The sequence below is a fragment of the Thioclava sp. PTB-PU3-1 genome (assembly GCF_055666785.1).
Window position 1 is genome coordinate 115,700 of the sequence record NZ_JBVNVL010000005.1, and the last position, 54,918, is coordinate 170,617.

The window sequence follows — 54,918 nt, forward strand, 5'->3', positions numbered from 1 at the left end:
CACCTGCGTCTCAAGATTGGTCAGCAGTTCCGACACGGTCCAGCCAAGCTTGACCTGACCATTGGCGGCTGCGCCTTTCGGCACGTTGATCTTGAAGAGCGACACGGTGGTGTCGAGCTTCGGCGAGGTGCGGATATAGACGGTGTCGTAGCCGTCATTCGCCTCGACCTTCTCGATCATGCCGATGATGTTGCCATCGACGCTCATAGCCTTGTCTTCGGCATTGGCGGCGGTCTTCATGCCCGTGATGCCGGCTTCGTCGGTCAGCTGGCGCTGCGCGGGGATCATTTCCTCACCCATCGAGGTGCTGTCGAACTCGGCAGTGCCGGTCTTCACGTCGGTGATGCCGTACTGGTCGGTCGACTCGAAGGTGTTCGAGGAGGTCACCGCGGGCGGCGTGCCCGTCGAGGTTTCCTGACCCGGCACCGCGCCAACACGATAGTCAGCGATGCCGTAATATTGGCCGTCACCATTGTTCGTGGAGGGCACTTTCGACAGGTCGAGGGCCGAAGCCGAGCCTGCGATGGTCATCGCACCAAGAAGAGCGGTCGAAGCGGCAAAGATGTTTTTCGCGGTAGTCATAACAGTATCCTTTCAACTGGTTACTCAAGTGCTGCGCCGTTGCTGGCGTCGGGAAAGGAACGGACTGAACCGGCGAAAGTTCACTGAAATTTTTGTGAACGAGATCGTAGAATTTTAAATGAACCTAAGGGGATAGTTGCGCGTAGGGCGGGGTTTGCGCGGTCGCGAGTGCGTGAAATGTCGTGAGGTCGGGGCTGTTGAGAGTGGCTCTCGCGCCCTGCGTGAAAGCCGCATCTGGGCGTTGGACAAAAAAAAGGCCGAGCAAAGCTCGGCCAAAGTCCAACAGGGAGGTAGAAGGTGCTGCGCCTTTCGGCACGGCCAACCCTTCTGAGCCTCATTTATGGGCAGTTTGTTAACGCATCAAGGGAAAACATGCTGCGGGCGCATCATGGCCGGTATGCGTTGCGGTAAAGTCGCGGTGCAACCCTAGGTTGACTCGCCCGCCTGGAAGCGCCGGTAGTTGGTGATTTCTTCCTGAATGAAGTCGCGGAAAGCGGTCACACGGCGCGACGAGCGCAGCTCTTCCGGGTAGGCGAGGAAGATCGGGATCTCGACCGATTCCAGATCGGGCAGCACCCGCTGCAGGTCGTTGAAATCGGCGGTCAGGTAGTCGGGCAGGATGCCGATGCCGATATGGTTCAGCACCGCCTGCAATACGCCGAAGTAGTTGTTCACCGTCAGCGTCGAGCTTTGATCGAAGGCCAGAACCTGCCGCGCGAGCTGCGCGCCCGCCTGCACCTGCGGGGTGCGCGGGGTCTGGCAGATCAGGCGATGCTTGCGCAGGTCCTCGATCTTTTCGGGCGAGCCCCATTTCGCGAGATACTCGGAGGTCGCGTAAAGCCGCATCCGGATGTTCAGCAGACGCTTGCGGATCAGATCGGCCTGTGCGGGCTCTTTCATGCGCACGGCGACATCGGCCTCGCGCATCGGTAGGTCGAGCACCCGCTCCTCCAGCATGAGGTCGATCTTCAGATCGGGATACTTCTCATAGAGCTTCGTCAGACGCGGCGCGAGCCACAGCGTGCCGAAGCCCGTCGTGGTGGTCACGCGCAGCTCGCCGAAGACTTCTTCTTCGCTGTCACGAATGCGTGCGGAGGCGCTGTCGAGCTTTTTCGCCATCGACGAGGTGGCTTCGAACAGCAATTCGCCCTGCTCGGTGAGAATCAGTCCGCGGGCGTGACGGTGAAAAAGAGTCGTTCCGAGGGCCTCTTCGAGCGCCCGGATCTGTCTGCTCACGGCAGATTGAGACAGGTGCAGTGCGTCGCCGGCATGAGTCAAAGACCCCGCATCGGCCACTGCGTGGAAGATTCTGAGCTTGTCCCAATCCATCAAGGTCACTTTCGCTTTATCATCTGCTGTTCCGCGCAAGTTTCTTTACATTAATCTCGAGGATTTACGAAACCGCTAAGTAACAATTTTCCGCTTTCTAGGTCAGATATTATGACCTACCATGTCTCCATGCCCAGTTAGCAAGGGGAGGTGCTTAATGGGAAGGCAAGAAATATCCCTAGCGGATCGGTTCGACCTTACGAAATCTCCGGTTTTGCTGAACGGGACGCAGGCTTTGGTGCGTCTCGTTCTGGCTCAGGCCGCGCGCGACAAGGCGGCGGGACTGCATACGGCCGGCTATGTGACAGGCTATCGCGGCTCGCCGCTCGGCGCTGTCGATTTGCAGATGGCGCGCGCCAAGACTGTGCTGGAAGAGAGCGACGTTCGCTTCGAGCCGGGCCTGAACGAAGACCTCGCGGCCACCGCACTGTGGGGCTCGCAGCAGGCGGAATTGCGCGGCGAAGGCAAGTATGACGGCGTTTTCGGCCTCTGGTACGGGAAAGGCCCGGGCGTCGATCGCTCTGGCGATGTGATGCGCCACGCCAATATGGCGGGCACGTCGAAACATGGCGGCGTCCTGATGGCGATGGGCGACGACCACACCGGCGAATCCTCGACCGTGCTGCACCAGTCCGACTGGGCGATGGTCGATGCCTACATGCCGGTTCTGTCGCCCGCAGGCGTTCAGGAAATCCTTGATTTCGGGCTTTACGGCTATGCTTTAAGCCGCTTCGCCGGTGTCTGGGTCGGCCTGAAAACGATGAAGGATACGGTCGAAGCGACGGCAGTCGTCGACGGCGACCCCTTCCGTCAACAATTCGTGATACCCGACTTCAAGATGCCCGAAGGCGGGCTGAACATCCGTCTCGGCGATACGCCGGTGGCTCAAGAAGCGCGGATGATCGACTTCAAACGTTACGCGGCCGAGGCATTCGCCCGCGCGAACCGCATCGACAATCGCGTCTGGGGCAAGCCCGGGGCGAAGATCGGTCTGGTGGCGGCAGGCAAGAACTGGCTCGACCTGACACATGCACTCTCGCTGCTGGGGATCGACGAGGCCGAGGCCGAACGACTCGGCATCACGACCTACAAGATCGGCCAGACCTTCCCGCTCGACATGACCTCGTTCCATGAATGGGCCGAGGGGCTGGAGCTGATCATCGTCGTCGAGGAAAAGCGCAAGCTGATCGAGGTGCAGGTCAAGGAGGCGATCTTCGACGACCGTCGTGGCCGCCGCGTCTATGGCTGGCACAAGGGCGACACCTGGGAGAATGGCCGTCAGGTGGAGCTGTTCCCGACGCGCTACGCGCTCGACCCGGTGATGATCGCGCGCAAGCTCGGCGACATCTTCATCGAAGAGGGCCGCGGCACGGATGCGATCAAGGCGGGTATCGAGAAGATCGAAGCCGCGCAGCGCGCCGACAACGCGCCCGAGATCGCGACCCGCACGCCGTGGTATTGCTCGGGCTGCCCGCATAACAGCTCGACCAAGGTCCCCGAGGGCGAGCGCGCCTATGCCGGGATCGGCTGTCACTACATGGTGCAGTGGATGGGCCGGAACACCGAAGGCTTCACCCATATGGGCGGCGAGGGCGTGAACTGGGTCGGCGAGGCTCCGTTCTCCACGCGTGAGCATATGTTCCAGAACCTTGGCGACGGCACCTACAACCACTCCGGCGCACAGGCGATCCGGGCGGCTTTGGCGGCCGGCACCAACATCACCTACAAGATTCTGTTCAACGATGCGGTCGCGATGACCGGTGGGCAGGAGAACGAGGGCGGGCTAACCTCGCAGCAGATCGCGTCGGAGATCGTGGCGATGGGCGTGAAGCCGGTCGTGGTGGTCTATGACGAGAAGGAAGAGCTGGACCTGTCCACCTTCCCCGCCGGCGTCGAGAAGGTCGAACGGGCCGAGCTGATGGCCGTGCAGAAACGTCTGGCGAAGACGAAAGGCGTCTCGGCGCTGATCTATGTCCAGACCTGCGCCGCCGAGAAGCGCCGCCGCCGCAAGCGCGGCAAGTTCCCCGATCCGGACAAGCGCGTCTTCATCAACACGGATGTCTGCGAAGGCTGCGGCGATTGCGGAGTGCAGTCGAACTGCGTCTCCATCGTGCCGGAAGAGACCGAGCTGGGCACCAAGCGCGCGATCGACCAGTCGTCGTGCAACAAGGACTTCCGTTGCCTCGACGGGTTCTGCCCGAGCTTTGTGACGCTGCACGGGGCGAAGGTGAAGAAGGCCGAGGCGCAGGCGCTCGACCTGCCGGAGCTGCCGCAGCCCACGCTGCCCGCGATCGACGGCACCCATAACGTGGTGATCACCGGCGTCGGCGGCACAGGTGTCGTGACCATCGGCGCGGTGCTCGCCATGGCCGCGCATATCGACGGTAAGGGCGCGGGCATGATGGAGATGGCCGGTCTCGCCCAGAAGGGCGGGGCGGTGCATATCCACCTGCGCATCGCGAACAAGCCCGAGGACATCTCGGCGATCCGCGTCGCCGTGGGCGAGGCCGATTGCGTGATCGGCGGCGATCTGGTGGTCTCCGCAGGCGCCAAGACGCTGGGGTTGATGACCACGGGCCGCACCGGTGCGGTCATCAACAGCCACGAGATCGTCACCGGCGAGTTCACCCGCAACCGCGACTTCCGCCTGCCGGGCGAACAGCTTCGGCTGAGCCTCGAGGCGCGGCTGAAGGATCGCGTGGCCTTTGCTGATACCTCGGAACTGGCGCGGCAGATGCTGGGCGACTCGATCTATTCGAACATGGTCGTGCTGGGGGCTGCGTGGCAGCAAGGCTACGTGCCGCTGACCCTCGAGGCGATCTTCGAAGCGATCGACCTGAACGGTGCCAAGCCCGCCGAGAACAAGCGCGCCTTCGATCTGGGGCGCTGGGCGATGGCGTTCCCGGCCGAGGCTGCGAAAGCGATGGCTGCTGAAGTGATGAAGGTCCCGGTCGATCCGGTCGAGTTCCGGGCTTCGCACCTCGTCGATTACCAGAATGCGCGTCTCGCGAAGCGTTTCCGCAAACTGGTGGACGAGGCGCCGTCGGCGCTGCGTGAAGCGGTCGCGAAGGGCTATCACAAGCTTCTGGCCTATAAGGACGAATACGAGGTCGCGCGGCTGCATCTGTCCACGGCAGAGAAAGCCCGCGCCGAGTTCGAAGGCGATTTCGAGATGCACTTCCATCTCGCCCCGCCGATCCTGTCCAAGGAAGGCTCGGACGGTCGCCCGAAAAAGCGTGAATTCGGCCCCGGCATGGAGCGCAACTTCCGTCTTCTGGCGAAGCTCAAGGGGCTGCGCGGCACGCCGTTCGATCCCTTCGGCTATGCCGCCGAGCGCAAGATGGAGCGCGCGCTGATCAAGCAATACGAGGCCGACATGGCCGAAGTGCTGCCCAAGGTCACGCCGGAGACGATGGAGATCGCGCGCAAACTGGCCGAGCTGCCGCTGACCATCCGGGGCTTCGGTCCGGTCAAGGCACAGGCCGAGCAAATGGCGGCGAAGCGGCGCGAGGAATTGCTCGCCGCTTTCCGCGCAGGCGGTACTCCGCAGAAAATGGCTGCCGAGTGAGGGCTGTCATCTGAGTGTCGTACCTTCGTGACATGGCGCTGGCATAGTGAAGCCAGCCCATGTTGCGGAGGTTCGAGATGACCGCCACCCCGATGGCCCCGCGCCATGCCACACAAGAAATCTCATATGCTTGGTCCGCGCGCTCGAAAGGCGCGCGGGTTCTGATCCGCGCGATGGAGAACGCGACCGGGCGGATCGGGTTGATCCGGCGTGCCCGCGGCTACGAGCATGACATCGCGCAAGGCGCGGATTTCTGGCAGGTGATGGCCGAGCGCTACGGGCTGCAGATCGACGTGACCCGCGGCGGGCTGGCCAATATTCCGCAGACCGGGCCGCTGGTGCTGATCGCGAACCATCCCTACGGCATTCTCGACGGGCTGATCATGGGGCTCTTGCTGTCGCGCATTCGCGGCGACTTTCGCATCCTCGCCCATAACGTCTTCAAGCGCGCCGAAGAGATCGACCGGATCATCCTGCCGGTGGATTTCTCCGAGACCAAAGACGCCATGAAAGCGAACCTTCGCACCCGCGCCGAGGCCCTGCGCTACCTCGGCGACGGCGGCGCGATCGGGGTGTTTCCAGGCGGCACGGTCTCGACCGCGGCCAAGCCCTTCGGTGCGCCGATGGACCCGGGCTGGCGCAATTTCACTGCCAAGATGATCGCGAAATCCGATGCGACCGTGGTGCCGGTCTTCTTCGAGGGCCATAACAGCCGCCTGTTCCAGCTGGCGAGCCATCTGCATTACAGCCTGCGCATGGGGCTGATGATCCGCGAGTTCAAACGCCACGCCAATCGCCCGGTGCGCCTCTGCGTCGGCGAGCCGATCCCGCAGGACGATCTCGCACCGCTGCGTGAGAGCCCGAAACAGATGATGGATTTCCTGCGCCGTGCGACGTATGACTTGTCGCCGACTCCCTTGAAGTCTTACGGCTATGGCTTCGAGTTCGAGGCGAAATATAGAAACTGACCGGCGCCTGTTGCGGCCCGGACGGGCGAGGGGCGCGAGCATGGCAGTAGGCGTTTTCGATTCAGGTCTGGGCGGGCTGACAGTCTATGATGCCTGCGCCAAGCGGCTGCCGGACATGGCCTTTTGTTATTATGGCGATAACGCCCATGCGCCTTACGGGGTGCGCGATGCCGATGACATCTTCAACCTGACCTGCGCGGGCGTCGAACGGCTCTGGGAGGAAGGCTGTGATCTGGTGATCCTCGCCTGTAACACCGCCTCTGCCGCCGCGTTGAAACGGATGCAGGAGACCTGGATCCCCGAGGGCAAGCGTGTGCTGGGGGTGTTCGTGCCGATGATCGAGGCGCTGACCGAACGCAAATGGGGCGACAACTCCCCGCCGCGCGAAGTGGCGGTGAAACATGTGGCGCTGTTTGCGACGCCCGCGACGGTGGCGAGCCGCGCGTTCCAGCGCGAACTGGCTTTCCGCGCGATTGGCGTCGATGTCGAGGCGCAGCCCTGCGGCGGCGTGGTCGATGCGATCGAGACCGGCGACGAGATCCTCGCCGAGGCGCTGGTGAAATCCCATGTCGAGGCGCTCAAGCGGCGGATGCCGAAGCCCGAGGCCGCGATCCTTGGCTGCACCCATTACCCGCTGATGCAGAAGACCTTCCAGGAAGCGCTGGGCCCGAGCGTGGACGTCTACAGCCAAGCCAATCTGGTGGCCGAAAGCCTCGCGGATTACCTTGAGCGTCGCCCCGAATTCAGAGGCGCGGGCACGGAATCGAAATTCCTGACAACGGGCGATCCGGCCTCGGTGTCGAGCCACGCGACGCAATTCCTGCGCTACGCGATCCGGTTCGAGGCGGCCTGAGCCGCCACGCCTCAGGGGTCAGCCGAAACGGTTTTCGCCGTATGTGCCCCTGAGCAGCATGAAGACGAAGAGCATGATGCCCCAAACCAGCATCACAATGGCCCAGAGCATCGTCAGCATTCCCATCGAAGCGAGAATGGCGTCCGGGTCTCGGATGCCCGAGGAGATGGCGAGGAAGGCGATCACGAAGCCGCCCAGGAAGCTCATCAGGATGTAAAGCCCGAACCACCAGCCCGAGCGGTTCGTGTCATGTAGCCGGCGCACCGTTACCGAGACCGAGGGCAGGAAGGTCGCGATGGAGATCACCGCGCTGATTGCGGCCCCGTCCTGACCCATCGAGGCCTCCGCAAAGCCGCCCGCGAACCCCGCCAGCGTCACGAACAGCACGAACCACCAATATTCCGACCGGCTCGCCCGACCTTTGAAGGTCACGTATTTCCGGAAGCAGACCTTGATCGCCTCGAAGAAGCCGCGCGAAGGCGCCCCGGCATACATCCCGTCCGAGCCAATCCCGCGCTTCGCGCGCTCGCGTTCGATCGAGGCATCGGCATAGGCGCGGGGATCGGCGGAGGAGAGCTTGCCCTCCTGCTGATGGCGCTGCGCAATGCGGGCCGCGTAATTCGTCGCGCCGCTATGCGGGTCGGCGCCCGTGGCCGCAGTGTCCGGGGCTCGCCGGAAGAAGTGATCGCCCGCAGGCTCCCATCCTTCCATTCCGTCTTGCCAAACCATCGTTTCGGGCTTGATACGACCTGCCCGCACCATATCCGTCATATGTTCTGCGGGGAACGGACCGACGGGATCTTTCCCATCGGCGTAATACCACTGCTCTGCCACGGCCTGCCTCGTTCACTATCGGTCGTCACCCCGGTTCACACGGAGTTTATTTGAGTGTGAGCTTAGGGTAAGGGAGAGCCGAGCGACAAGCGCGGAGGTTGATATGACGAAGAAAATCGCGATTCTGGGCGCATCGGGCTACACCGGCGCCGAACTCGTCCGGCTGATCGCCACCCATCCGAATATGGACATCGTGGCCCTCTCGGGCGAGCGAAAGGCCGGTATGGCGATGGGCGACGTGTTCCCGCATCTGCGCCATCTGGGCCTGCCCGATCTGGTGAAGATCGAAGAGATCGACTTCTCGAATGTCGATCTGGCTTTCTGCGCGCTGCCGCACGCGACCTCGCAGGCGGTCATCAAGGAGCTGCCGCGCGATCTGAAGATCGTGGACCTCTCGGCCGATTTCCGGCTGCGCGATCCGGCCGAATACGAGAAGTGGTACGGCAAGCCTCATACCGCGGTCGAGCTGCAGAAAGAGGCGGTCTACGGCCTGACCGAGTTCTACCGCGACACGATTCGCGAGGCGCGGCTGGTTGCGGGCACGGGCTGTAATGCCGCTGCGGGCCAATTCGCGATCCGTCCGCTGATCGAAGCCGGCGTGATCGACCTCGACGACATCATCCTCGATCTGAAGAACGGCGTGTCGGGCGCGGGCCGCTCGCTGAAGGAAAATCTGCTGCACGCAGAGCTGTCGGGCGGTGTCGCGCCCTATTCGCAAGGCGGAAAGCACCGTCACCTTGGCGAATTCGATCAGGAATTCAGCGCCTTGGCGGGCCGCCCCGTGATGGTGCAATTCACCCCGCATCTGGCACCCTTCAACCGCGGCATCCTCGCCTCGGCCTATGTGAAGGGCGAGCCCGAGGCCGTCTACAAGGCACTGGCAGACCGCTACGCGGACGAAATCTTCATGGAGATGCTACCTTTCGGCGCAGTTCCGTCCACCAGGTCTGTAACTGGCTCCAATTATGCCCATATTGGTGTATCAGGAGACAGGATCCCCGGGCGCGCGCTCGTGGTCGTGGCTATCGACAACCTCTGCAAGGGGTCGTCGGGACAAGCGATCCAGAACGCGAACCTCATGCTCGGGCTGGAGGAAAGCGAAGGGCTGATGCTCGCCCCCGTCTTCCCTTGATCCGCGTCAATGGCACGGCCAGCGCGGTAAGGTAGACGAAGCGGCATCTCAGGAGGCGAAGAGATGAAGAGTCTGAAGAAGAAACGTCGTATCCAGGTGCTCAGCGTGGCCGCGCTGGCCTTGGTGATCGCGACCGGCACGATCGGGTACTCGATGCGGAGCGGCATCAACTTCTTCCGTGCGCCTTCGCAGCTTGCCACCGAACCGCCGCAGCCCGGCGAGGTGTTCCGCCTTGGCGGGCTGGTCGAGAAAGGCTCGCTCAAGCGCGGTCAGGGCGAGGTTATCGAATTCAAGGTCACCGATGGCGGCGCAACCGTCCCGGTGAAATTCGCGGGCGTCCTGCCGGACCTCTTCAAAGAGGGCCAGGGCATGATCGGCACGGGCAAGATGGAAGGCGACACGTTCGTGGCCTCCGAAATTCTCGCCAAGCACGACGAGAATTACATGCCCAAGGAAGTCGTTGACGCGCTGAAGGAACAGGGCGTCTACGAGGGCCCGTCGTCGTAATCGCGACCCCGGCGAACGCTCTCTTTTAGCCCTCTTAATCGCACGGCCCGAGCCTGCCTGACGTTGTCATCAACGGAGGCAGGCCATGAAATCGGTCACCCAGATCGCGGCGGAGATCGTCGCGCGCGAAGGCGGTTATGTCGATGATCCGGACGATCCGGGCGGTGCGACCAAGCACGGCGTCACGCTCGGAACCCTGCGCCGGTTGGGGCGCGATCTGACAGGAGATGGCCGGGTGGACGAGATGGATATCCGCGCGCTCGACCCGGGCCAAGCCGCCGAGATTTTCATCGAGCATTACTATAAGAGCCCGCGCATCGACCGGTTGCCGCCCTCGGTGCAGGCCTCGGTTTTCGACATGTATGTGAACGCAGGCGGCAATGCGGTCGTCATCCTGCAACGCCTGTTGGGCGACATGGGCCAGCGCGTCGTCGTGGACGGGATCATCGGCCCGCAGACCATCGCCGCCGCCGAACTCGCCGATGCAGCCGCGCCCGGCTACTTCGCCGATGCCTACGGAATCGCGCGGCGCAACTACTACTACCGCATCGCCGATGCACGGCCGGCCAGCCGCAAATACGCAACGACGCGCGCGGGCGCGAAGGGCGGCTGGATCCGCCGCGCCGAGGAGTTCATCTCACCGCGCTTTCACCTCACCGAGGGCGAGCATCGCAAGCGGGTGGCGAAATGGGCGTGATCGAGAAATTGCTAGGCAGCGCAGGCGCGGTGAAGGCGGCAGGCGAAGCCGCCAGCTCGGTGGCGGAGGTCTTCGTGCCCAATGCCACGAAGAAGCTGGAGGCTGCACAGGCCGCCTAACTCGCAGCGCTTCAGGAGCACGGGGCGGAGTTCGAATTCATTCGCCCCGGCCGCTTCGACCGGATCGTGAATGGCCTCAACCGCCTGCCGCGCCCGGTGCTCGCTTTCGGGATCGTGGGGCTTTTTGTCTATGCAATGGTCGACCCGGTCGGCTTCGCGCAACGCATGGTGGGCTTGGCCTACGTGCCCGAGCCGCTCTGGTGGCTTCTGGGTGCGGTGGTCAGCTTCTATTTCGGCGCGCGCGAGGCGCATTACTTGCGGATGAAGACGGCGCTGCCGAAGCCGCCTGACGCTCTCGCTACGCCTCCGGTCGAGGAAAACGCGGCGCTCTCCGCTTGGCGGTTGCTCAAGAAACAGGACGAGTAGGGGGCTCTGCCCCTGCTCCCTGCGGGAGCCCCCCCGGGATATTTCGAAAGAGCGAAGAAACGCGCGGGGGCTGTCTTCGCTCTTGGTCAAATATCCCGGGGTGAATTCGCGAAAGCGAAGAGGGGCAGAGCCCCTGATGCGCCTCAGTCGCGGGTGCCTGCGAAGCGTTCCTGCCACTCTTCGCGCTCTTCATCCGTGATCTTGCGGAAGAGCACCTCGGGTGTGGTGAAGGCATGACCTGCGGGCAGCGTCTCGAGCGCCGTTTTCACATCGCCCGGCCAGCCGCGATCCGCGTCGCCCATCGCCTCGAGCATGATCTTCGCCGCATCGGGAATGAAGGGCGCCGAGAGCACCGCGTAGATCGGGATCAGGTTCAGCGCGAGCCGTGCAATGGCCGCTGCCTGATCGGGATCGGTCTTGAACACCGACCAAGGCGCCGACGCCTGCAGGTATTCGTTGCCCGCGACCCAAATCCCGCGCAGCTCCATCGCCGCCTTGCGGATATCCTTCTCTTCCATATGCGTCTCGTAGGCGCGGATGCGGGTGGTCAGATCCTCGATCAGGGCCGCTTCCTGCTCGCCCCAGCTTCCGCCTTCCGGGATCGCCTCGCCGAATTTCGAGCGGGTGAACTTGGTGATCCGGCTGACGAAGTTGCCCAGCACATCGGCAAGGTCCTTGTTCGCCGAGACCTGGAAATTCTCCCAGGTGAATTCGGCATCCGCGCTTTCGGGCGCGTGGGACAAAAGCCACCAGCGCCAGTAATCGGCGGGCAGAAGCTCCAGCGCCTGATCCATGAAGACACCACGCCCGCGCGAGGTCGAGAACTGGCCGCCATCGTAGTTCAGGTAGTTGAACGACTTGATGTAATCCACGAGCTTCCACGGCTCGCCCGAGCCGAGGATCGTCGCGGGGAACGAGAGCGTATGGAAGGGCACGTTATCCTTGCCCATGAACTGGGTGTAGGTGACGTCGTCGGCGCCCTTGTCGGTGCGCCACCAGCGCTCCCAGTCGCCACCCGTCTTCTCGGTCCATTCCTCGGTCGCGGCGATATATTCGATCGGCGCGTCGAACCAGACATAGAAGACTTTGCCGTCCATGCCCGACCACGGCGCACCCTCGAATTGCGCAGGCACGCCCCAGCTGAGGTCGCGGGTGATGCCACGGTCTTGCAGCCCGTCGCCGTCATGGAGCCATTTCTTCGCAATCGAGGTGGTCAGCACCGGCCAGTCGGACTTGCTGTCGATCCACGCATCCAGTCGATCCTTCATCGCCGACTGGCGCAGGAACAGGTGCTTGGTCTCGCGCATCTCCAGGTCGGTCGAGCCCGAGATCGTGGAATGCGGGTTGATCAGGTCCACCGGGTCGAGCTGCTTGGTGCAGTTGTCGCATTGATCGCCGCGCGCGCTCTCGAAGCCGCAATTGGGGCAGGTGCCCTCGATATAGCGGTCGGGCAGGAAGCGCCCGTCTGCCTTGGAATACATCTGGGTTTCCGAGACTTCACGGATCAGCCCGGCTTCGGCCAGCTTCACCGCGAAATGCTGCGTCAGGCGATGGTTCTGCGGGCTGGACGAACGCCCGAAGTGATCGAAGCTGAGCCGGAAGCCTTCCGCGATCTTCGCCTGCACCTCGTGCATCTCCGCGCAGTACTCGGCGACCGGCTTGCCTGCTTTCGCGGCGGCGAGTTCGGCGGGGGTGCCGTGCTCGTCGGTGGCGCAGATGAACATCACCTCGTTGCCCCGCGCGCGCTGGTAGCGGGCGAAGAGATCAGCCGGCAGCTGCGAGCCCACGAGATTGCCGAGGTGCTTGATGCCGTTGATATAGGGAATGGCCGAGGTAATGAGATGGCGCGCCATGTAGGACCCTCTTGCTGTGGAGCGTTTGAGCGCGGGTTTACTAGGGAATCATGGGAAGGGCTAGGGGGGAGCGCCGAGACGCACCGCTTGCGTCTTTGCGATCAGTCGAGCGTGTAGACCTTGCCGATTGCGTCGTCGGTTTCGCGCCATGTCTCGAAGCCCGCTTGGCCGTAATAGGCAAGCGCAGCAGCGTTCTCTGTGCCGATATAGGCTTCGATCTTCGTGAGGCCTGCCGCGCGTGCTGCGCTGAGGCTCCAAGCCCACAGTCTGCGCCCGACACCGCGCCGGGCCGCCGAGGGGCGTACATGCGTGCCGATGATGCCCCAGCCTTCCGGCGTCCCGTAGGGATTGCCCGCACGCGCATGTTTGAGCGACTGGAGCCCGAGGGCACGGCCTTCGTCATCCTCGCAGATCGCGCAGCGGATGAGGTCGGGATGCGCCAGATAATGCGACCGCACGAATTCCGCGTCGCTGGCTTTGCTGCGCCGGTCCGAGCTCACTAGCTCTTCGAGTACGTCGGCCAAGGCTGCGGCGTCTGCGGGCGTGGCGTTTCGGGTTCTCACGGGCGGCTCCTATCAATTGTCTGAAATCGCGCGCGACTGTGGAAGCGGGGCCTGTCGGGGGCAAATCACGAAACGAGGCGCATTGCGCCACGCCTCCAAGGCTTGCTTTTGCGCGGGTGGCGTCGATAGTCGGGGCGAGACGGAGTGAGCGTAGGGGGCAAGCGGTGCTGATACATGCCGGAGACGATCGGAGCGTTTCGATCGACCTCGCGCTGGCGGTCTGGCTGGCGCTGGTCGCGGGCGCGGTGAATGCGGCCGGGTTCCGGGCGCTGGGGTATTTCTCGGCCAACATGACCGGGAATGTCTCGACCGCGACCGACCTGCTCGCGCTGGGGCGGTTCGGCACGGCGATCTGGTTCCTGCTGCTTCTACTGGCCTTCGTTTTCGGGGCCTTTGCGTCTGGGGTACTGATCGATGTCGGGCAGCGCCGGCGGCTGCACGGGATCTACGCGCTGTCGATCCTGCTGGAAGCCGGGCTGCTGATCGTGCTGACGATCCTCGACATGGTCTGGGCCGCGGCGATGAGCGAGCATCTGATGATGATCGGGCTCAGCTTCCTGATGGGGCTGCAGAACGCGGCGAGCACGAAAATCTCAGACGGGCGGGTGCGCACGAGCCATGTGTCCGGCATCGCGACCGATCTGGGGCTGGAGCTTGCGGCGCTCTTGCCGGGCGCGCGCGATGCCGAGACCAGGCAGGTGCTGCGCTCGCGGCTCCTGCTACATGTCGCGACGCTGTGTTCGTTCTTCGCGGGCGGGATTGCAGGCGTGCTGGGATATGAACGGATCGGCCCGATGGTCTTCGCGCTGGCGGCGGCGCTGCTGATCGTCATCGCCGTGCCGGAACTGCGCAAGGTCTATCGCGGGGGGCGGTGAGCCTTGCCGTTATGAGCGAAAGGGACGCGCATGAAAAAGGGCGCCCGCGAGGCGCCCTTTTCCGTAACAGTCATGCAGCTCAGGCTTAGAAGCCGAGGCCGGCATATTTGTTCTTGAACTTCGACACGCGACCACCGGTGTCCATGAGGCGCGACGAACCACCGTTCCACGCCGGGTGCGAGGTCGGGTCGATGTCGAGGGTGAGGGTGTCGCCCTCGGAGCCCCAGGTCGAGCGGGTCTGATACTCGGTCCCGTCGGTCATCTTGACGGTGATCGTGTGGTAGTCGGGATGGGTTTCGGCTTTCATCGTCCCGCTCCTTATTTCGCAGCTTTGGGCTTGTAGTGGGTGTCTTCGGCGATACGAGCCGACTTACCGCGACGAGCGCGCAGGTAGTACAGCTTGGCGCGACGCACGCGGCCACGGCGGACCACTTCGATCGAGTCGATGTTGGTCGAATACAGCGGGAACACACGCTCCACGCCTTCGCCGAAGGAGATTTTGCGCACGGTGAACGAAGCCGCCAGCGTGTCGCCGCCCTTGCGCGAGATGCAGACGCCTTCATAGGCCTGCACGCGCGAACGGGTGCCTTCGGTCACTTTGTAGCCGACGCGAATGGTGTCACCGGCTTTGAAATCCGGGATGGTCTTGTTGAGCTCGGCGATTTGTTCCGCCTCGAGCTGTGCGATCAGGTTCATCGCAACGTCCTTTCACATGCTCACGGTTTGTCCCGTGAAGGTTTCGCCGCCTCAGAGCTCCGCGTCTTCATCGGGTCCGGTCGCCTTTTCAGGGTCGCGCCCGCGGGAGATTTCAGGTCGTCTTTCGCTTTTTGCGCCCTTCGCCGGTGCCGTGTCGCGGACCGAAGAAGGCTCCGCCGGGCAACAGCAAAAGGGTCCGAGGGCCGATTCCGGTCCGGACCCGCGCGTATTACGGGGAAATGGGTAACGGATCAAGGGGGAAGTGGGGGTGGCGAGGTGCGCTATGCGGACGAGGCGAACATCTGGTATCATTTGAGAACCTGAGGTTCGACGGAGCTAGGCGCCTGCGAAAATCTGATTGGAAAGCAAAACAGAAGCCGGGAGGAACATACAGTGCAACCAAAAGGACTTATCTTGCTTGTATGCGTGCTACCAATCGCAGCGGTCGGTTGTACGCCATCCCTGAACTCTGGCCCTGTGATAATAGGCTCGACAGCCACCGGTGATCTAATGACGCCAGAGGCGGCGGAGTTGAAATGTCAGGAAATCGGGAAAAAATCTACACTTCGGATTACACAAAGCCGGACCGATAATGTCTGTATTTAGGTCTAGATTCAAAGTGTTGAGCCAAGGGGTGCGAGGCTTCTAGGTGCACCTCGGCCTGCAACTGACCCTCACTCCCCACGCTTCTCCCACAAATCCGGCCGGCGTTCCTGCGTGAGCTTCTCGCTCATCTCGCGGCGCCAGTCTTCGATCTTCTTGTGGTTGCCCGAGGTGAGCACTTCGGGGATCGAACGGCCTTTCCATTCGGCGGGGCGGGTGTATTGGGGATGCTCCAGCAGCCCGCTGGAGTGGCTTTCCTCGACCGCGCTCTCGGCATTGCCGAGCACGCCAGGGAGCAGCCGCACGGTGGCGTCGATCAGCACTTGGGCGGCCACTTCGCCACCCGTCAGGACGAAATCGCCGATCGAGACTTCCTCGACGCTGAAATGTTCCAGCACGCGCTCGTCCACGCCCTCGAAGCGACCGCAGAGAAGCGTCATGCCATCGGCTGCGGCGAAGCGGCGTGCCATCGCTTGGGTCAGGGGCTTGCCTCGGGGCGAGAGATAGACGACCGGCCAGCGCGCACGGTCATCCGGCGTGCCGTGGGCGGCCTGCTTGAGCGCCTCGCCCACCACATCGGCGCGCAGCACCATGCCCGCGCCGCCGCCCGCTGGCGTGTCGTCCACATTGCGGTGTTTGCCGATGCCGAAGGGGCGCAGGTCGATCGTCTCCAGCGCCCAGAGGCCCAGATCCCGGGCGCGGCCCAGAAGGCTCAGGCCCAGCGTGCCGGGGAAGGCCTCGGGGAAGAGCGTGACGATCTTCGCGGTCCACGCGCCCTTTAGCCGCGGCTGCTCGTCCATCAACGAGCTGGGCTTGCGCGTCGGCGAGATCGTCAGACGGCCATGCGACTTGGTCGCGAGCTTGGGTTTGTCGTCACTCATCGGATTTCGCCTCTGCCTCTTCGCGCCATGCTGCCCGCAATATGGCGCGCTTTTTCTCTTTTGTAGCCTCGCGCGGCAACCCTTCCGCGTTGATCGCGGCGAGTTGGTCGGCGAGCGCCGCCCGGTCCACCCTCCGCGGGCGTGCATTGGCCGTGATCCCGAGACCAAGCGACGCGCGCACCTCGGGGGGGACGTCCATCAGATCGAGGAACGGCGTAAGCGGGCCGTGGGGATTGTCGCGGGCTTCGTCGAGCATCACCCATCTCACCGGGACGGGGTGCACAGTGCTCACGATCTCGCGCAGAACGGGGGCGAGGTCGAAGCCCGACAGCCGGGTGCGGAAGGTGTCGAGCGTGTCCGTCAACATGCCGCTGCGCACATGCTGCCAATGCAGGCTCTCGATCCACGCGGTCTTTTCGCGCGTGGTCAGGAAGAGCTGCAACTCCAGCGAGTCTTCGTATTTCGCGCGGAAGACCTCGGCCAGCGCGCCCATCAGGGCGGGCGTCGCGGAATAGTCCAGCACGCCATCGCGGCCCGGCATATGGCCTGCGAGCCCTTCGATCGAGATCACGGCCTGCGTGGTGTCTTCGGAGAGGGCGTCGGCCCAACTGGCCAGCGCGGCCTGATAGAGCCCCAATTCGAACGGGTCGCGGGTCAGTGAAAAGGCGCGGGCTGCGGCGGCTGCGTCGGGAATATCTTCGCGGAGCGCAATCGCCCAATCTGGCAGATGGGCGCTGACTTCGCGCAGTCCGGTCTGGATCGTGGAGGTTCCGGTCTTGTGAAAGCCCGGATGGACGATCACGCGCATCCGATCACAGATCCTCGGGCGGGTCGGCGACGATACGCTGGGCGGCGAGGTCCACGGTCGGCACGATGGCTTTGGTGAAGGGCAGTAGCAGCGCCTGTTTGCGCCCGGGCGCGAAAATTTCGAGAATGTCGCCCGCGCCGTGATTGTGGACCGCGCGCACGGTGCCGATCTTGGTGCCGCCGGTATCCACCACCGTCAGCCCGATCAGGTCGGCATGGTAGAATTCGTCGTCAGGAAGCGAGGGCAGCTTGTCGCGGTCGGCCCAGAGGGTCACTCCGCGCAGCGCATCGGCCTCTTCCTTAGTGGCCACGCCCGACAGCCGTGCGCCAAGACCGTTCTTCAGGCCCCGCGTCAGCGTCACGTCGAACTGGCGCGCGCCGTCTTCGGTATAAAGCGGGGCGTAGCCCACGATATCCTCGGGTTCGGCGCAGAAACTCTTGAGGCGCACTTCGCCCTGCACGCCGAAAGCTCCGGCGATGGCACCCACGCAGACGCGTTCGGGTTGGGTCATGATGCGATCCTCTGTGCTAGATCGGATGGGGCAGGGGCCGGGCACATATCGCGCCCGGCCCGCCAGCCATCCATAGCTGCCGATTATTCTTCGGCGGGTGCTTCTTCAGCGGCGTTCGCCTCGGCGGCCTTGGCGGCACGCTGCTCGGCGCGCTCCTGGGCTTTCTTGCCCGGAACGGCTTTCTTCATGTTGGCGCGGGTCGGCTTGCTGCGCTCGCCAGCGGCTTCGAGGAAGCGCGCGATGCGATCGGTCGGCTGCGCGCCTTGGTCGAGCCAGTACTTCACGCGCTCGATGTTCATCTTCACGCGGTCTTCGCTGTCTTTCGGCAGCAGCGGGTTGTAGGTGCCCAGCTTCTCGAGGAAGCGGCCGTCACGCGGCATGCGCGAGTCGGTAGCGACGATCGAATAGAACGGACGCTTCTTGGAACCCCCACGAGCGAGGCGGATTTTCATAGCCATGTCAGTTGTCTCCTTTGGATGGCTGGTGATGGGCCGGATGGCCCGTCATTTCTGGAATTTCTCGTGATGCCGGATCACTTCCGAAATCACGAAATTGAGGAACTTCTTCGCGAATTCCGGGTCGAGCCCGGAATCGCTCGCCAGCTTTTCGAGCCGGGCGATCTGCTTGGCCTCCCGATCGGGATCGGAGGGCGGAAGGTCGTGCTCTGCCTTGAGCTTGCCGACGGCCTGCGTCTGGGCAAAGCGTTCGGCCAGCGTGTAGATCATCACCGCATCGAGCCGGTCGATGCTGTCGCGATGCTCTTTCAGCAACTCAGCGGCACGGGTGGTTGCATCGCTCATGCGGCGGCCTCCTTCGGTGCGGGGTGACGCCAGACGACGATCGGCGGCTCCCCGGGATAGGCGGCCTGCGGGTCGGGGCGCGCGCCCAGACGCTCGGCCAACGCGGTCGAACGGGTGTTGTTCGGGTCGATGTAGCTGACCGCGGTGGACCAGTTCAGATCCCGGAACGCATGGGCGATCACCGCGCGCGCGGCCTCGGCCACGTAGCCCTTGCCCTCGGCGTCTTGCGACCAGACCGACCACGCGATCTCGGCTTCGGGCCAGCTCTCGGGCATCCAGGGGCCAAGCGCGCCGAAACCCTGATCCGAGCCGCGCTCGGTCATCACGAACATGCCCCAGCCGCGGAGAACCCAATGGCCGGTGATCGCAGCGAAGCTCCGCCATGCGGCTTCCGGGGTCGGCTCTTTCACCGGGCGGAACCAGTGGCTGCGCTCGGACATGTAGAAATCGCGCCATGCTTCCCAGTCCGCAGCCCTCGGGGCGCGGAGCACGAGACGCTCGGTCTCGAGAACAGGGGTGGGGGAGAGCGCGACGGTCATCTCGATTACTTCTTCTTGCCGAAGCCCGACAGGCCCGGCGGCAGCGCGCCGCCCAGACCGGGCATGCCGCCCTTGGGCATCTTGCCGCCCATCGCCTTGGCGGCGGCTTCGACCTCGGCGGGATCCATGTTTGCGAGATCCGGCGCACCGCCGCCCTTGCCGCCCATCATCTTCATCGCCTGTTTCATCATGCCGCCCTTGCCCATCTTGGCCATCTTCTTCATCGAGTCGGACATCTGACGGTGCATCTTCAGCAGCTTGTTGAGGTCGGAGACCTCAAGGCCTGCGCCCGCCGCGATGCGCTTCTTGCGGCTCGCCTGAAGGATCTGCGGGTTGGCGCGCTCTTTCTTGGTCATCGAGTTGATGAGCGCGATCTGGTGGGTGATCGTCTTGTCGTTCAGGCCCGCATCTTCGGCCTGCTTGGCGTATTTCGACATGCCCGGCATCATCCCCATGACGCCCTGCATCCCGCCCATCTTGATCATCTGATCGAGCTGGTTCTTCATGTCGTTCATGTTGAACAGGCCCTTCTGGAAGCGCTTGGCCATGCGCTCCGCCTGTTCCTGTTCCAGCGTCTCCTGCGCGCGCTCCACGAGGGCGACGATATCGCCCATGCCGAGGATGCGGCCCGCGATACGCTCGGCCTCGAAGGTCTCGAGCGCGTCCATCTTCTCGCCCAGGCCCACGAAGCGGATCGGCTTGCCGGTGACCGCGCGCATCGAGAGCGCCGCACCGCCGCGACCATCGCCGTCCATCCGGGTCAGCACGACGCCCGAGACGCCGACCTTCTCGTCGAACTCGGTCGCGACGTTGACCGCGTCCTGACCGGTCAGGCCATCGACGACGAGGAGGGTCTCACGCGGGTTCGCGACATCGCGCACCGCCTGAACCTCGTCCATCAGCACTTCGTCGATATGCAGACGGCCCGCGGTGTCGAGCATGTAGACGTCATAGCCGCCCAAAGTTGCCTGCTGCTTCGCGCGCTTGGCGATCTGCACGGCGCTTTCGCCCTTCACGATCGGCAGCGTGTCGACGCCGATCTGCGTGCCGAGAATCTGCAACTGCTCCATCGCCGCCGGGCGGTTGGTGTCGAGCGAGGCCATCAGCACGCGCTTGCCTTCGCGGTCCTTGAGACGCTTGGCGAGCTTGGCGGTCGTGGTGGTCTTACCCGAGCCCTGCAGACCGACCATCAGGATCGGCGCGGGCGGGTTGTCGATCTTCAGCGCATCGGCGGCCTCTTCGCCCGCGAGCATCTTGATCAGCTCGTCATGGACGATCTTGACGACCTGCTGGCCCGGCGTGACCGATTTGGTGACCGCAGCGCCGGTGGCCTTGCCCTCGACAGATTTGATGAACTGGCGGGCGACCGGCAGCGAAACGTCGGCTTCGAGAAGCGCGACGCGCACTTCGCGCATGGCCGTTTTCACGTCATCAGCGGAAAGCGCACCTTGTTTGGTCAGCCGGTCGAAGACGCCACCTAGGCGCTCTGATAGACTTTCGAACATGGGCCACCCTCCTGTGATTGGGGCCGGGACAAACGACAAGCGCACCAGTGGGCGCAACGCGCTGACTGGTGGCGATCCCGACCTCATGCCGGGACCGGAGGGATTCGTCCTCCGGGGAAATCTCGCGTGAACTATGACAAAGGCCCCGCGGAGTCAACCACGGGGCCAGTCGGGGGAGGTAGGGACGTCTTTGCAGACTGGGGGATCAGGCTGCGAGGTGGATGATCTGCTCTTCGGCCTTGGCGACCGCCGCAGCCTCGTCGAGGTTCACGCCCTCGGCGGCAACCACGGTCACGTCGGTGATGCCGATGAAGCCCAGAACCTGCTTGATGTAGGGCGTCGCGAAATCGAAGGCGGAGCCCTGCGGCACGCCGCCCGAGGAGTAGGCGATGACAACGCGCTTCGGACCGGCGAGGCCTTCGGGGCCAGCCTCGGTGTAGCGGAAGGTCTCGCCCACGCGGCAGATCATGTCGATCCAGTGCTTGAGCGGGCCGGTGACGCCGAAGTTGTAGACGCCGCAACCGATGACGATCGTGTCGGCAGCTTTGAGTTCAGCGATCAGCTCGTCGGACAGGGCGAGCAGCTCTTTCTGTTCGTCGCTGCGCTGGTCGGCGGGGGTGTAGGCTGCGCCGATCCACGCTCCGTCGATGGAAGGAATGGCGGTCGCATCGCGGGCGGTGACGTCGCCGCCGAGCCGTTCGACGATCTTGTCGGTGAGGCGTTTGGAGATCGACGCGTCGCCCTTGATGGAGCTGTCGATACGAAGGGTCTTGGTCATGGGGAGGACTCCGTAAAACGTGTTCGATGTGGGGTCGTGAATTTCGTTCTGCACCTTACTTGTCTCTTGCAATCCAGAACGCAACGGGCATGATCGAGCAGATCATGTTCACGGATGCACAGCATGAGCTTTGACAGTTGGGATGAAATTCGCACCGCTTTCCATGTGGCGCGGATCGGCACGGTCTCGGGCGCGGCCGAAGTCTTGGGGGTTCACCACGCCACGGTGATCCGCCATGTCGATGCCTTGGAGGACAAGCTGGGCACCAAGCTGTTCCAGCGCCATCCGCGTGGCTACACGCCGACCGAAGCGGGGCAGCAATTGCTCTCCGTGGGGCAGGCGACCGAAGATCAGTTCAGCCAACTCGCCGCCCGGATCGCAGGCGCGGGCGACGAAGTCACGGGCGAATTGATCGTGACGTCGCTGACCGCGGTTTCGGTGCTTGTCCTGCCCGCGATGGAAAAGCTCTTGGGCGAATATTCCGGGCTGCGGCTGCGCTATCTCACCGATCAGCGCGTGTTCCGGCTGGAATATGGCGAGGCGCATGTCGCGATCCGCGCCGGCAACCGCCCGACCGAGCCTGACAACGTCGTGCAGTCGCTGGGCCGGATGCAGAACGCGCTCTATGCGAGCCACGCCTATGTAGAGCGTTTCGGGATTCCGCGCTCCAAGGAAGAGCTCGCCAAGCATCGCTTCGTCTCGAACGACAACCGCGACAGCCGCGCGCCGTTCTACCGCTGGCTGCGCGACAACGTCCCCGACGAGCAGGTCGTGTTCCGCGCGAACGAGCACGAGAGCCAGGTCGATGCGATCAAGGCGGGGCTGGGCCTGGGCTTCCTGACCGTGCCGATGGGCCGCGCCGATCCGACGCTCGAAGAGGTGGTGAAACCCTACGATACTTGGGACACCAACCTGTGGCTGGTGACCCATGTCGATTTGCACCGGACGCCGAAGGTTCAGGCCGCCGTGAAAGCGATCAAGGAACAGGCGGCCCGTTCGGACGGTCTGATCCTGAGTTGACTTCAGAACTGAGCTATTCGGCTGCGTGCAGCCGTACGGGGGCCGGTGCGGGCTCCGCCTCTTCGCGCGCCTTCCGACGTCGCGCCACGGCCTTCGCGCCGAAATTGTCGCGCCCGTAGGCGAAGGCGAATTGCAGCGCGAGCCCGCCGAAGATCAGCAGCGTATCCTGCCAGAACCCGCCCGGATGCACCTGCTTCACCGTCTGGCCCGCGATTGCCAGCACCGTGCCGAGTGCGAAGATTGGCAGCGAGTGGCGTCCCAGCATCCGGATCGGCTCCAGCACGCGCGCCTCGGCGATGCGCGGGATGATCCCCGGCAGCGACAGGATGTAGGCGAGCGCCAGCAGGTGCGACAGGCGCGGCAGCGACACGAAGGTCTTGTCGAAGCCCGCGATGAAGAAGGGCACGTTCCATTGGCGCAACTGCCAGACCGCGTGGCCGAAATTCTTCAGCATCCAGCCGTTGTGAATCCAGACGAAGGTCAGCGCCAGCCAGCCCGCCGCGAGGGCGATAATCCAGCCCTTCACGGGCACGAGCCGCTTGCCCTGGCGCAGCGACAGCCCGGTCAGGATGCCGAGGCTGAACACCAGTTGCCACGCCAGCGGGTTGAAGAACCAGCCGCCCTCCATCGGGTAGTTCGGCAGGTTCAGCCGGAACAGACCCGTCGCCACCCAAAGCCCGACCGAGGTCGCCAGCAATGCCAATTTGCTGCGCTGACCGATCCGGATCAGCGCGGGCGCCATCAACAGGAGCGCCATATACATCGGCAGGATGTTCACATAGCCCAGCTGGTGGCCCAGCGTCGCGATCCCGATCAGGAAGCCGAACGGGTCGGTGCCATAGATCTTCATCGCGTTCTTGGACAGCATCGCCTCGTTGCCCCAGAACTGCACGGCGGCCGAGACGATGGCGATCGCCCAGACGGCAGTTAGGATATGCACGAGATAGAGAAGCCACGCTCGGCCCCAGAGCCGCGAGGTGCCTTCCCAGCTCAGTCCCTTCGCGAGCGCCGGGCCGTAGGCCAGCGCGGCGGCGAGGCCGGACATGAAGACGAAGCCCTCCGCCGCATCCGAGAAGCCCAGATTGCGGGAGGTGAAGTTCTCGTAGAGATTGCCCGGGATGTGATCGATATAGATCATCACCAGCGCGAGGCCGCGGAACAGATCGATCCGCAGGTCGCGCCCGGGTTTCATCAGCGCAATGTTACGCATGTGCGGGGCTCCGGTGAGGGGCGTCCGCGAAACCGGCGCGGTCGCCCTCGGGGGTCGGGAAAGCGTTTTCCCAGCGGGTGAAGATCGCATCGTGCAGACGCAGGATGCGCGGCGTTTCGATTTCGCTCGGCACCAGCATAAGCTGCGAGCGCGACGGCTGCGACGACCATGAGATCAGCCACGGCGCGGCGACCATCGGCAGACCCACCGGCAGCAGCCAGAACAGCAGACCCGGCGCGAGCCACCACGTGACGGCAAGGCCCGTCGCGCCGATCGCCACGATCCACCACGCCGCGGTGAACCCGTCGGCCACACTCAGCCGCCCGTCACCACGGTTGTTGGTGGGCCAGCCGCCATCCGCGCCGAACAGCACTTGAAACACCGAGCGCGTCGCGAAGGCCAGCAGCACCGGAGCCGTGAGCGAGGAGAAGAGCAATTCGCTCAGCGTCGAAGCGAAGGCGATGTTGCCGCCGCCGAAGCCGCGCGCCGTGCCATTCATCGCCGCACGCGCCGCGATGAGCAGTTTCGGCACCAGCAGAAGCCCGAAAATGCCGATGGCGAGGCCGATCGCTTTCGAGGCCTCTGACGGCGGGAAATAGGGGAAGGGCCAGTAGGGCTCGGGGAAGTAATCCGGCGGCGGCATGAACAATGGCGCCGCGACCGAGGCCACGAGAAAGCCCAGCCAGAACAGCGGCGCGATATAGGCCATGATGCCCTGCGCAAAGACGAACCGCGACCAGCCCCGCAGCCCCGGCGCGCCAATGATGCGCGCATGTTGCAGGTTGCCCTGACACCAGCGGCGGTCGCGCTTGGCGTGATCGACGATATTCTCGGGGCCTTCCTCGAAGGAGCCCTCCAGATCGTCGTCGAGCCGCACGAGCCAGCCGTTGCGCGCCAGAAGCGCTGCTTCGACATAGTCGTGGCTCATCACATGCCCGCCGAAAGGCGGTTGCCCCTTCAGCGCAGGCAAGCCGCAGCTTTCGGCGAAGGCGCGGGTGCGCACGATGGCGTTATGGCCCCAGAACGGGCCGGTCCTGCCCTGCAGCATCGCCAAGCCGCGGGCGAAGACGGGCGAGAAGAAGCTGGCCGAGAATTGCATCGCACGGGCGAAGCGCGAGCGCCCCCGCACGACTTTCGGCAGGGTCTGCAGCAGGCCCAGACGCGGTTCGGCCTCGATCCGTCGGATCATCTGCAGGATCGTCTCGCCTTCCATCAGGCTGTCTGCATCGAGGATCAGCGCGAAATCATAGGCCGCGCCGGAGCGGGTGATGAAGTCCTCGATATTCCCGGCCTTCTTGCCCACGTTGTTGGTGCGGCGGCGATAGAAGAAGCGGCCAAGCGCGTCACGCTCTTCCACGAGATGGGCGAAGACCTGCACCTCGCGCTGGGCGATGTCGTCTTTCCGGGTGTCCGAGAGGATCGCGAAATGTACCTCCGCGTCGTCGCCGGTCGCGGCGAGCGAGGCGTCCATCGCGGCTACGCGCGAGAAGGTGGAGACGGGGTCTTCGTTATAGACCGGCACCAGCACGACCGTGCGGCCCTGAATGCGCGCATGCGGGTCCACCCGCGGCGGCGGCTCGGCGCGCGAGGTCAGCCCGATCAGCGCCTGCACCGCGCCCCAGGCGAGCCAGAGCGTCGAGATCAGGATCAGAAGCGCGCGCACCACGTCGAGCGTTTGCAAGCCGTCGGCCTGACCGAACTGAATGAACAGAACGAAGGCCCCGATACCTGCAAGCGCCGCCAGCCCGAGCGCCAGAGCGCGCAGGCCGATCAGCAATGCGCCGCGAGGACGCGCGAGCGCGGACATGTCAGGTGCCTTCCCCGACCGGGCGGCGGGTCAGCATCCGGGCGAGCCGGGTACTCAGCCGAAGATCGGGTTCGATCTGTTGCGCAGGCATGGCCATCGGGGCCACCAGCAGCGCGGCGGGCCCGGCAACGAGGTCTTCGGGCGACAGCCGGCGCTGGGCGCGCGGCTGGTCGGTCAGCGCCGGCACTTCCGGCAGCGTCAAATGTGAAATCATGTTTTGGTCCACTGGTAGAGCCAGGTCTCGGAGAGGTTCCGTCCAAAACCAGCAAGAGTGGCAGAGAGTTCCACGGGCGCGTCGCCATCGGCGGAAATATCCAGCACGAGACGCCAGACATTGTCCTGTTCGACCTTCGAAAGGGTCTGCGTTTCGATCTTGCCCTTGTTCGCGTGGGTGACCGGCTTGATCTCGTCGACGGCGGAGGCCGGCAGGCGCGAAATCTCTCCGCCCTTGAAATCAATGACGAATTTCCGGGTGCCCTTGGTGTTTTCGACGCCCGAGACACCGCCGGTCCCGGCCCATGTCTGGTCCACATAGGCGCGCTGATCGCTCGGATCGGGGGGCAGATCGCCCCATTCCAGCCGATAGGCGAATTCCAGCGCATCGCCTGCTTTTGCCGGAGCTTCGGGCACCCAGAAGGCGACGATATTGTCGTTCACCTCGAGTTTCGAGGGGATCTCGACCAGCCGAACCATGCCCTTGCCCCAGTCGCCCTGCGGCGTCACGCGGACCGAGGGGCGGCGCTCGTAGCGGGCCGAGGCGTCCTGATAATGATCGAATTCGCGCTCGCGCTGATAGAGGCCGAAACTCTGCGGCGCGCTCTCGGCGAAATAGGAGGAGGCGAGCTTGTTGGGGTTCTGCAGCGGTCGCCACAGCTTGTCGCCATCGGCCTGCTCGATCGCGAGCCCGTCGCTGTCATGCACGCGCGGGCGGTAATCGTCGAAATTATGCCGGTTGCGCGGCCCGTAAAGGAACATCGAAGTCAGCGGCGCCACACCGAGCTGCTGGATGTCCTCGCGGATGAAGAGACGTGCGGTCACGTCGACCGAGGTCGCCTCGCCAGGGGTGATGACGAATTTGTAGGCCCCCGTCAGCGAGGCCGAATGCATCTCGGCGAAGACGGTGATCGAGGTCGCGCCCGAGGCCGGGGTCTCGACCCAGAACTGGGTGAAACGCGGGAATTCCTCTGCGACGGAGACGCCGGTGTTCACGGCAAGCCCGCGGGCCGAAAGGCCATAGGCTGAGCCGCGCCCGAGCGCCCGGAAATAAGACGCGCCCTGAAACGCGATCAGCTCGTCCATGACATCGGGGCGGTTGAGCGGCGTGTTCAGCCGGAAGCCCGCGATGCCCGGCAGATCGGCATGTTCGGGGACGATCTTGCGGGCTTTGCTCTGGTAGATGAAATCGTCGGTCGAGAAGTTCATCGGGCTCGCTTGCCCGTTCTCGACGCTGGAGAGATGCACCGGCTCTTTGAAAAGCCAGCCCAGATGGAAGGCCTGCAACTCGAAGCGCGTGTCTTCGATATTCTCGAAGCGCGACTTGTCCGGGTCGAAGCGGATCATCCGGTAGCTGTCGTAATCCAGCTTGCTCAGGAAATCGGCCGAGCTGGTCTCGGGCGGAACGGCGTCTCCCTTCGCGGCCTTCTGCATCCGTGCCGCGAGATCGTCGAAAGAAAACGGCGATTGCTGCGGTGCGGCGGGGGGCGGGGTGGGAGCGGTAGCGGGTTCGGCCGGGGCGGCGCTGTCTTGCGCGAGCGCATGACCGGGCCAGCCTCCCGCGGCGGCGAACGCGCCAAAAGCGGAACCGGCGGCGAGGAGCTGTCGGCGGGAGAATTGGGGCACTTGCACAGTGCGGGGATTAGGCATCTGTTTCCCTGCGATTACAGTCGCTTCGCACGGAGAAAAACCACCGTGCTGCATTTTGCATAGCCACATGCCCAGAAAAACTGCAAGAGGGTATGCGAGGCCCATCGGACGGACAGGGTCGAGCCATGCGATTCTCGCATAACATCGCCCATCCATGCATCGAAAAGCGCGATTTCCCGCCGATTCAGCGACATTTGTGCCGCAGAATGCCGCATGTGCAAAATGGCGGGAGAGGGGCCGATCGCTGTCGCTTTGAGGCGGCCTCCGCACAATGCCTTGCGATTCTACTCAGGAAACGCCGTCGCGAAGCTTGACAGACATGCCCCCTGTGCGCAGGTAAAGTAATGCTTGCGCGGGGGGAGAGTGCGGTCGCATCCATCGCCCCAAGGCCCGCCAAAGAACGGACCGGAGAGAAGATGTCGCCTGCCTTGATCGCCGCTTTGCCCTTCCTGGGCGCAGCCATGCCGTCGATCCTTATCCGCACCGGACGCACCAATGCCGCCGCGGTTTCGGCCCTGTTTACGGGGCTGGCGCTGCTCGGGTTGTTGCTGAACCTGCCGACCGTGATGGCGGGTGGTGTCGTCGAGACCAAGATCGACTGGCTGCCCTGGCTGGGCCTGAACGTGAATTTCTGGATCGACGGTCTGGGGATGCTGTTCGCGACGTTGATCCTCGGGATCGGGTTGCTGATCATCCTCTATGCGCGGTTCTACCTGTCGAACAAGGACCCGGTCGGCCAGTTCTACACCTATTTGCTGTTGTTCCAGGGCGCGATGGTGGGCATCGTCCTTTCGGACAACATACTGCTTTTGCTGATCTTCTGGGAGCTGACCTCGCTTAGCTCCTTCCTGCTCATCGGCTATTGGAAGCACCTGCCCGCGGGCCGTCAGGGCGCGCGTATGGCTCTGACCGTGACCGGTCTGGGCGGTCTGTCGATGATCGCGGGCATGCTGATCCTCGGCAATATCGCGGGCAGCTACGACATCTCGGAAATCCTGCAGCACAAGGACGCCATTCAGGCGAGCCCCTATTACATCCCGGCTCTGCTGCTGATCCTCGGCGGCGCTTTCACCAAATCCGCGCAGTTCCCGTTCCATTTCTGGCTGCCGCACGCGATGGCGGCGCCGACGCCCGTCTCGGCCTATCTACACTCCGCCACGATGGTGAAGGCGGGGCTGTTCCTGATGGCCCGTATGTGGCCGGTGCTCTCGGGCACGCCGGAATGGTTCTATATCGTCGCGAGCGTTGGTTTGATCACCATGCTGATCGCCGCGAAAATCGCGATCTTCAAACACGACATGAAGGCGCTGCTGGCCTTCTCGACCGTCTCGCATCTGGGGCTCATAACCTTCATGCTGGGACTAGGGACCGAAGCCGGGGCGCTGGCCGCCGTGTTCCACATCATCAACCACGCGACCTTCAAGGCGGCGCTCTTCATGTCGGCGGGCATCGTCGATCACGAGGCGGGCACGCGTGACCTGACCCGCGTCTCGGGGCTGCGCAAGCTGATGCCGATCACCTTCGTGATCGCGACCATCGCGGCGTTGTCGATGGCCGGTATCCCCTTCTTCAACGGGTTCCTGTCGAAAGAGATGATGCTGGAGGCCGCAGCCCATACGAAGTGGCTCGACAATAGCTGGCTGATCCCGGTGCTGGCCACCATCGCGGCGCTGTTCTCGGCCACCTATGCGTTCCGTTTCATCAGTCACGGCTTCTTCGGCCCGCCGCCGGAGAATCTGCCGAAGACCCCGCATGATCCGCCCTTCGGCATGTGGATCAGCCCGGCCTTCCTCGCTTTCCTCGTGATCGCGATCGGTCTGTTCCCGATGGCGGTGGCGGGCGGCTATGTCCAGATGGCGACCAATGCGGTCGTCGGTGGCGGCTATCACATGCACGAGCTGAAGATCTGGCACGGCGTCACGCCCGCGCTGATCATGTCGGCCATTGCCGTCACCGGCGGTATCGCTCTGCTCGCCGCGCATCGCCCGTTCCAGCGCCTCTGGGACGCCACTCCGCGCCCCGAGGCCAAGGCGATGTTCGACTGGGTGGTCGCGAAGGTGCAGAGCCTTGCGGCCTGGATCACCCAAGGGCTGCATACCGGCGCGATGGCGCGTTACCTGATGCTGTTCACGATAACCGCGGTCGGGGTGGGGCTCTATGCCTTCATGAGCGGCACGCTGGGACCGCAGACACGTGCGCTGACGCCGGTGAACGGCGCGGCGGTGACCTCGTGGCTGCTGCTGCTGACGGCCACGATGTGTATCGTGGCCTTCCATCACAACCGCATCCTCGCGCTGGTGCTGATCGGGATCGTCGGCCTGACCGTCTCGATCTCCTTCATCTTCCTCTCGGCGCCCGACCTCGCGCTGACGCAGATCTCGGTCGAGATCGTGACGACGGTGCTGATGCTTCTCGCGCTGAACTTCCTGCCGAAGATCACCTCGATCGAATCCAGCCGGATGAAGATCGGCTTCGACGTGGGGCTTTCGGTCGCGGCGGGCGTTGCGGTCTCGGGGCTGATCTACGCCCTGCTGACCCGCGATTTCGCCTTCCCGACGATGTCCGGCTACATGCTCGACAACAGCTACAACCTTGCGGGCGGGGACAACGTGGTGAACGTGATCCTCGTGGACTTCCGTGGCTACGATACCTTCGGCGAGATCACGGTGCTGGGCATCGCCGCGCTGGTGATCTTCGCGCTGACCGAGGCGCTGCTGCAGGGCGCGTCCTCGCGCAAACTGATCGCATGGCGCCCCGACGTGCCGCGTGGCGGCGACAAGCACCCGCTGATGCTGCTGATCGTGACGCGGGTGATGATGCCGATCGCGCTGGTCGTGGGGCTCTATATCTTCCTGCGCGGCCACAATGAGCCCGGCGGCGGCTTCATCGCCGGTCTCGTCGTCGCGATCGCGCTGGTGACGCAATACATGGCCTCGGGCTTCGCGTGGACGCAGGCGCGCCAGAAGGTCTATTACCACGTGCTGATCGCCTCCGGCGTGCTGGTCGCAGGGATCACCGGGGCCGGGGCCTTCTTCAACGACATGCCCTTCCTGACCTCCGATTTCGGCTATGTGAAACTGCCCGGCCTCGACAAGTTCGAGCTGGCGACCGCTGCGGGCTTCGACCTCGGCGTGTTCCTCGGCGTCGTGGGCTCGGTGATGCTGGCGCTTGGCGGGCTGAGCCGCCTCGCACGCCGCGCCGCGATGGGCGAGGAAGGCGGCGAGGAGGGCGCGCATATCGCGGCCGAGAAACCCGAGGCCCGCGTGCTCGCGCCGCTCTCGGCCGGGCCCTATCCGCCTGAAGCCAAAGTGCCGCGCCGCTGGTGGAAGACCGCCCGCGCCGCGCGCGAAGCCACCCAGAACGAGCGTGACACCGTGCACGAGAACAAGAAGACCAACGGGGGCGATCACTGATGGAAGTGCTCGTTGCATCGGCCATCGGCGTGCTGACCGCCGCCGGCATCTACATGATCCTGCGTCTGCGCACCTTCCCCGTGGTGGTGGGCATGTCGCTGCTGTCCTACGCGGTGAACGTGTTCCTGTTCGCCACCGGTCGTCTGGTGATCAACCAGCCGCCGATCCTGCGCGACGGCGTCACCTCCTATACCGACCCGATCCCGCAGGCGCTGGTCCTGACCGCGATCGTGATCTCCTTCGGGATGACGGCGGTCGTGGTGATGCTCGCGCTTGGGGCCTTCATCGAGGCGGGCAATGACCGCATCGACCTCGAGGAAGAGGAGGACGGCCAATGATGGAGCATTGGATCATCGCGCCCGTCCTGATCCCGGCGATGCTCGCGCCGCTGATCGTGCTGTGGATGCGCTACGATCTGGTCACGCAGCGCGTGGCCTCGATCCTCGGCATGTCGGCGCTGCTGGTGCTGGCCATCGTGCTGATGGTGTCGGCCTCGATGGGCCCGCCCGAGGTCTATCGCCTCGGCAACTGGGAGCCGCCCTATGGCATCGTGCTGGTCCTCGACCGGCTGTCGGCGCTGATGCTGCTGCTGACCTCGATCCTCGGCCTCGTGATCGTGCTCTATGCGATCGGCTCTGGCTGGGACAAGCGCGGCTGGCATTTCCACTCGCTGATGCAGTTCCAGATGATGGGGATCAACGGCGCCTTCCTGACGGGCGACGCGTTCAACCTGTTCGTCTTCTTCGAGGTTCTGCTGATCGCCTCCTACGGTCTGATGATCCATGGCGGCGGGCGCGCGCGGCTGAAATCGGGCGTACAATACGTGGTCTACAACCTCGCGGGCTCGACGCTGTTCCTCTTCGCGCTGGGGACGATCTACGCGACGGCCGGCACGCTCAACATGGCGGATCTCGCGGTGAAGGTGGCCGAGATGCCGACCGAGCAGACGGCGCTGATCAAGGTCGGTGCGGCGCTTCTGATGTTGGTCTTCGCGGTCAAGGCCGCGCTGGTGCCGCTGCAATTCTGGCTGCCCGCGACCTACACGAACGCGCCCGGCCCGGTGGCAGCGCTGTTTGCAATCATGACCAAGGTCGGCACCTACGCAATCGTCCGCGTCTATACGCTGATCTTCCCGATCACCGGCACGATCGGCACGCTTGCCCATGACATCCTGCTGCCTTCGGCCTTCCTGACGATCGCGATCGGGATGATCGGCATTCTCGGCGCTCGCGATATGGGCCGCACGGTCGCCTATGCGGTGATCGGCTCGGTCGGGACGATGATGCTGGCATTTGCGCAATTCACCCAAGGCGCCACTTCGGCGGGCCTTTACTACATGATCCACTCGACGCTGACCGCCGGCGCGATGTTCCTGATCGCCGATCTCGTGCGCGAGCGGCGCGGGCGCTGGGGGCTCGGCTTTACCGATGCGCCACTGATGAAGAACCACGGGCTGATGGCGGGCATGTTCTTCATGGGCGCAATCGCGATGGCCGGGATGCCGCCGCTCTCGGGCTTCCTCGGCAAGCTGATGATCCTCGATGCGACGCGCGGCCAATGGGCGCTTTGGGCGACGGTTCTCGTGACCTCGCTGATCGCCATCGTGGGCTATGCCCGTGCGGGTAGCCAAGTGTTCTGGCGCTCCTACGCGGTCGAGGCCGAGGAGGACGATCTGCCGCCCGCGCCGAAGGATGCGAGTTCTCCGGGCCTCGCCTTTACCGCGACCGGTATCCTGCTGGCCGGGTCGGTGGCGCTGACCGCGCTGGCCGGACCTGCGAGCACCTGGCTGCAGGGCACCTCCGCGCAGCTGTTCACGCCGTCGCAATATATCGACGCGGTTCTCGCCGGCGCGGAAGAGCGCGCACAGGAGGCGGCACGCATCGGCGCCCATGAGCATGGCCATATGGAAGTGAGCGAGGAAATGCAGGCCGAGGACGGCCATGGCGGCGACACCAGTGCCGCCGACCCGCATGCCGACGCTCAGCCCGCCGATCAGGCCGACACCCACACCGGAACCGAGACGGGGCAGGACGCCCCCGCCGCGGCGCATTGAGGGGAGCAAAGAGATGATCCGCAAGATCCTTCCCCACCCCTACCTGACCGTCACGCTGGTGATGGTCTGGCTGATGCTGGCCAATAGCTACACGCTCAATTCGCTGGTCTTCGCGATCCTCGTCGGTCTCGTGATCCCGTGGATCACCGCACCCTACTGGCCCGCGCGCCCGCGTTTCGCGAAGCCGCTGAAGATCATCGAGTACATCTTCATCGTGATCTGGGATATCATCGTCGCGAATATCACCGTGGCGAAGATCGTGCTCTTCATGCCCAATTCCAAGCTGCACCCCGCCTGGGTCACGGTGCCCCTCGACATCGTCACGCCCGAGGCGGTGACGGTGCTGGCGGGCACGATCACGATGACGCCCGGGACGCTGACGGCGGAGCTGGCCGCCGACGGTCACTCGCTGCTGGTCCACGCGCTGCATGCGCCCGACGCCGACGAGGTGCGCGACGAGATCAAGTCCCGCTACGAGGCCCGCCTGAAGGAGATTTTCGAATGATCACCTATGCCCTGATCTTCGCCATCGCCTGCTATTCGCTGGCGCTGCTGTTCAACCTCTACCGGGTCGTCAAGGCGCCGGGCGTGACCGACCGGGTTCTCGCGCTCGACACGATGGCGATCAACGCGATCGCGATGATCGTGCTGTTCGGCATCTGGGAGGGCACGGCGCTCTTCTTCGAGGCGTCGATCCTCTATGCGATGACGGGTTTCGTGGCGACGGTCTCCTTCGCCAAGTTCATCCTGCGCGGCGACATTATCGAGTGAGGGCGTGATGGAACTGTTTTGGGATATCCTGATTTCCGCGCTGCTCGTGATCGGCGGCATCTTCGGCCTCGTCGGCAGCTTCGGACTGGTCAAACTGCCCGACCCGATGACCCGTCTGCACGCGCCGACCAAGGCCGCGACGCTGGGCGTGGGCGCGATCCTGATCGCCTCGATGGTCTGGTTCGCGGTGAAGCAGGGCCACCTGACCCTGCACGAACTGATGGTCACCATCTTCATCTTCCTGACGGCCCCGATCACCGCGCATTTCATCTCGAAGGCCAATATCTTCCGCGACTGGCCGGCCGAGAAGCTGCCGAAGCCCGCAGGCGAGGGCGACTGGGCGGTGCACACCGCCGATGCCGATACCTCGAAGGGCGAACTGGCGGTCGAGCGGGAAAAGAACATCCCGCACGAGAACGACTGACGTTGCGAAACGCTTTGACGCGCGCGTAACCCGTGGCAGGCTGATCCCCGGAGGAGATTTCGGGAGACTTTCGCGATGCGGATGCGGCTGATGCTGTCCCATCTGTCGATCTGGGTGATGATCGCAGTCGTCGCCGCGGCGGTCTATTGGATCGCGCAGGGGCCTTGGTGGCTCTGGGCGGTTGCGCTGCTGGGGATCCCGGCGCAGATGCTCAACGAATACGGGCTCCACCGCTACATCTTCCACATGGCGCCGCCGAAGCGGCAATGGGCCTTCAACTGGCTCTACCGGGTGCATTACGGCCATCACGAATTCCCGACCTGCTGGCCGCTTCTGTTTGCGCCGCTCTCGGTGATCGTGCCGGTGCTCGTGGGCAATACCGCGCTTCTCTGGGCGGTGCTGTCGCTGATCGGCGTGCCTTATGCGTTCGATATCGCCGTGGCCGTCGTGCCGCTTGGCGGAGCCGCCACCTTCCTTGCCTATGAATGGTTCCACACCACCGCCCATGTCACCGTGAAGAAGACCGCGATCGAGCGCCATGTCTCGACGCTGCACAACCAGCACCATTTCCGCGACTTCTCGAAATGGTTTCACGTCACGGCCGGAGGCGAGGTGATCGACCGGCTGATGGGCACCGCGATTTCGCGCGATCAGCTCAAGACCCAGAGCCGCGTCGAGTTCATCCGCACGCTGGGCCTGCGCCCTGACGATCCGCGCCTGATCGCGGCACGGGCGAAATTCGCGCCGCGCTTCGGGATCACCGAGGCAGAGGTCTTGCGGGCGGGGAGTGTCGGAGGGGGCGCTGCCCCCGCGCGCTGACGCACGCCCCCCGGGATATTTCCGCCAAGAGGAAGTTAAACCTTCCGTAACCAGAATCGCCTGACCCTGATCTCGCGGAACAGGCGGGGACGCCGATGACCGCCCAAGGGGAAGCGCCCGGCCTGCCGCCCGCAAACGGGTTCGAGCCGGGCGTTTTTCTTCCTCTTGGGAGAAATATCCTGGGGGAGGCCGCAGGCCGGGGGCGGAGCCCCTTACAGGTTGTCGGTCACGCGGAAGCCTTCGGGGATCGTGTCGCGCCCCTCCAGCACCAGATCGGCCATCACCTCGGCCACTTTCGGCGCCATGCCGAAGCCGATCTTGAACCCGCCATTGGCGATGAAATGCCCCGGACGGTCGGGCCAGTCGCCCAACATCGGCGCGCGCGACTTGGCGCGCGGGCGCACCCCGGCCCAACGGTCGATTACCGGAGCCTCGGCGAGGGGCGGGCAAAGCGCGCGGGCTTTCTCAATCAGCGCGTCGAGCTGTGCATCGGTCGTGTCTGGGGCGTCGAATTCGCGCTCGGAGGTCGACCCGATCGCGACCGTGCCGTCTGAATGGGGAATGATGTGGAGGCTCTCCGCGAAGAGTTGCGGCACGTCGCCAGCCGCGTATCGGAAGAGCGCCGATTGGCCCTTCACGCCGGTGCCGACGGTTTTGCCGACCACCGCGTTCAACTCGGCCAGACCTTCGGCGCCGGTCGCGTGGATGACCGGACCAACCTCCTCGGCCTCGCCGATCACGATCTCCGCGCCCATCGCGTCGAGCGCCGCGACCAGCGCGGCCCCGGCGGCGCGCGGGTTGGCGCGCGCCGTGAACGTGTCATGGATCACGAGCCCGGTGGGCGAGGGCGGTGCGAAGGCCCCGAATTCCGCGGCCTCGGCCACGCGCCATGTGGCGAAGCCCTGCCACAGCTCGGCCGCCCCTGCCGCTCGCTCCTTGGCGCGTGCGATCTGCGCCTCGTCTGCCAACGGCTGTAGCCGCCCGAGGCGGGCATATCCCGGGTCGCCGCCGCCAATGCGCTGCACTTCGGCCCAGAAGGCTTCCGCCATGCGCAGGCTCTCGAATTGGAACTGTTTCTTGGGGTTCCAGTTCTCCGGCACATGCGGGGCGAGCGCGCCGACATGGCCGCCCGAACTGCCCGCGCCGATGCGGCTGCGCTCGATCAGCCGGACCTTCGCGCCGCGCTTTGCTGCCTGATACGCGATCGCGAGGCCGAAGATGCCGCCGCCGCGCACGGTTATGTCGTGTCTGCCGCTTGTCATTTCGCGCCTCCTGCTTCAAGGCTGGGCCGGAGACTGTGGACTATCCCCGATGAACGCCCCTGACCAGAGCAAAGCCGATCTCGATTGGCGCGACGACCTTGTGCCGGTCTCGCGGCGGTTCGACGATCCCTATTTCAGCCTTGCGGGCGGTCTGGACGAGACGCGGCATGTGTTTCTGGCGGGCAATGATTTGCCTGCGCAGCTGCGTCCGGGTTTTCACGTGGCCGAGCTGGGCTTCGGCACGGGGCTGAACCTGCTCGCGCTGCGGCTGGCCTGCCCCGAGGACTGCCCGATCCGCTTCACTTCTTTCGAGGCCTATCCGATGGAGGCGGACGAGATCGCGCGGGCGCTGGAGGCATTTCCGGAGGTCGCGCCAGTGGCCGGTCCCTATCTGGAAGCTTGGGCTGCGGGGCAGCGCCAGTTTCAACTCGGTCCGATCACGGTGGAGATAATCGAAGGGGACGCCCGCACGGCGCTGCCCGCTTGGGATAGCGTGGCCGATGCGTGGTTCCTCGACGGGTTCTCGCCCGCGAAAAACCCCGAGCTTTGGGGCGACGATCTGATGGCCGAGGTCGGCGCCCATACGTCGCCGGGCGGCACATTCGCGACCTATACGGCGGCAGGCTTCGTGCGCCGCGCTCTCGAAACCGCGGGCTTCGAGGTCAACCGCAGCCCGGGCTTCGGGCGCAAACGCCATATGTCGCGCGGGGTGAGACATGGTTGAACAATCGACCCGCCGCGGCATCGCGCTGATGGTCGCGGTGACCTTCATCTTCGCGCTACAGGACGGCATCTCGCGCCATCTGGCCGAGACCTATAACGTCTACATGGCGCTGATGGTGCGCTTCTGGTTCTTCGCCGCCTTCGTGCTGGTGATCGCAGCGCGCAGCCCCGGCGGGATCAAGCGGGCGACGCGCTCGGGCCTGCCTTGGGCGCAGGTGATCCGCTCGCTCATCCTGATCACCGAAGTGGTCGTGATGGTGCAGGCCTTCGTCTATCTCGGGCTCGTCCATTCCCATGCGGTCTTCGCCTGCTACCCGCTGCTGGTTGCGGCACTGTCCGGGCCGGTGCTGGGCGAGAAGGTCGGCTGGCGGCGCGTGGCGGCGATCGGTGTGGGCTTCATCGGGGTGCTCATCATCCTCAAGCCCGGCTTCGGTGTGTTCTCGCCCTATGCGCTGATCCCGCTGGCGGCGGCGACGCTGTTCGCGCTCTACTCGCTGATGACGCGCTATGTGGGTCGGGTCGATCCGGCCTCGGTGTCCTTCTTCTACACCGGCGTGATCGGGGCGCTGGTAATCACGGCGGTCGGCATCTGGCACTGGGAGAACATGATCGCGTCGGACTGGGCGTGGATGGTCGTGCTGTGCTTCACCGCCGCGACCGGGCATTTCCTGCTGATCAAGGCCTATGAGGTGGCCGAGGCCTCTGCGATCCAGCCCTTCGCCTATCTTCAACTGGTCTTCGCCTCGACGCTGGGCGTCGTCGTCTTCGGCGAGTCGCTGGAGTGGAACGTGGTGATCGGCGCGGGCGTCGTGGTCAGCGCGGGGCTCTTCACCCTCTGGCGCGCGCGGGTGGTGGCCGAAGGGGCGTAACCGCCCTTTCGCCTTGGTTCAAAAATTCCGGGGTGAGGCCGTCAGGCCGAGGGGCAGCGCCCCTCAATCGGTCACGTCACCGCGCAGGATGTCGGTGAATTTCACCTCGCCCTTGCCCAGCCGCGCGCGATAGGGCGGGATCGCCTCGGAGACGCGCATGACGTAGTTGCGGGTCTCGGTGAAGGGAATCATCTCGACCCAGTCGATCACGTCGACCGTGCCGATCCGCGGGTCGCCGCGATCTTCCATCCAGTTGCGCGGCCGTCCGGGCCCTGCGTTGTAGCCCGAGGCGACCAGCACCGAAGACGGCCCGAACTCGTCGCGCAGCTCGGCCAGATAGGCGCCGCCGAGCTTGAGGTTATAGGTCGCATCCGTCGTCAGCCGCGCCTTCTCGTAGGGCAGGCCGGTTTTATCCGCCATCATCTTCGCGGTGCCGGGCATGAGCTGCATCAGACCCTGCGCGCCCACCGGAGAGCCCACGCCGATCGCGAACTGGCTCTCGCGCCGGGCGACCGCGAGGACGACTTCTTCCGGCACGCCCAGATCGTGGCTCGTCAGCCCCGGGATCGGCCAGAGCGCCTGCGCGATGATCTCGCCCTTCAGCGCAGCGCGTTTGCCGATGATTAGCGCGAGATAGGTGTCGTCCTCCTCAAGCGCGAAATTCGTTAGCGCACCGAAATTGCCCGGTCCGAGGCTTTCCTCGAGGTGCAGCACGAAGCGCGCACCCAACTCGTTTTCCCCGGCCTCATAGAGCAGCTGCGCCGCCTTGAAGACCGAAGAATGGCGCAGCTTGTAGCGCCGCCAGTCGGGCAGGTCGGGGCCCTTGGCGAAATTCGCGGGCAGAGGCAGGTTCAGCCGCTCCGCCGACAGCAGCCCGTAATAGGCGTCCTGATTTTCCGCGCCTTTGCGCCATGCGGCCTTGGCTTCCTCGCTGCGGCCCAGAACCTCCAGCGCGCGGCCCTGCCAATACCATGCCCGCGCGGAGGAGATCGGCCCGTCCACCGCCTTTTCGAGGTTGTGGAAATGGCTGTAGGCGGTATCGGCACGGCCCAGTTTCAGCGCGGCATAGCCCGCGACCCATTCGAGATCGGCGTAATCCGCACCGCCCGGTTCCAGATGGTGCGAGGAGGCCAGATCATAGGCGCGCTGCGTATTGCCCGCGCGCAGGTCCCAGCGCGCCTGATAGCCGCGCAGCGTCGCCCAAAGGCCGGGGTCTTCCAGATCGGTTGCGGATTTCGACCGCTCTAGGATCAGCTCTGCCGCACCGTCTTCCAACCCGGCGCGCCAGCGCCACATCGCGCGGTCGCGGGCAAGTCCGGCGGAACGCTCGACCATGTATTGGGGCACGGCGGCGACGAGATCGTCCACGCCGTGCTCGCGCGCCTGCAGGGCGATCCGCGCCTCGGCCACAGCCCTGGTGCCCGGCGTGACCAGGCCGACCATCCGGCGCGCATCCGACAGATGCCCGCGATCGAGCATGTTCTGCATCCGCCCGCCATGATCGGCAGAGATAAGCGAAGGGTAGTCGGCGAGAAATTTCGCCTGCTCGTCTCCGTCCATCGGCAGTTGGCGCCATGCGGTCTTGGCGACTTCAGCCGCCAGCGCCTTCTGCCCCAAAGCGAGATGCGCACCGATCAACGCCAGCGCGCCGGTGCCGGTCTGCGGCGGGCCAAGTTTGAAATAGGCGATCACCTCGCGCGGCGGGATGCCGTCGAGCGTGGCCTCGCCCTTCTCGCGCAGCCACGGCATGCCGGGCCAATCGGCGCGGCGGGTGGCGAAATCGAGATAGTCGGCGAAGCCTCCTTCGCCGTCGCGCAGGCGTTTCCACTCGATGACATCGAAGCCCAAGGGGCCGACGCGACGCGCGAGATTTTCAGCCTCGTCCCAGTTGCCGGAATTGGCCGCGGCGAAAGCATCGGATAGCGCCGAACTCGCGGCGCGAAGCGCGGCCGGCGAGAGCGCGAAACTCGAAGCCGCAAGTGCGGCGAGGAACTGGCGTCGGATCATAATGGCTGCTCGTGGTCGCGGGTTTGTCCCTTTGATACGGGCCTCTCACAGATGGGGATGAATCACAAGTTGGCAACCGTCGCGCAACCGCCTATAACCCGGCCGATTTCCGCCGGGACGACTCACCTTCCCGGACCAACCAAAAAAGGAGCGTGTCATGTTCAAAGGGTCTCTTCCCGCACTGGTCACGCCGTTCAAGGACGGCGAACTGGATCTGGACACGCTCAAGAAACTCGTCGAGTGGCATATCGACCAGGGCAGCCACGGCCTCGTGCCGGTCGGCACCACCGGTGAAAGCCCGACGGTGAGCCATGCCGAGCATATGACCGTCATCACCGAGGTCGTGAAAGCCGCGAAGGGGCGTATCCCGATCATCGCGGGCGCGGGCTCGAACTCGACCGCCGAAGGCGTCCGTCTGATCCAGCACGCGGCCGAAACCGGGGCCGATGCGGCGCTCGTCGTGACGCCCTATTACAACAAGCCGACGCAGCGCGGCATGATCGAGCATTACCGTGCGCTGCACGATGCCTGCGAGCTGCCGATCGTGATCTACAACATCCCCGGCCGCTCGGTGATCGACATGATCCCCGAGACGATGGGCGAGCTGGCCAAGCTGCCGCGCATCGTCGGTGTGAAGGACGCGACCGGCAAGCTGGAGCGTGTCTCGATGCAGCGCGCGACCTGCGGGCCCGATTTCATCCAGCTTTCGGGCGAGGACGCGACCGCGCTCGGCTTCAACGCGCATGGCGGCGTGGGCTGCATCTCGGTCACCGCGAACGTCGCGCCGAAGCTATGTGCCGAGTTCCAGGAGGCGACGCTTGCGGGCGATTACGCCAAGGCGCTGAGCTATCAGGACAAGCTGATGCCGCTGCACATGGCGATCTTCCTCGAGCCGGGTGTCGCGGGCGCGAAATACGCGATGTCGAAGCTGGGCATGTGCTCGGCCGAAGTGCGTCTGCCGCTGACCGAGCTTCTGCCCGAGACGAAGACAGCGATCGACGCTGCGATGGCGCATGCCGGTCTGATCTGAGGTTCCGACCCAAGCGAAGACAAGAAAACGCCGGCGCGATTAAGTTCGCGCCGGCGTTTTTCTTTGACGGGTAAGCTTATTGCAGAGCGCTGCGCAGATCGTCCATCGCGACGGAGCTGAATTTCTGCGGCTGTTCCGACGTGCTCGGCGCGGCGGGCGCTGCAGCTTCGGGGGGCGCGTGTTCGACTGCCGGGGCCGGTTGCGGGGCCGTGGGTTCCGCCTTCGCCTCGAGCCGCGGCGTCGCCGTATCGGTCGGCGCGGGCGCATCGGTTTTCGGATGAAGATAGGCGAGGGTCACGGTGATCCGGCGGTTGGAAGGATCGCGGGGCTCTGCCGGTTTCAGCGGATCGGTGTCCGAGAGGCCCGAGACGCGGGTGATGCGCTCCGGAGCGACCCCGGCGGTCACGAGCGCCCGGCGCGTCGCATTGGCGCGGTCCGAGGACAGCTCCCAGTTCCCATAGGTGCCGCCCGCTTTCTGATAGGGCACCGAGTCGGTGTGGCCCGCGATCAGCACGTCATTGGGCAGATCGGAGAGGGCGCGCCCGAGCTGATCCATCAGCTTCAACGTCGGCCCGTCGATCTTCGCGCTGCCCGAGGCGAACATGGCTTTGCCAGCCTGATCCACGACCTCGATATTCAGCCCGTCCGGCGTGCGCCGGAACAACACGTTCTGCTGCAGCGGGCGGAGGTCCGGGACGTGCTGGATCGCTTGCGTGATCCGGGTCTGAAGCGTCTCGAAGCGGGCGTCGTCAATAGCATGCGGCGTGGCGGCGGCGGTCTTCGCGTCGGTCGCGTCGCCGGCCTCAGTCTTTGCCATTGCCGCGGCTGCGAGCTTGTCCGTCGTCGCGTCGGGCGTGGTGTCTTTGGATTTGCCAGAGGCGTTGGCCATCTCGGTCGAGGGATCGGTCGCTTGTCCGACGCCGGGATTGGCGGGGATGGCATCATTGGCACGCGACGCGTTCAAGACGCCTTTCGGCCCGATCGTCTCGCCAGCGAGCGGACCGGTGCCACCGGGCGCCTGCATCGAGATTTTCGCCGGCGCGAAGTAATCGGCGATCCCGGTCAGTTGGTTTTCATCCGACACGGACAGGATCCACATCAGCAGGAAGAAGGCCATCATTGCGGTCATGAAGTCCGCGTAGGCGACCTTCCACGCTCCGCCGTGATGCTCGGATTCGTGATCGTCATCGCTCCGCTTCACAATGATCGGCGCTTGGTTCGACCGTGCCATGGATTGCCCTTTCCCACCTCGCCGACCGGAGCCAGCTGTATTCTCAGGGCATACGTCTTCTGCAGCCCCTGACTGTGGGTTGTCGGATTAAAAATGGGCCAAAAGAGGGCGATAATCGTTCATGATCTGGAAACAAAGCCGCGCGATGGTGGCTTTGGAACCGTTTTCGGGCGGCGGGCGTTGTGCGGCCCGCGCGCGCTCAGGCGTCGTGAAGCGAGGCTTCGAGGTCGTCGCGGCTGTGCTTGCCCAGGCCGACTTTCTTGGCATAGGCCGCTTTGCGCGCCGAATAGCTGGGGGCGACAAGCGGCATATCGGCGGGCAGATTGAACAGGGTCCGATATTCGTCTTCGCTCAATCCGTGTTCCGAGCCGAGATGGCGTTTGAGCATCTTGAAGCCGCGCCCGCAGCACAGGCAGAAGACCTTATCCTCGGTCACCGCGTCTTCAATAGGAAGTGCGGGTTGCGGGCGTGCATGGCTGGCGTTCGCCGTGGCTGTGTCCGTTGCATGAGAGGCGCTTGCCTCGCCCAGCTCCTCGCCAAACTGCGCGGAGAGCTTCGCCACGAGGTCGACCACTTGATCCGCCGTTACATCCGCGCGGGCGGCATAGGCGGCAGCCACTGTCGCGATAATGTTAGCTGCATCCGTGGGCCGATCCTTCGACATGTGGTCTCTCCAATGCTTAAATTTTGCAGTATCCCCGGATTAGTAGAGAAAGTTACGTGCAACATGCGTTTCTGTCAATAAACGCGAGTGTCTGTGCTTGGGTTTCCTGCAAATACATATTTTCTGCGCAGGATTGTTCTGTTGAGTGCTTCGACTGTCCTGGCGGTGATTAATCCAATTTGTCGCGCGTGCGCCAACGATGCTTGGCGAGCTGATAGTCCGGAGCGCTCGTAGGATAGTCCGGCGGCAAATCCCATTTGGCGCGATATTCCTCGAAGGTCATTCCGAGCAGGTTTTTAAGATGACGCTTCAACATCTTGATCGGGCGGCCCGTCTCCAGGCAGATCAGCCGATCAGAAAAGACACTCTCCGAAATCGGCACTGCCGGGGTGCGGGAAGTCGCGGGCGCGCCGGCACAAGCCGGGGATTGTTGCGTCATGTCTACTCTCACATGGTTTTGTTCTTATGGGAAAGATTGAAGAAATTCTTAAAGTTAGGTCAAAGAAATCCAATTTTTCCGCTGAACGTCCGTCGATGCGTCCTATTTCAAGGCACAGGCTGGACTTGTCTGGCAAAAACACGTGAATTATCGCATATCGCAGGGATAATAATTCGAAAATGCAAAGATGTCAGGCTCGGCGGATTTATGCTCTGCCATCCAATTTGACGCTCGGCGTTATTCGGAAGTGACGGTGCAACGGGGATGGGCGTGAGGCCTGAGTTTCGCCCCGAAAGCGCTGAGGGAAACGGGGAGTTGCCTTTTGTTTGGCTCGGACGCCATGCGGAGACAGAACGTCATCATCGTAGCAGAAGAAGGCGCTAAGCAAGGACAGTTGGCCGACTTCTTTCGCGCATGCTGCGGCTGGGAGGCTTTGCCCTTCGCAACTGCGATTGAGGCCGAGCAATATATTCTGCTGCATGGAACCCCATGTATCTTACTGATCAGCCTTGCCGACGCAGAGGGTGCCGCGGATCTGATCCGAACTGCGCGCGTCAGTACGAAGGAGAGCCTGATCTTCTTCGTCGACTCTACTCCGGATGGAGAGCTTGCTGCCGAGATGATTCTGGCCGGCGCCGATGATGTGATCAGGCAGCCTTATTCTCAAAGGGAATTGGCCGCGCGTCTCTGGCTTCGGGCGGGCAACAGTCTGCCCATCAGCTTCCCGAGCGAAGAAAAGCGGGTCGCTCGCCTCAAGATCGACGAGGAAAACCGCCTGACCGGCCCTGATGCCGTCGAGGCGGTGCAGCTCACCCCCACGGAGGGGGAGATCATGATCGAGCTGATCCGGAGCGGCGGACGAATCGTCACGCGGGACGCGCTGTCGCGACGAATCGACAACTGCATGTGGGTCTATGGTGATCGCAAATTCGACGTTCACATCACCAAGATTCGCAAGAAGCTGCGTGACGCGTTTGGCGAGAGATATGTCGTGGAAACAGTGCGTTCGGCTGGATACTCGTTCTACGAGATTCCCGTCGGGAAGTCGCGCAGCCTTACAACTTCAGATTGAGTTGTTGAGTCTCTGGGACTGTTTTAGCGGTAGTCGCTGTCAAGCTATTAATTGTTAACATCTCGGCGACTGATCGTGAGTACACAATCTGTGGTCGCACCGTCGACAAGCTGTGGATGGTTGAGGGGGTGCCCACAACCGATAGTGTTTGAGCCTATGAAAAATAGGCTTTCCAACACTTCGCCCGTTGTCGGTCTGGGGATAACTTGGCGGTCACCGGTTCGCCGCCTTCACGTAGAATTTATCCTTACTCGCCTTACGGTTTAACAATCCTTAACCTTACCGGATCGTGAATCGCTGGTAATCTGCCGTTACTGGAATTTGGGGACTCGGGGATTAGGGATGTCCATGAAAAATAACGATTTGTTGGCGCAGATTTGGGAAGGTTCGGTGACGCAAACGTCATCGGGCGCAGGGTCTCAGGGAAGTTTGGTGGCGGCTGCGCTTCTGCCTGCGCACAGTGTTTTGCTGCGCTCGACTCGCAAGGATGCAAGCTTGCTCGTGCTGCCCGAAGCCGAAGAGCTTCTGCCGGGTATCTCGCTTGGTGATATCCTTGCAGAAGAGCTTGGAATCGAGGTGCCTTATGGAAGCCTCGTGGTGATCGAGCCGACGCAAGTCGCAGGGGTGAAGCATGGTTTTGGGGACCGTGCGATCGACCTCCGGCTGCCGGCGATGGCGTCGCCCGCACGCGGTGGCTTTTCGCTGCACGAAGATGCGCGGGATCGCAGCGCGACCGCGACGGGCAGTCACCTGTGAGCGCGAAGGCCGTGGAAAACGGCCGCGATGCGTTCTGCGCTCGGTTGGCGGACCGAGCCAGTCTGACAAAGTCATGAGAATGCCGCGCCGTCTCGAGAGGCGGCGCGGCCTCCCGCGGCATTAATCCGAGGTTAACCAGAAAAGCCTCCGATTAACTTGCCTTTAATCAAGTAAAGCTTTCTCCAAACATGCCCTCGTGGTCTTCTGTTCTTCAAGGATAGAGCGGATAGAGGCGGAGTAATGTTTGCATTGAGCTTCCGTGCTGCACTTGATGCGCCATTTCTGAATGTTGAAGAAGAACGGCAGGCCATCTCGCGCTGGCAGGAATACGGAGATCGGGACTCTCTCGAAATTCTCCTGCGCTCGCATGTCCGTCAGGCCTATGCGCAGGCGCGTCGCTGGGCGACCAATCCGGTCGAGCTCGAAGACCTCGTGGCGGAAGGCATCATTGGTCTGATGCGCGCCGCCGAACGGTTCGATCTGACGCAGGATGTGCGGTTCTCCACCTATTCGCACTGGTGGGTGATGACCTGCGTCCTCAATGCGCTCGCGCGGATCAAGACGGTGATCGATGTGCCGGCGCGGGTCTATCTCGATGCGCGGATGGGGCGGCTCGACAATCCCGAGGCGAGCCAGCTTCTGACCGGACTGGTGGCGCTGGATGCCAAGTCGTTCGACGACAGCGATGCCGAGATGATGGAAATGATGCGCAGCCCGGACCTCACACCCGAGGAACAGACTCTGGCCGCGTCCGCCGCACGCGCGGCGCATGAGGTTCTGCAAGATGCGTTGGACGATCTGGATGCGCCGGATCGCGAGATGGTGCTGCGGCGCAAGCTGCAGACGCCGCCGGAATCGCTCGACGATCTGGCCCGCGATCTCGGGGTGAGCCGCGAGCGCGCCCGGCAGGTCGAAAAGCGCGCGCTCATCCGGTTGAAGCGATGCCTTGAAAAGCGCGGGTTCAGCCCCGCGATGCTGAACTGAGAGGGCTGGGATGGCACGTCATCTGATGATCGCAGGGCATGGGCGCGCGGGCGCCGGACTGCCTTGCAATATGCCGCGTGCGACAAGCGTGCTCGCGCCGATCTCGCAGTCGGGTTCCTTGGACGGGCGCGAACAGGCATGCCGGGCTGATGTGACGAGGACGATGAGATGGACGCGATAGCTGCGACATTGCTGAAGACGACGGCCTCTGGCGCAGGGGGCGGGCGGAAGCCGTTATCGGAGGCGACCGGCTTCGGATCGCTTTTGCAAGGCGCGCAACCGGATGCGGGTAGTGCCGCGAAGGCGGGGGCGTCGCCTGCGGCCGCCTCGCCCAAGGGTGCGACAGCGGCGATCCTCGCGGAGAATCCCGCGCTTCAGGTCGAACTGGCCGGGAAGCTGCAGAAGGTTCGGGATGGTGCGCTGGCAGAATTGGCGCAGGGCAAGCCGGTCGAGGCGGTGCTGAAAGAGCTGGGAACCTCGCTCGCGACGGTGCTCGCCGAGTTCGACGCCGCGCATGGCACGAAATTGCAGGAAGCGCTCGCCCAAGCGCTAAAAGGGATGCCGTTGCAAGCGGGCGGCGCGGAGGCAAAGCCCGCTTCGGATCATGCGCACGACAAAAGCGACACGATCGACGAGGTCTTCGCGAGCCTTCTGGTCTCGCTCGGTCTGCAAACGAAGCCGCCTGAGCCCGCATCGCCGCAAAAAGGCGGCACGCAGACCCAATCGGTCGCCGGTCTCATGCCCGCGCATTCTGTGGGCGACCTTTCCTCTCCGGCGGCGCAGCCGAAGCCTGAGGCGTCGCAGCCGCAGGTCATCACCTCCGTCCCGCAGGGGCTTGCCGGGGCGACGCCCGCGCCACTGGCGCCTGAGGTCCCGCAGAACGACATGGACCCGCGCGTGCGTGCCGTTCTGGAAGCCGCCGCGAACGGCGCGGGGAAGACGGGCAAGACCGAGGCGCAGGCGGCAGTGCTATCCGCCGCGCCGGGCAAGGGCGATCCCAAACCGGCGCAGCCATTCGCCGAGGCCGCCCGCGCCGGGGCTCTGCCCGATGCAGCCGTGGCACGGCTCACGCAGCATGACGCAAGTCACACAGCCCGCAGCGAGGCGGCGGCGCAATCGGGGCAGGCTACGGCCCAGCCCTCGCCGCGCTTTGCAGCCTTCGTCGCAACGCAACTCCGCCGCGCCGATCTGCAGGAGGGACGCACCCGCGTGGCGCTCACCCCGCGCGGGCTGGGCGATATCGAAATCGACGTGGAGCGTGACAAGCGCGGTCAGGTCAACGTGGTCGTTCGGGCCGAAAGCCCGGCGGTGCTGAGCGCCTTGCGCGGGGATCGCGAGACGCTCGCGGCGATCTTGGCGGGGCAGGGCCTGCAGATGGATAGCGGCGCGCTCGATTTCGAGCAATTCGGCGGTCATGGCGAAGGTGGAGAAGAACGCTCCTCCGGCCAGAGCGCGAGCATTGACGAAGACGTCCCCGTGCTGGGCGCCGATTGGCAGCCCACCATCGACGACGGACAACTGGATATCAGGACCTGAGGAGCCACAGATGAGCATCTCCCCGACAAGCACCAATCCGGCCGCGGCCACGACCGATGCCGCGACGAACACCGCGCAGTCGAAGCTCTCGGCGGATTACAACAGCTTCCTCCAGCTGCTGACGGCGCAGATCAAAAATCAGGACCCGCTGAAGCCGATGGACTCGACGCAATTCGTCTCGCAGCTGGCGCAGCTCAGTCAGGTCGAGCAATCGGTGCAGACCAATACCAACCTCAAGACCATCGACGCCAAGTTGAGCGCGATGGGCGGGATGGCGGATGTGGCCCTGATGGGCAAGACGGTGTCGCTCGCCTCCGACCGGATCGAGCTGCGCGACGGTCAGGCCAGCACCAGCTACGAGCTTGCCGCACCCGCCGATAAGGTGACTGCGATCATCAAGACGGAGGACGGGACCGAACTGCGCCGGATCACAGGCCTGCCCGGACGTTCGGGCGAGAAGATCGCGCTGAACTGGGACGGGCGCGATTCTGCGGGGCTGCCGGTGCCCGATGACACGTTCCGGGTCGAGATTGACGCGCAGGATACCGATGGCAATGCGGTTTCCTACGACACCTATCCCAGCACGCAGGTCGAGCAGGTGCGGTTCTCGTCGCAGGGGCAGTCGCTGGTTCTGCGCAACGGCGAGGAAGTGCCCAGCTCGCTCATCGTTGCGGTGTCGGGCTGACGCGAGTGTCCTCCGGCGCGGTGCGCGACCGGGGCTTTCCTATCCTTGCTTGAATGGCGCCGCGCTGTTCACCTTCGCCGATTGTAGGCCGGGCACACGGTCCTTGAGGCCGCGCTCGAGCAGCGGGACGAGGTCGTCAGGCGTGACCGTATCGGGTTCGAAGATCCGATTATCCGCGAGTCTGGTCAGCAGATCGAGCGTCTCGTCGCGCAGTTTCGGCACGAGCGCCGGACCATCGGGAAGCTCTTTCCCCTTCAGCACCAGCGTCACATCGACCGTCAGATAGCTGACCGCGCGGGCCCGGAAGATCGGGACCGTGATCGGCCCCAACGCGATGTCGCGCGGGGCAGGCTCGGGCGGGGCTTCGGGCGCTTTGGGCCCCGGCGCGATCTGGCTGCCGCCAAGATAGCCCAGGCCCGCCGCGACGATTGGCACCACCACGATGAGCAGCACGAGTGTTCTCCAGCGCGGCATCGGTCGCGCTCAGTAGGGCAGGACGACGTCGAGCGCGTCTTCCCCGTAGCGGGGCTGTTGCACCTTGCTGATCTGGCCTCGTCCGCCATAAGAGATGCGCGCCTCGGCGATCTTCTCGTAGGGGATGGTGTTGTCCATCCGGATGTCCTCGGGGCGGATGATCCCGGCCACGCGCAATTCGCGCAGCTCGTGATTGACCTTCACCTCCTGGCGTCCGGCGATCACGAAATTCCCGTTTTGCAGCTTCCGGATCACGAGGGCTGCGACCTTGAGGCTGATCGTCTCATTGCGTTTGATCGAGCCGGTGCCGCTGGCGCTCGATTGCGAGCTGAGATCGACGATGTTGCTGCCCGTGGGCAGGTCTTTCTCGCTGACGCCGGGCAGGATCTTCGCGATCTTTCCGCCATAGCCGAGGAAGGTCGGGAATCCGACGCTCTGGCTGCCGTCGCGGCTGCGCTGGGAGGCGTTCTGAAGCTGAGCCTCGTCGTTGATGTCGATATCGACGGTCAGCAGATCGCCCACCTTGTCGGCGCGCTGATCGCCGAAGAAGCCGGTGGAGCCGGTCTGCCAGAGCGAAGCTGCCTCGGCCCGTTGCGGAATGCGCGCAGGCTCCAGCGGCGGCATCGGGACGCTGACCCGGTTCACCTCGGGGATCGTGTCCCCATCGACGACCATGTCGCTCACTTTCGGGTCGCGCTCAAAGGCCGTGCCGGGACCGCAGGCGGCCAGCGCGAGCATCGGCAGGATGTAGAACGGATGTCTCACTTCTGAATCTCCACTTTGCCATCGGGCTTGGCGATGCCTTCGACAATCTTGTTGCTTACGAGATTGACCACGCGCACCGACTGATCCGCATGGGCGTCGGAGATCGCCTTGCCGGGCGCGGTCAGCGACATCGGGCCTTTCGAATATTCGATCGAGACCGGGTCGCCGCGCGAGATGATGACCGGCTCGGTGATCGACTGGCTCATCACCGGACGCCCGCGCGCTAGGACCCGGCGCACCTGCATCCCGGCCAGATGGTCGAGCTGCGTCACGGCATAGGCGCCCACTTGGCCATAGGGCAGGTCGACCATCTGGAAATCGTCGCCCGACAGGATCGCGCCGGGGAGGATCTGCTGCGTCGGCACCGGAACGGGCACGTTAAGCAGCGCAAGCCCCGCGAGGCGGCGCACATCGCCCGACGCCTCGACCGCATTCGCGAGAAACTGCCCCGTGGAGCGATCCATCCAGAAATCGCTGATCATCTCCGCGTCGCCGGGGTCGCTGTCTTGCAGCGTGATCTCGAAATGACCGCTCGGCGGCATCTCGAGGCCCCAGGACTGCTCTGCCTTCTCGGCGATCAGCACGCGCACGGATTCCGCGCTCGCGGGACCGGCAAGAAGCGCGGTGACAAGCGTGGCGAGAACGGCGGTCGCGGAGGCGAATTTCGGGATCATGGCATCACTTGATCTGGTTCGAGGTGGACATCATCTGGTCGGCCGTCTCGATCGCCTTCGAGTTCATCTCATAGGCACGCTGCGCCGAGATCAGGTCTGTGATCTGCTGGATGATGTTGACGTTGGAGCTCTCAAGGTAGCCCTGACGCAGGATGCCGACGCCCGGATCGCCCGGCAGCGCCTCGGTCGGATCGCCCGAGGCGGTCGTCGCCTGCAGAAGGTTGTTGCCCAGCGGTTTCATCCCCGCCTCGTTGACGAAGGTCGACATCGTGATCTGGCCGATCTGCACCGGGGTCGGGTCTTTGCCGACATAAGCCATCACGAGGCCCTGCTGGTTGATCTCGACATTGGTGGTGTTGGCCGGGACGTTGATGCCGGGTGCGACCTCATAGCCGTCCATCGACACGATCTGGCCCTCGGGGCTCAGCTGGAAGGTGCCCGCCCGGGTGTAGGCCTGGCTGCCATCGGGCATGTTGAGGGTGAAATAGCCGCCGCCGTCGATCGCGAGATCGAGCTGATTTTCGGTCTGCACCAGACCGCCTTGCGTGTTGAGCCGCACGACGCCCGCGCTTTGCACGCCGAGGCCGATATCGACGCCTACAGGGCGCGCGGTCCCGTCGGCCGAGGTCAGCGAGCCTTCGCGTTGCAGCGACTGGTAGACCAGATCCTGAAACGCGGCGCGGCTGCTCTTGTAGCCGGTGGTGTTGGCGTTCGCGATGTTGTTCGAGATCACGTCCACATTGGTCTGCTGGGCCAGCATCCCCGTCGCGGCAATTCCAAGTGCTCTCATGGTTCAGCTCCTTTTCGCGCCGGTCAGACTTTGCCAAGCCTGCGCAGTGTTTCCTGACGAAGGGTGTTCTGTTCATCCATCAACTTCACCGCCCGCTCGTAGGAGCGCTGGATGTCCATCATCCGGGTCATCTCGACCACCGGCTGAACATTGCTCTCTTCGACGAAGCCCTGCGCAACCTGCGTCGTGTCAGACGCGGTGAAGGCGGGGGCGGCACCTCCGGGCGCGGCAAAGAGGCCGCCGCCCAGCCGGTTGAAGCTCTGGATGTCGGGCACATTGAACATGCCCAGCGTGCCGATGGTGCCGCTATTGGGCCCCGAGATCGTGCCGTCGCGGGAAATGGTGATCTCTTCGCCCGGCGGGATCGCGATCGGCGCGCCGCCCCGGTCGAGAACCTTGTTGCCCGTCAGCGTCACGAGATTGCCCTGCGGGTCGACGGCCAGCCGCCCGTCACGCCCGAAAGCCGTCTGCCCCTCGGGCGTGGTATAGGCGAGCCAGCCGTCCCCGTTCAGCGCCACATCGAGCGGGTTGGACGTCTTGGTCAGCGAGCCTTGGCGGTCGTCGAGATAGGAGCCCTTGTCGAGCACGTAGCTCACGTCATCCTCGGGACCCGCATTGCCCTTCGAGTTGTAGCTCTCGGTCAGCGAGCGTTCCGCCTTGAAACCAGCCGTGTTGGCGTTGGCCATGTTGTTGGCCGAAATGTCGAGGCTGCGCCACAGCGTCGAGGCGAGGGATAGGGAGACGTAATTTGAGCTATCCATGAATTTCCGTCCGCGAGAATGGATCTTGTGGCTTTGTGCTTGGATCGCTGCCAATTCCTATTCAATAATGTTTGCTAATCTTGGAATAATCAATACTATTCTTTAATGCACGAAGGAATTCTGGTGCGCTTGGGCAAGAGGTGATGGAGTTGCGAGGCGGTTTCCCTTTCATGGGCGGCGTTTTGGCGCTCTGTCTTCTGTGCGGCGGCGCTGCGGCGGAGACGCTCCCCGCGCCCCCTCCTTTCGATTTCGCGCAATACACGCAGGCGGGGTTCCTCGCGGATCGCGATGCGCTGGACGCTGGCTTCGCTGCGGCCGATCCGGGGCCGTCGCGCGCCATTGCGCGGCTCGATCTTGCGGAATTCTATCTCGCCCATGTCATGCTTCCCGAGGGGCGCTCGCTGCTGGGCGACGAAATGCCCGACGGTTTGATCCCGGCAGAGCAGGCGCGCTGGCGCGCGATTGCGGCAGGGTTCAGCATCATGGAGGGGGAGGGCGTTCCGACTGGCACGCTCCTGCCGAATGCCGACTGGGCGAACTGGCAGGACTATCACCTCTGGGCGGCGCTGAACGCGATCACGCAGGGCGACGCGGTGGAGCTTGACGGCAATCTCGCGGGCGCGGCTGACCGGCTTCCGACCTATCCGCCCGTTTTCGTCGAGGCCTGCCTGCCCGCGCTTCTGGAAGGCGCGATCGCGGTCAAGAAATGGCCGCTGGCTCAGCGGCTGAGCCGGGATTTCGACGGCTACCCCGAGCTGAAATCGCAGCCGGTCTATAGCTTTCTTATTGGGCGGGTGGCGGAGCAGTCGCATCATCCCGACAAGGCCTATGCCGCCTATCGCGAAGCAGCGAAGGGGCAGGATCGTTACGCGCAGCGGGCGCGGCTTGCATTGGTCAGCTTGGGGCTCGAACATGGAGCGCTGACGCCCGACCAAGGTTTGTCGATGCTCGCCGAGGCTAACCTTGCGTGGCGCGGCGACAGGTTCGACCTTCAGGCGCTCGAACAGCGCGCGCATCTGGGCGAGACGTCCGGCCACGATGTGGATGCGCTGATCGCTTATGGTGAAATCCTCACCCGGTTTCCCGAGCGTCCACAGGCGCGCGCGGCGGCGCAGGCCGCCGACAAGCTGCTCAAGGCGTTTTATGCGAAGGGTGCGGCGGGGAAGATTTCGCTCACGGATTTTGCCGACGGGCATCAGCGGTTGGAGGCCTATTACGAGGTCCGCCCCGATTTTCAGACCTATGCCGAGCAATTCGCGGATCGCCTGCTGGAGCTGGGCGCGACGACTCAGGCCGCCACGGAATATCGCAAGATCAGGGAAGCTCTGAGCGCACAGCGCAAGGATACCCCCGAGGCGGTGTCGCAAGATCGGATGGCCTATCTGGCGCTGCGCGAGGCGGAGGCGCTTGCGCGCGGGGGGCAATTCGCCCGCGCCGCCAAGGTGCTGGAGGCTTCCGAGCGTCCCGCCGATGCGCAGGAGCTGAACCAGTTCAACGCGCTACAAGCCCGGATTCTGGCCGAGGCCGGGAAGACCGACGCGGCCTTGCAGGCCAAGGTCACCTCGCACTCGGTCGATCATCTGCGGCTTCAGGCGCGGCTCCACTGGAAGAAGGGTGATTGGAAGGCGGCGACCCGATCCTATCGCGAGTTGTGGAAGAAGGCCCCGGACGATTTCTCCGAGACCGACGCGGTCGAATTGCTGCTGGCCGCCTACCGCTCCGGCGATCTGACCACGGCCCGCAGCGTCGCCGAGGTCTTCCCGCGTCTGGCGGGGCGCGAAGATCTGAACAAGCTCGTCGCAAGCCTTCTGGCGGAGCCCGCCAAGCTCAGCCCGCTGATGGACGCGGCGGCGCGGGATCGGCTGCGCAAGGCGGATGACGCGCTCGAGATGGTCGGGTCGGAGGCGAAGCGGGCTGGCGGGTAGATATCTTTGCTATGCATCGCGCCTCGCCAGAATCGTTAAAGACAAAACGCAGATATTTTTAACTCCAGTTAAACATCGATCGCATATCTCCAAGATAGGACCCCCTTCTCTTCGGACATGAGAGGATAAAACCATGAGTATTTCGAGCGCGATGCAGACCGGCGTGAGCGGGCTGAACGCAAACTCCGTCGCCGTTGGCGAAATTTCCGAGAATATCGCGAATGCGAATACCACGGGCTACAAGCGCAGCTTCGCCCAGATGGTGACCATGACGCCGAGCGGCGGGCTCGATGCACCGTCGGGCGTCAATGCTGTCGTTTCCTCCGACGTGACGAACGGGGGCGCGGTGATCCCCACCAGTTCCGCAACCGATTTCGCGGTGAACGGGAACGGGTTCTTCGTCGTATCCGGCAGAGCCAATACGAGCGTCGAGTCCGATTACGTCCTGACGCGCGCCGGGTCGTTCAAGCCCGACGAGAATGGCGACCTTGTCAATTCGGCAGGCTATTTCCTTTCGGGCTACCCCTATACCGACGGCACGCTCGGCTCGATCGACGGCAACAGCTTCAATGGGCTGAAGACGGTGAACGTGACCGATGCGACGCTGAGCGCGAAGGCGACGACCACGGTCAGCGTGCAAGGCAATCTGCCCTCGCAGGAAACCGGAAACGCGACGCCGGGCGCACCCTTCACCTCGTCCTCGCAATATTTCACGCCGCTCGGTGCGGCGAAGCGGCTCGAATATTCCTGGCAGCCGACCGCTACCCAGAACCAGTGGGACGTCACCGTGTCCGATGGCGACGGCGTTCCCTACGGTCAGGTCACGGTCGATTTCGCCGCGAGCGGGCCGAATGCGGGTGCCCCGGTCAGCTATTCCGGCGTGACCAATCTCGCCACGGCGCCCGGCGCCTTCGCGATGGACACGACTACGGGCGTCATGAGCCTGACGATGAATGACGGTGGCACGACCCAGCCGATCGATGTCGGTCTCGGCGCGCTGAACAGCTTCGACGGGATGACCCAGTTCGCCGGGGATTTCACCCCGCAGAAATTCGACACCGACGGCTCGTCCGCCGGCGCGCTGACCCGGATGGAGGTCGATGATACCGGCACGATGTACGGGATCTTCGATAACGGCCAGCGGCAGGCGCTCTACAAGATTCCGCTCGCCCATGTGGCGAACCCGAACGGGATGCAGGAGGTCGATGGCGACGCCTATCGGCTGACCCGCAACAGTGGCGACTTCACGATCCACAAGGCGAACGAGGGCCCGGTGGGCACGATTTCCTCGGGAACGCTTGAAGGGTCGAATGTCGATATCGCGCAGGAATTGAGCGATCTGATCCGCACCCAGCGGGCCTATTCCACCAACGCGAAGATCGTCACCACGATGGATGAGATGCTCGACGAGACCACGCGTCTGAAACGCTGATCGCCACGCTGAGAACGGAGTAAACCCATGAGCCTGACGGGCGCCCTCCAGGCGAGCACGAGCGGTCTGCGCACGGCGCAGATGCAATCGGA

General features: G+C 64.1%; 57 protein-coding genes (2 of these 57 only partly in view). 28 read left to right on the forward strand and 29 right to left on the reverse strand.

Translation table 11 applies throughout. From position 1 onward, the window contains the following. Both ACZ7GB_RS14245 and ACZ7GB_RS14250 read right to left on the reverse strand, forming a co-directional pair. A protein-coding gene (locus ACZ7GB_RS14245; RefSeq protein WP_472159198.1) for a hypothetical protein crosses the window boundary here: on the reverse strand, positions 1-582 show its 5' portion. The gene continues 15 nt to the left of window position 1, outside the view; only the first 582 of its 597 coding nucleotides appear in the window; its start codon is at positions 580-582; the stop codon falls past the left edge of the window. A gap of 426 nt (positions 583-1,008) precedes the next feature. Then, complete coding sequence (locus ACZ7GB_RS14250) at positions 1,009-1,911, reverse strand: LysR family transcriptional regulator (RefSeq protein WP_472159200.1); 903 nt, start codon at positions 1,909-1,911, stop codon at positions 1,009-1,011. A gap of 157 nt (positions 1,912-2,068) precedes the next feature. Between ACZ7GB_RS14250 and ACZ7GB_RS14255 the strand changes: the two genes are divergently transcribed. The 3 genes from ACZ7GB_RS14255 (at position 2,069) to murI (ending at position 7,300) form a co-directional block, all read left to right on the forward strand. Then, the gene (locus ACZ7GB_RS14255) at positions 2,069-5,479 is read left to right on the forward strand and encodes an indolepyruvate ferredoxin oxidoreductase family protein (RefSeq protein WP_472159201.1); all 3,411 of its coding nucleotides are present in this window, start codon (positions 2,069-2,071) and stop codon (positions 5,477-5,479) included. A gap of 77 nt (positions 5,480-5,556) precedes the next feature. Then, complete coding sequence (locus tag ACZ7GB_RS14260) at positions 5,557-6,447, forward strand: lysophospholipid acyltransferase family protein (RefSeq protein WP_472159202.1); 891 nt, start codon at positions 5,557-5,559, stop codon at positions 6,445-6,447. A gap of 40 nt (positions 6,448-6,487) precedes the next feature. Continuing rightward, complete coding sequence (gene murI, locus ACZ7GB_RS14265) at positions 6,488-7,300, forward strand: glutamate racemase (protein WP_078545045.1); 813 nt, start codon at positions 6,488-6,490, stop codon at positions 7,298-7,300. A gap of 18 nt (positions 7,301-7,318) precedes the next feature. Here the strand turns inward: murI and ACZ7GB_RS14270 are convergent, their stop codons facing one another. Further along, positions 7,319-8,134 (reverse strand): DUF805 domain-containing protein, encoded by an 816-nt coding sequence (locus ACZ7GB_RS14270; protein ID WP_472159204.1) that lies wholly within the window; start codon positions 8,132-8,134, stop codon positions 7,319-7,321. A gap of 103 nt (positions 8,135-8,237) precedes the next feature. On the opposite strand from ACZ7GB_RS14270, the gene argC reads away from it, so the two are divergent. From argC to ACZ7GB_RS14295, 5 genes are all read left to right on the forward strand, one after another. After that, the gene (gene argC / locus ACZ7GB_RS14275; protein ID WP_472159205.1) at positions 8,238-9,266 is read left to right on the forward strand and encodes an N-acetyl-gamma-glutamyl-phosphate reductase; all 1,029 of its coding nucleotides are present in this window, start codon (positions 8,238-8,240) and stop codon (positions 9,264-9,266) included. 63 nt (positions 9,267-9,329) lie between these two features. Continuing rightward, a complete protein-coding gene (gene ccmE / locus ACZ7GB_RS14280) occupies positions 9,330-9,773 on the forward strand; it encodes a cytochrome c maturation protein CcmE (RefSeq protein WP_078522044.1) in 444 nt (147 codons plus the stop codon). Between the two features lie 85 nt (positions 9,774-9,858). Then, positions 9,859-10,470 (forward strand): holin-associated N-acetylmuramidase, encoded by a 612-nt coding sequence (locus tag ACZ7GB_RS14285; protein WP_472159207.1) that lies wholly within the window; start codon positions 9,859-9,861, stop codon positions 10,468-10,470. Further along, positions 10,467-10,589 (forward strand): hypothetical protein, encoded by a 123-nt coding sequence (locus ACZ7GB_RS14290; RefSeq protein WP_472159208.1) that lies wholly within the window; start codon positions 10,467-10,469, stop codon positions 10,587-10,589. Before ACZ7GB_RS14285 ends, ACZ7GB_RS14290 begins: the two co-directional genes overlap by 4 nt. Positions 10,590-10,655: 66 nt before the next feature. Beyond that, on the forward strand, positions 10,656-10,955 hold the full coding sequence (locus tag ACZ7GB_RS14295; protein ID WP_472159209.1) for a holin family protein: 300 nt from the start codon (positions 10,656-10,658) through the stop codon (positions 10,953-10,955). A gap of 143 nt (positions 10,956-11,098) precedes the next feature. Here ACZ7GB_RS14295 and metG read toward each other — a convergent pair whose 3' ends face one another. Both metG and ACZ7GB_RS14305 read right to left on the reverse strand, forming a co-directional pair. Beyond that, complete coding sequence (gene metG, locus ACZ7GB_RS14300) at positions 11,099-12,808, reverse strand: methionine--tRNA ligase (RefSeq protein ID WP_472159211.1); 1,710 nt, start codon at positions 12,806-12,808, stop codon at positions 11,099-11,101. Positions 12,809-12,909: 101 nt separating this feature from the next. Continuing rightward, entirely contained in the window at positions 12,910-13,371 is a 462-nt protein-coding gene (locus tag ACZ7GB_RS14305; RefSeq protein WP_472159212.1) for a GNAT family N-acetyltransferase, read from the reverse strand. Between the two features lie 164 nt (positions 13,372-13,535). Between ACZ7GB_RS14305 and ACZ7GB_RS14310 the strand changes: the two genes are divergently transcribed. Continuing rightward, positions 13,536-14,246 carry a YoaK family protein gene (locus ACZ7GB_RS14310; RefSeq protein WP_274963243.1) on the forward strand — a complete coding sequence of 237 codons (711 nt, stop codon included), beginning with the start codon at positions 13,536-13,538 and terminating at the stop codon, positions 14,244-14,246. 85 nt (positions 14,247-14,331) lie between these two features. Here the strand turns inward: ACZ7GB_RS14310 and rpmE are convergent, their stop codons facing one another. From rpmE to ACZ7GB_RS14360, 10 genes are all read right to left on the reverse strand, one after another. After that, the gene (gene rpmE / locus ACZ7GB_RS14315) at positions 14,332-14,553 is read right to left on the reverse strand and encodes a 50S ribosomal protein L31 (RefSeq protein WP_078522037.1); all 222 of its coding nucleotides are present in this window, start codon (positions 14,551-14,553) and stop codon (positions 14,332-14,334) included. Positions 14,554-14,564: 11 nt separating this feature from the next. Beyond that, on the reverse strand, positions 14,565-14,942 hold the full coding sequence (rplS, locus tag ACZ7GB_RS14320) for a 50S ribosomal protein L19 (RefSeq protein WP_075775806.1): 378 nt from the start codon (positions 14,940-14,942) through the stop codon (positions 14,565-14,567). Positions 14,943-15,616: 674 nt separating this feature from the next. Beyond that, positions 15,617-16,426, reverse strand: a complete 810-nt coding sequence (trmD, locus tag ACZ7GB_RS14325) for a tRNA (guanosine(37)-N1)-methyltransferase TrmD (RefSeq protein ID WP_472159213.1) — start codon at positions 16,424-16,426, stop codon at positions 15,617-15,619. Further along, complete coding sequence (locus tag ACZ7GB_RS14330; RefSeq protein ID WP_472159214.1) at positions 16,419-17,234, reverse strand: hypothetical protein; 816 nt, start codon at positions 17,232-17,234, stop codon at positions 16,419-16,421. The genes trmD and ACZ7GB_RS14330 overlap by 8 nt, the downstream gene beginning before the upstream one ends. Positions 17,235-17,238: 4 nt before the next feature. After that, the gene (rimM, locus tag ACZ7GB_RS14335; protein ID WP_078522034.1) at positions 17,239-17,745 is read right to left on the reverse strand and encodes a ribosome maturation factor RimM; all 507 of its coding nucleotides are present in this window, start codon (positions 17,743-17,745) and stop codon (positions 17,239-17,241) included. An 83-nt stretch (positions 17,746-17,828) separates the two neighbouring features. Further along, positions 17,829-18,203, reverse strand: coding sequence for a 30S ribosomal protein S16 (rpsP, locus tag ACZ7GB_RS14340; RefSeq protein ID WP_078540310.1), 375 nt, complete (start codon positions 18,201-18,203; stop codon positions 17,829-17,831). A 45-nt stretch (positions 18,204-18,248) separates the two neighbouring features. Further along, positions 18,249-18,545: a chorismate mutase gene (locus ACZ7GB_RS14345; RefSeq protein WP_078522032.1), complete on the reverse strand. Its 297-nt coding sequence runs from the start codon at positions 18,543-18,545 to the stop codon at positions 18,249-18,251. Then, the gene (locus ACZ7GB_RS14350) at positions 18,542-19,084 is read right to left on the reverse strand and encodes a GNAT family N-acetyltransferase (RefSeq protein ID WP_472159215.1); all 543 of its coding nucleotides are present in this window, start codon (positions 19,082-19,084) and stop codon (positions 18,542-18,544) included. The genes ACZ7GB_RS14345 and ACZ7GB_RS14350 overlap by 4 nt, the downstream gene beginning before the upstream one ends. 5 nt (positions 19,085-19,089) lie before the next feature. Next, positions 19,090-20,589, reverse strand: coding sequence for a signal recognition particle protein (ffh, locus tag ACZ7GB_RS14355; RefSeq protein ID WP_078522030.1), 1,500 nt, complete (start codon positions 20,587-20,589; stop codon positions 19,090-19,092). Positions 20,590-20,794: 205 nt separating this feature from the next. Continuing rightward, positions 20,795-21,367, reverse strand: a complete 573-nt coding sequence (locus ACZ7GB_RS14360; protein ID WP_472159216.1) for an FMN-dependent NADH-azoreductase — start codon at positions 21,365-21,367, stop codon at positions 20,795-20,797. 123 nt (positions 21,368-21,490) lie between these two features. On the opposite strand from ACZ7GB_RS14360, the gene ACZ7GB_RS14365 reads away from it, so the two are divergent. Continuing rightward, complete coding sequence (locus ACZ7GB_RS14365) at positions 21,491-22,387, forward strand: LysR family transcriptional regulator (protein ID WP_078540305.1); 897 nt, start codon at positions 21,491-21,493, stop codon at positions 22,385-22,387. Positions 22,388-22,400: 13 nt separating this feature from the next. On the opposite strand, the gene ACZ7GB_RS14370 is transcribed toward ACZ7GB_RS14365, so the two are convergent. From ACZ7GB_RS14370 to ACZ7GB_RS14385, 4 genes are read right to left on the reverse strand one after another with little or no spacing between them, the layout of a single operon-like run. Further along, positions 22,401-23,597, reverse strand: a complete 1,197-nt coding sequence (locus ACZ7GB_RS14370) for an OpgC family protein (RefSeq protein WP_472159218.1) — start codon at positions 23,595-23,597, stop codon at positions 22,401-22,403. Next, on the reverse strand, positions 23,590-25,404 hold the full coding sequence (gene mdoH, locus ACZ7GB_RS14375) for a glucans biosynthesis glucosyltransferase MdoH (RefSeq protein ID WP_472159219.1): 1,815 nt from the start codon (positions 25,402-25,404) through the stop codon (positions 23,590-23,592). Before mdoH ends, ACZ7GB_RS14370 begins: the two co-directional genes overlap by 8 nt. A gap of 1 nt (position 25,405) precedes the next feature. After that, entirely contained in the window at positions 25,406-25,618 is a 213-nt protein-coding gene (locus ACZ7GB_RS14380) for a hypothetical protein (RefSeq protein WP_472159220.1), read from the reverse strand. Further along, complete coding sequence (locus ACZ7GB_RS14385) at positions 25,615-27,267, reverse strand: OpgD/OpgG family glucan biosynthesis protein (RefSeq protein WP_472159221.1); 1,653 nt, start codon at positions 27,265-27,267, stop codon at positions 25,615-25,617. Before ACZ7GB_RS14385 ends, ACZ7GB_RS14380 begins: the two co-directional genes overlap by 4 nt. Before the next feature lie 416 nt (positions 27,268-27,683). On the opposite strand from ACZ7GB_RS14385, the gene ACZ7GB_RS14390 reads away from it, so the two are divergent. The 7 genes from ACZ7GB_RS14390 (at position 27,684) to ACZ7GB_RS14420 (ending at position 34,747) form a co-directional block, all read left to right on the forward strand. Beyond that, positions 27,684-30,680, forward strand: coding sequence for a monovalent cation/H+ antiporter subunit A (locus tag ACZ7GB_RS14390; protein ID WP_472159222.1), 2,997 nt, complete (start codon positions 27,684-27,686; stop codon positions 30,678-30,680). Beyond that, positions 30,680-31,018: a Na+/H+ antiporter subunit C gene (locus ACZ7GB_RS14395; protein ID WP_078522021.1), complete on the forward strand. Its 339-nt coding sequence runs from the start codon at positions 30,680-30,682 to the stop codon at positions 31,016-31,018. Before ACZ7GB_RS14390 ends, ACZ7GB_RS14395 begins: the two co-directional genes overlap by 1 nt. Continuing rightward, a complete protein-coding gene (locus ACZ7GB_RS14400; RefSeq protein WP_152845234.1) occupies positions 31,018-32,733 on the forward strand; it encodes a monovalent cation/H+ antiporter subunit D in 1,716 nt (571 codons plus the stop codon). Before ACZ7GB_RS14395 ends, ACZ7GB_RS14400 begins: the two co-directional genes overlap by 1 nt. Positions 32,734-32,746: 13 nt before the next feature. Continuing rightward, entirely contained in the window at positions 32,747-33,238 is a 492-nt protein-coding gene (locus ACZ7GB_RS14405; protein ID WP_078522020.1) for a Na+/H+ antiporter subunit E, read from the forward strand. Continuing rightward, a complete protein-coding gene (locus ACZ7GB_RS14410; RefSeq protein WP_078522019.1) occupies positions 33,235-33,504 on the forward strand; it encodes a K+/H+ antiporter subunit F in 270 nt (89 codons plus the stop codon). Before ACZ7GB_RS14405 ends, ACZ7GB_RS14410 begins: the two co-directional genes overlap by 4 nt. Positions 33,505-33,511: 7 nt before the next feature. Beyond that, entirely contained in the window at positions 33,512-33,928 is a 417-nt protein-coding gene (locus ACZ7GB_RS14415) for a Na+/H+ antiporter subunit G (protein WP_078545094.1), read from the forward strand. A 90-nt stretch (positions 33,929-34,018) separates the two neighbouring features. After that, complete coding sequence (locus ACZ7GB_RS14420) at positions 34,019-34,747, forward strand: sterol desaturase family protein (protein WP_472159225.1); 729 nt, start codon at positions 34,019-34,021, stop codon at positions 34,745-34,747. Positions 34,748-34,959: 212 nt separating this feature from the next. On the opposite strand, the gene ACZ7GB_RS14425 is transcribed toward ACZ7GB_RS14420, so the two are convergent. After that, a complete protein-coding gene (locus ACZ7GB_RS14425) occupies positions 34,960-36,009 on the reverse strand; it encodes an NAD(P)/FAD-dependent oxidoreductase (RefSeq protein ID WP_472159227.1) in 1,050 nt (349 codons plus the stop codon). Between the two features lie 49 nt (positions 36,010-36,058). On the opposite strand from ACZ7GB_RS14425, the gene mnmC2 reads away from it, so the two are divergent. Then, positions 36,059-36,733, forward strand: a complete 675-nt coding sequence (gene mnmC2, locus ACZ7GB_RS14430) for a tRNA (5-methylaminomethyl-2-thiouridine)(34)-methyltransferase MnmC2 (RefSeq protein WP_472159228.1) — start codon at positions 36,059-36,061, stop codon at positions 36,731-36,733. Further along, positions 36,726-37,601, forward strand: coding sequence for a DMT family transporter (locus ACZ7GB_RS14435; protein ID WP_078540295.1), 876 nt, complete (start codon positions 36,726-36,728; stop codon positions 37,599-37,601). Before mnmC2 ends, ACZ7GB_RS14435 begins: the two co-directional genes overlap by 8 nt. Positions 37,602-37,664: 63 nt before the next feature. Here ACZ7GB_RS14435 and ACZ7GB_RS14440 read toward each other — a convergent pair whose 3' ends face one another. Beyond that, a complete protein-coding gene (locus ACZ7GB_RS14440) occupies positions 37,665-39,608 on the reverse strand; it encodes a lytic transglycosylase domain-containing protein (RefSeq protein WP_472159230.1) in 1,944 nt (647 codons plus the stop codon). Positions 39,609-39,765: 157 nt separating this feature from the next. On the opposite strand from ACZ7GB_RS14440, the gene dapA reads away from it, so the two are divergent. Further along, positions 39,766-40,638: a 4-hydroxy-tetrahydrodipicolinate synthase gene (gene dapA / locus ACZ7GB_RS14445; protein WP_078522012.1), complete on the forward strand. Its 873-nt coding sequence runs from the start codon at positions 39,766-39,768 to the stop codon at positions 40,636-40,638. A gap of 76 nt (positions 40,639-40,714) precedes the next feature. Here the strand turns inward: dapA and ACZ7GB_RS14450 are convergent, their stop codons facing one another. From ACZ7GB_RS14450 to ACZ7GB_RS14460, 3 genes are all read right to left on the reverse strand, one after another. Continuing rightward, entirely contained in the window at positions 40,715-41,869 is a 1,155-nt protein-coding gene (locus tag ACZ7GB_RS14450; RefSeq protein ID WP_472159231.1) for a flagellar motor protein MotB, read from the reverse strand. Positions 41,870-42,068: 199 nt separating this feature from the next. Further along, positions 42,069-42,533, reverse strand: coding sequence for a Ros/MucR family transcriptional regulator (locus tag ACZ7GB_RS14455; protein ID WP_078522010.1), 465 nt, complete (start codon positions 42,531-42,533; stop codon positions 42,069-42,071). 169 nt (positions 42,534-42,702) lie between these two features. Next, entirely contained in the window at positions 42,703-42,972 is a 270-nt protein-coding gene (locus tag ACZ7GB_RS14460; RefSeq protein WP_472159232.1) for a MucR family transcriptional regulator, read from the reverse strand. A 322-nt stretch (positions 42,973-43,294) separates the two neighbouring features. Here ACZ7GB_RS14460 and ACZ7GB_RS14465 point away from each other — a divergent pair, with 322 nt between their 5' ends. The 5 genes from ACZ7GB_RS14465 (at position 43,295) to ACZ7GB_RS14485 (ending at position 48,005) form a co-directional block, all read left to right on the forward strand. Beyond that, positions 43,295-44,044 carry a winged helix-turn-helix transcriptional regulator gene (locus ACZ7GB_RS14465; protein ID WP_472159234.1) on the forward strand — a complete coding sequence of 250 codons (750 nt, stop codon included), beginning with the start codon at positions 43,295-43,297 and terminating at the stop codon, positions 44,042-44,044. Positions 44,045-44,392: 348 nt separating this feature from the next. Then, positions 44,393-44,800, forward strand: a complete 408-nt coding sequence (locus ACZ7GB_RS14470; RefSeq protein ID WP_146684022.1) for a hypothetical protein — start codon at positions 44,393-44,395, stop codon at positions 44,798-44,800. A 240-nt stretch (positions 44,801-45,040) separates the two neighbouring features. Further along, a complete protein-coding gene (locus tag ACZ7GB_RS14475; RefSeq protein ID WP_472159236.1) occupies positions 45,041-45,784 on the forward strand; it encodes a sigma-70 family RNA polymerase sigma factor in 744 nt (247 codons plus the stop codon). 168 nt (positions 45,785-45,952) lie between these two features. After that, complete coding sequence (locus ACZ7GB_RS14480; protein ID WP_472159238.1) at positions 45,953-47,320, forward strand: flagellar hook-length control protein FliK; 1,368 nt, start codon at positions 45,953-45,955, stop codon at positions 47,318-47,320. A 10-nt stretch (positions 47,321-47,330) separates the two neighbouring features. Beyond that, positions 47,331-48,005 (forward strand): flagellar hook assembly protein FlgD, encoded by a 675-nt coding sequence (locus tag ACZ7GB_RS14485; protein WP_472159239.1) that lies wholly within the window; start codon positions 47,331-47,333, stop codon positions 48,003-48,005. Positions 48,006-48,044: 39 nt separating this feature from the next. Here ACZ7GB_RS14485 and ACZ7GB_RS14490 read toward each other — a convergent pair whose 3' ends face one another. Genes ACZ7GB_RS14490 through flgF form a run of 5 tightly spaced genes read right to left on the reverse strand, consistent with a single transcriptional unit; the run spans position 48,045 to position 51,469 of the window. Further along, a complete protein-coding gene (locus tag ACZ7GB_RS14490; RefSeq protein WP_143593917.1) occupies positions 48,045-48,479 on the reverse strand; it encodes a hypothetical protein in 435 nt (144 codons plus the stop codon). A 9-nt stretch (positions 48,480-48,488) separates the two neighbouring features. Beyond that, entirely contained in the window at positions 48,489-49,244 is a 756-nt protein-coding gene (gene flgH, locus ACZ7GB_RS14495; RefSeq protein WP_472159241.1) for a flagellar basal body L-ring protein FlgH, read from the reverse strand. Next, on the reverse strand, positions 49,241-49,918 hold the full coding sequence (gene flgA, locus ACZ7GB_RS14500; protein ID WP_078545138.1) for a flagellar basal body P-ring formation chaperone FlgA: 678 nt from the start codon (positions 49,916-49,918) through the stop codon (positions 49,241-49,243). The genes flgH and flgA overlap by 4 nt, the downstream gene beginning before the upstream one ends. A 4-nt stretch (positions 49,919-49,922) precedes the next feature. Then, positions 49,923-50,708, reverse strand: coding sequence for a flagellar basal-body rod protein FlgG (gene flgG, locus ACZ7GB_RS14505; RefSeq protein ID WP_078571508.1), 786 nt, complete (start codon positions 50,706-50,708; stop codon positions 49,923-49,925). Positions 50,709-50,731: 23 nt separating this feature from the next. Next, positions 50,732-51,469 carry a flagellar basal-body rod protein FlgF gene (gene flgF / locus ACZ7GB_RS14510; RefSeq protein ID WP_472159243.1) on the reverse strand — a complete coding sequence of 246 codons (738 nt, stop codon included), beginning with the start codon at positions 51,467-51,469 and terminating at the stop codon, positions 50,732-50,734. A gap of 170 nt (positions 51,470-51,639) precedes the next feature. Here flgF and ACZ7GB_RS14515 point away from each other — a divergent pair, with 170 nt between their 5' ends. The 3 genes from ACZ7GB_RS14515 to flgK all read left to right on the forward strand — a co-directional run. Continuing rightward, a complete protein-coding gene (locus ACZ7GB_RS14515; RefSeq protein ID WP_472159245.1) occupies positions 51,640-53,394 on the forward strand; it encodes a tetratricopeptide repeat protein in 1,755 nt (584 codons plus the stop codon). Between the two features lie 133 nt (positions 53,395-53,527). After that, positions 53,528-54,826 carry a flagellar hook protein FlgE gene (locus tag ACZ7GB_RS14520; RefSeq protein ID WP_472159247.1) on the forward strand — a complete coding sequence of 433 codons (1,299 nt, stop codon included), beginning with the start codon at positions 53,528-53,530 and terminating at the stop codon, positions 54,824-54,826. A gap of 27 nt (positions 54,827-54,853) precedes the next feature. Continuing rightward, a protein-coding gene (gene flgK / locus ACZ7GB_RS14525; protein ID WP_472159248.1) for a flagellar hook-associated protein FlgK crosses the window boundary here: on the forward strand, positions 54,854-54,918 show its 5' portion. The gene runs 1,348 nt beyond the window's last position; 65 of the gene's 1,413 nt are visible here — the first part of the coding sequence; the start codon lies at positions 54,854-54,856; its stop codon lies off the right edge, out of view.

Excerpts from the sequence above, each read along its gene's own strand:
- ACZ7GB_RS14250 (WP_472159200.1), bottom strand. The coding sequence starts at position 1,911 with ATGGATTGGGACAAGCTCAGAATCTTCCACGCAGTGGCCGATGCGGGG.
- ACZ7GB_RS14255 (WP_472159201.1), top strand. The coding sequence starts at position 2,069 with ATGGGAAGGCAAGAAATATCCCTAGCGGATCGGTTCGACCTTACGAAA.
- ACZ7GB_RS14260 (WP_472159202.1), top strand. The coding sequence starts at position 5,557 with ATGACCGCCACCCCGATGGCCCCGCGCCATGCCACACAAGAAATCTCA.
- murI (WP_078545045.1), top strand. The coding sequence starts at position 6,488 with ATGGCAGTAGGCGTTTTCGATTCAGGTCTGGGCGGGCTGACAGTCTAT.
- argC (WP_472159205.1), top strand. The coding sequence starts at position 8,238 with ATGACGAAGAAAATCGCGATTCTGGGCGCATCGGGCTACACCGGCGCC.
- ccmE (WP_078522044.1), top strand. The coding sequence starts at position 9,330 with ATGAAGAGTCTGAAGAAGAAACGTCGTATCCAGGTGCTCAGCGTGGCC.
- ACZ7GB_RS14285 (WP_472159207.1), top strand. The coding sequence starts at position 9,859 with ATGAAATCGGTCACCCAGATCGCGGCGGAGATCGTCGCGCGCGAAGGC.
- metG (WP_472159211.1), bottom strand. The coding sequence starts at position 12,808 with ATGGCGCGCCATCTCATTACCTCGGCCATTCCCTATATCAACGGCATC.
- rpmE (WP_078522037.1), bottom strand. The coding sequence starts at position 14,553 with ATGAAAGCCGAAACCCATCCCGACTACCACACGATCACCGTCAAGATG.
- rplS (WP_075775806.1), bottom strand. The coding sequence starts at position 14,942 with ATGAACCTGATCGCACAGCTCGAGGCGGAACAAATCGCCGAGCTCAAC.
- trmD (WP_472159213.1), bottom strand. The coding sequence starts at position 16,426 with ATGAGTGACGACAAACCCAAGCTCGCGACCAAGTCGCATGGCCGTCTG.
- ACZ7GB_RS14330 (WP_472159214.1), bottom strand. The coding sequence starts at position 17,234 with ATGCGCGTGATCGTCCATCCGGGCTTTCACAAGACCGGAACCTCCACG.
- rimM (WP_078522034.1), bottom strand. The coding sequence starts at position 17,745 with ATGACCCAACCCGAACGCGTCTGCGTGGGTGCCATCGCCGGAGCTTTC.
- rpsP (WP_078540310.1), bottom strand. The coding sequence starts at position 18,203 with ATGGCTATGAAAATCCGCCTCGCTCGTGGGGGTTCCAAGAAGCGTCCG.
- ACZ7GB_RS14345 (WP_078522032.1), bottom strand. The coding sequence starts at position 18,545 with ATGAGCGATGCAACCACCCGTGCCGCTGAGTTGCTGAAAGAGCATCGC.
- ACZ7GB_RS14350 (WP_472159215.1), bottom strand. The coding sequence starts at position 19,084 with ATGACCGTCGCGCTCTCCCCCACCCCTGTTCTCGAGACCGAGCGTCTC.
- ffh (WP_078522030.1), bottom strand. The coding sequence starts at position 20,589 with ATGTTCGAAAGTCTATCAGAGCGCCTAGGTGGCGTCTTCGACCGGCTG.
- ACZ7GB_RS14360 (WP_472159216.1), bottom strand. The coding sequence starts at position 21,367 with ATGACCAAGACCCTTCGTATCGACAGCTCCATCAAGGGCGACGCGTCG.
- ACZ7GB_RS14365 (WP_078540305.1), top strand. The coding sequence starts at position 21,491 with ATGAGCTTTGACAGTTGGGATGAAATTCGCACCGCTTTCCATGTGGCG.
- ACZ7GB_RS14370 (WP_472159218.1), bottom strand. The coding sequence starts at position 23,597 with ATGCGTAACATTGCGCTGATGAAACCCGGGCGCGACCTGCGGATCGAT.
- mdoH (WP_472159219.1), bottom strand. The coding sequence starts at position 25,404 with ATGTCCGCGCTCGCGCGTCCTCGCGGCGCATTGCTGATCGGCCTGCGC.
- ACZ7GB_RS14380 (WP_472159220.1), bottom strand. The coding sequence starts at position 25,618 with ATGATTTCACATTTGACGCTGCCGGAAGTGCCGGCGCTGACCGACCAG.
- ACZ7GB_RS14385 (WP_472159221.1), bottom strand. The coding sequence starts at position 27,267 with ATGCCTAATCCCCGCACTGTGCAAGTGCCCCAATTCTCCCGCCGACAG.
- ACZ7GB_RS14390 (WP_472159222.1), top strand. The coding sequence starts at position 27,684 with ATGTCGCCTGCCTTGATCGCCGCTTTGCCCTTCCTGGGCGCAGCCATG.
- ACZ7GB_RS14395 (WP_078522021.1), top strand. The coding sequence starts at position 30,680 with ATGGAAGTGCTCGTTGCATCGGCCATCGGCGTGCTGACCGCCGCCGGC.
- ACZ7GB_RS14400 (WP_152845234.1), top strand. The coding sequence starts at position 31,018 with ATGGAGCATTGGATCATCGCGCCCGTCCTGATCCCGGCGATGCTCGCG.
- ACZ7GB_RS14405 (WP_078522020.1), top strand. The coding sequence starts at position 32,747 with ATGATCCGCAAGATCCTTCCCCACCCCTACCTGACCGTCACGCTGGTG.
- ACZ7GB_RS14410 (WP_078522019.1), top strand. The coding sequence starts at position 33,235 with ATGATCACCTATGCCCTGATCTTCGCCATCGCCTGCTATTCGCTGGCG.
- ACZ7GB_RS14415 (WP_078545094.1), top strand. The coding sequence starts at position 33,512 with ATGGAACTGTTTTGGGATATCCTGATTTCCGCGCTGCTCGTGATCGGC.
- ACZ7GB_RS14420 (WP_472159225.1), top strand. The coding sequence starts at position 34,019 with ATGCTGTCCCATCTGTCGATCTGGGTGATGATCGCAGTCGTCGCCGCG.
- ACZ7GB_RS14425 (WP_472159227.1), bottom strand. The coding sequence starts at position 36,009 with ATGACAAGCGGCAGACACGACATAACCGTGCGCGGCGGCGGCATCTTC.
- mnmC2 (WP_472159228.1), top strand. The coding sequence starts at position 36,059 with ATGAACGCCCCTGACCAGAGCAAAGCCGATCTCGATTGGCGCGACGAC.
- ACZ7GB_RS14435 (WP_078540295.1), top strand. The coding sequence starts at position 36,726 with ATGGTTGAACAATCGACCCGCCGCGGCATCGCGCTGATGGTCGCGGTG.
- ACZ7GB_RS14440 (WP_472159230.1), bottom strand. The coding sequence starts at position 39,608 with ATGATCCGACGCCAGTTCCTCGCCGCACTTGCGGCTTCGAGTTTCGCG.
- dapA (WP_078522012.1), top strand. The coding sequence starts at position 39,766 with ATGTTCAAAGGGTCTCTTCCCGCACTGGTCACGCCGTTCAAGGACGGC.
- ACZ7GB_RS14450 (WP_472159231.1), bottom strand. The coding sequence starts at position 41,869 with ATGGCACGGTCGAACCAAGCGCCGATCATTGTGAAGCGGAGCGATGAC.
- ACZ7GB_RS14455 (WP_078522010.1), bottom strand. The coding sequence starts at position 42,533 with ATGTCGAAGGATCGGCCCACGGATGCAGCTAACATTATCGCGACAGTG.
- ACZ7GB_RS14460 (WP_472159232.1), bottom strand. The coding sequence starts at position 42,972 with ATGACGCAACAATCCCCGGCTTGTGCCGGCGCGCCCGCGACTTCCCGC.
- ACZ7GB_RS14470 (WP_146684022.1), top strand. The coding sequence starts at position 44,393 with ATGAAAAATAACGATTTGTTGGCGCAGATTTGGGAAGGTTCGGTGACG.
- ACZ7GB_RS14475 (WP_472159236.1), top strand. The coding sequence starts at position 45,041 with ATGTTTGCATTGAGCTTCCGTGCTGCACTTGATGCGCCATTTCTGAAT.
- ACZ7GB_RS14480 (WP_472159238.1), top strand. The coding sequence starts at position 45,953 with ATGGACGCGATAGCTGCGACATTGCTGAAGACGACGGCCTCTGGCGCA.
- ACZ7GB_RS14485 (WP_472159239.1), top strand. The coding sequence starts at position 47,331 with ATGAGCATCTCCCCGACAAGCACCAATCCGGCCGCGGCCACGACCGAT.
- ACZ7GB_RS14490 (WP_143593917.1), bottom strand. The coding sequence starts at position 48,479 with ATGCCGCGCTGGAGAACACTCGTGCTGCTCATCGTGGTGGTGCCAATC.
- flgA (WP_078545138.1), bottom strand. The coding sequence starts at position 49,918 with ATGATCCCGAAATTCGCCTCCGCGACCGCCGTTCTCGCCACGCTTGTC.
- flgG (WP_078571508.1), bottom strand. The coding sequence starts at position 50,708 with ATGAGAGCACTTGGAATTGCCGCGACGGGGATGCTGGCCCAGCAGACC.
- flgF (WP_472159243.1), bottom strand. The coding sequence starts at position 51,469 with ATGGATAGCTCAAATTACGTCTCCCTATCCCTCGCCTCGACGCTGTGG.
- ACZ7GB_RS14515 (WP_472159245.1), top strand. The coding sequence starts at position 51,640 with ATGGGCGGCGTTTTGGCGCTCTGTCTTCTGTGCGGCGGCGCTGCGGCG.
- ACZ7GB_RS14520 (WP_472159247.1), top strand. The coding sequence starts at position 53,528 with ATGAGTATTTCGAGCGCGATGCAGACCGGCGTGAGCGGGCTGAACGCA.